55 protein-coding genes, 7 pseudogenes and 1 other annotated feature (1 of these 63 cut by a window edge) are annotated in these 56,092 nt (G+C 59.3%); of the genes and pseudogenes, 27 read left to right on the forward strand and 35 right to left on the reverse strand.

The window, feature by feature from the left end; all coding sequences use genetic code 11:
• Positions 1-154: 154 nt before the first annotated feature.
• A complete protein-coding gene (locus tag AC3FLX_RS30470) occupies positions 155-1,174 on the forward strand; it encodes an IS110 family RNA-guided transposase (protein ID WP_488700581.1) in 1,020 nt (339 codons plus the stop codon).
• Between the two features lie 447 nt (positions 1,175-1,621).
• Here the strand turns inward: AC3FLX_RS30470 and AC3FLX_RS30475 are convergent, their stop codons facing one another.
• Positions 1,622-2,221 (reverse strand): helix-turn-helix domain-containing protein, encoded by a 600-nt coding sequence (locus tag AC3FLX_RS30475; RefSeq protein WP_488701062.1) that lies wholly within the window; start codon positions 2,219-2,221, stop codon positions 1,622-1,624.
• A gap of 429 nt (positions 2,222-2,650) precedes the next feature.
• Between AC3FLX_RS30475 and AC3FLX_RS30480 the strand changes: the two genes are divergently transcribed.
• The 11 genes from AC3FLX_RS30480 (at position 2,651) to AC3FLX_RS30530 (ending at position 13,511) form a co-directional block, all read left to right on the forward strand.
• Positions 2,651-3,799 (forward strand): ABC transporter substrate-binding protein, encoded by a 1,149-nt coding sequence (locus tag AC3FLX_RS30480; RefSeq protein ID WP_488701114.1) that lies wholly within the window; start codon positions 2,651-2,653, stop codon positions 3,797-3,799.
• 50 nt (positions 3,800-3,849) lie between these two features.
• The gene (locus AC3FLX_RS30485; RefSeq protein WP_488701063.1) at positions 3,850-4,941 is read left to right on the forward strand and encodes an Ldh family oxidoreductase; all 1,092 of its coding nucleotides are present in this window, start codon (positions 3,850-3,852) and stop codon (positions 4,939-4,941) included.
• Positions 4,942-4,951: 10 nt separating this feature from the next.
• On the forward strand, positions 4,952-5,614 hold the full coding sequence (locus AC3FLX_RS30490) for a pyridoxamine 5'-phosphate oxidase family protein (protein ID WP_488701064.1): 663 nt from the start codon (positions 4,952-4,954) through the stop codon (positions 5,612-5,614).
• Between the two features lie 82 nt (positions 5,615-5,696).
• Positions 5,697-6,467, forward strand: coding sequence for an ABC transporter ATP-binding protein (locus AC3FLX_RS30495; protein ID WP_488701065.1), 771 nt, complete (start codon positions 5,697-5,699; stop codon positions 6,465-6,467).
• Position 6,468: 1 nt separating this feature from the next.
• Positions 6,469-7,215: an ABC transporter ATP-binding protein gene (locus AC3FLX_RS30500; protein WP_488701066.1), complete on the forward strand. Its 747-nt coding sequence runs from the start codon at positions 6,469-6,471 to the stop codon at positions 7,213-7,215.
• Between the two features lie 18 nt (positions 7,216-7,233).
• Positions 7,234-8,121, forward strand: coding sequence for a branched-chain amino acid ABC transporter permease (locus AC3FLX_RS30505; protein ID WP_488701067.1), 888 nt, complete (start codon positions 7,234-7,236; stop codon positions 8,119-8,121).
• 1 nt (position 8,122) lies between these two features.
• A complete protein-coding gene (locus AC3FLX_RS30510; RefSeq protein ID WP_488701068.1) occupies positions 8,123-9,169 on the forward strand; it encodes a branched-chain amino acid ABC transporter permease in 1,047 nt (348 codons plus the stop codon).
• A gap of 194 nt (positions 9,170-9,363) precedes the next feature.
• A complete protein-coding gene (gene pruA / locus AC3FLX_RS30515; protein WP_488701069.1) occupies positions 9,364-10,971 on the forward strand; it encodes an L-glutamate gamma-semialdehyde dehydrogenase in 1,608 nt (535 codons plus the stop codon).
• Between the two features lie 20 nt (positions 10,972-10,991).
• On the forward strand, positions 10,992-11,594 hold the full coding sequence (locus AC3FLX_RS30520; protein ID WP_488701070.1) for a GntR family transcriptional regulator: 603 nt from the start codon (positions 10,992-10,994) through the stop codon (positions 11,592-11,594).
• A gap of 247 nt (positions 11,595-11,841) precedes the next feature.
• Positions 11,842-12,546, forward strand: a complete 705-nt coding sequence (locus AC3FLX_RS30525) for a pyridoxamine 5'-phosphate oxidase family protein (protein ID WP_488701071.1) — start codon at positions 11,842-11,844, stop codon at positions 12,544-12,546.
• 650 nt (positions 12,547-13,196) lie between these two features.
• A complete protein-coding gene (locus tag AC3FLX_RS30530) occupies positions 13,197-13,511 on the forward strand; it encodes an AMP-binding enzyme (RefSeq protein ID WP_488701072.1) in 315 nt (104 codons plus the stop codon).
• A 5-nt stretch (positions 13,512-13,516) separates the two neighbouring features.
• Here AC3FLX_RS30530 and AC3FLX_RS30535 read toward each other — a convergent pair.
• The 15 genes and pseudogenes from AC3FLX_RS30535 to AC3FLX_RS30605 form a co-directional block, all read right to left on the reverse strand.
• Positions 13,517-13,963 (reverse strand): annotated as a pseudogene (locus AC3FLX_RS30535) (IS5 family transposase); the annotation flags it as partial.
• A gap of 241 nt (positions 13,964-14,204) precedes the next feature.
• Positions 14,205-15,026 (reverse strand): tripartite tricarboxylate transporter substrate-binding protein, encoded by an 822-nt coding sequence (locus tag AC3FLX_RS30540; protein ID WP_488701073.1) that lies wholly within the window; start codon positions 15,024-15,026, stop codon positions 14,205-14,207.
• Positions 15,027-15,082: 56 nt separating this feature from the next.
• A complete protein-coding gene (locus tag AC3FLX_RS30545; protein ID WP_488701074.1) occupies positions 15,083-15,337 on the reverse strand; it encodes a hypothetical protein in 255 nt (84 codons plus the stop codon).
• 232 nt (positions 15,338-15,569) lie between these two features.
• A complete protein-coding gene (locus tag AC3FLX_RS30550; RefSeq protein WP_488701075.1) occupies positions 15,570-16,694 on the reverse strand; it encodes a porin in 1,125 nt (374 codons plus the stop codon).
• Positions 16,695-17,452: 758 nt separating this feature from the next.
• Complete coding sequence (locus AC3FLX_RS30555; RefSeq protein WP_488701076.1) at positions 17,453-18,289, reverse strand: alpha/beta fold hydrolase; 837 nt, start codon at positions 18,287-18,289, stop codon at positions 17,453-17,455.
• Between the two features lie 50 nt (positions 18,290-18,339).
• Entirely contained in the window at positions 18,340-19,323 is a 984-nt protein-coding gene (locus tag AC3FLX_RS30560; protein ID WP_488701077.1) for a Bug family tripartite tricarboxylate transporter substrate binding protein, read from the reverse strand.
• A gap of 47 nt (positions 19,324-19,370) precedes the next feature.
• A complete protein-coding gene (locus AC3FLX_RS30565; protein WP_488701078.1) occupies positions 19,371-20,360 on the reverse strand; it encodes a tripartite tricarboxylate transporter substrate binding protein in 990 nt (329 codons plus the stop codon).
• Between the two features lie 187 nt (positions 20,361-20,547).
• On the reverse strand, positions 20,548-21,351 hold the full coding sequence (locus AC3FLX_RS30570; protein WP_488701079.1) for an enoyl-CoA hydratase/isomerase family protein: 804 nt from the start codon (positions 21,349-21,351) through the stop codon (positions 20,548-20,550).
• A 17-nt stretch (positions 21,352-21,368) separates the two neighbouring features.
• Positions 21,369-22,142 carry an SDR family oxidoreductase gene (locus AC3FLX_RS30575; protein ID WP_488701080.1) on the reverse strand — a complete coding sequence of 258 codons (774 nt, stop codon included), beginning with the start codon at positions 22,140-22,142 and terminating at the stop codon, positions 21,369-21,371.
• A 37-nt stretch (positions 22,143-22,179) separates the two neighbouring features.
• Positions 22,180-23,355: a thiolase family protein gene (locus tag AC3FLX_RS30580; RefSeq protein WP_488701081.1), complete on the reverse strand. Its 1,176-nt coding sequence runs from the start codon at positions 23,353-23,355 to the stop codon at positions 22,180-22,182.
• A 120-nt stretch (positions 23,356-23,475) separates the two neighbouring features.
• The gene (locus AC3FLX_RS30585) at positions 23,476-23,754 is read right to left on the reverse strand and encodes a muconolactone Delta-isomerase family protein (protein WP_488701082.1); all 279 of its coding nucleotides are present in this window, start codon (positions 23,752-23,754) and stop codon (positions 23,476-23,478) included.
• A 44-nt stretch (positions 23,755-23,798) separates the two neighbouring features.
• On the reverse strand, positions 23,799-24,950 hold the full coding sequence (locus AC3FLX_RS30590) for an acyl-CoA dehydrogenase family protein (RefSeq protein ID WP_488701083.1): 1,152 nt from the start codon (positions 24,948-24,950) through the stop codon (positions 23,799-23,801).
• Positions 24,951-24,994: 44 nt separating this feature from the next.
• Complete coding sequence (locus AC3FLX_RS30595) at positions 24,995-26,272, reverse strand: MFS transporter (protein ID WP_488701084.1); 1,278 nt, start codon at positions 26,270-26,272, stop codon at positions 24,995-24,997.
• 81 nt (positions 26,273-26,353) lie between these two features.
• Positions 26,354-27,031 (reverse strand): 3-oxoacid CoA-transferase subunit B, encoded by a 678-nt coding sequence (locus tag AC3FLX_RS30600; protein ID WP_488701085.1) that lies wholly within the window; start codon positions 27,029-27,031, stop codon positions 26,354-26,356.
• A 5-nt stretch (positions 27,032-27,036) separates the two neighbouring features.
• Positions 27,037-27,753: a 3-oxoacid CoA-transferase subunit A gene (locus tag AC3FLX_RS30605; RefSeq protein WP_488701086.1), complete on the reverse strand. Its 717-nt coding sequence runs from the start codon at positions 27,751-27,753 to the stop codon at positions 27,037-27,039.
• A 333-nt stretch (positions 27,754-28,086) separates the two neighbouring features.
• Here AC3FLX_RS30605 and AC3FLX_RS30610 point away from each other — a divergent pair, with 333 nt between their 5' ends.
• From AC3FLX_RS30610 to AC3FLX_RS30630, 5 genes are all read left to right on the forward strand, one after another.
• Complete coding sequence (locus tag AC3FLX_RS30610) at positions 28,087-29,286, forward strand: acetyl-CoA C-acetyltransferase (RefSeq protein WP_488701087.1); 1,200 nt, start codon at positions 28,087-28,089, stop codon at positions 29,284-29,286.
• A gap of 30 nt (positions 29,287-29,316) precedes the next feature.
• Complete coding sequence (locus AC3FLX_RS30615) at positions 29,317-30,198, forward strand: alpha/beta fold hydrolase (RefSeq protein WP_488701088.1); 882 nt, start codon at positions 29,317-29,319, stop codon at positions 30,196-30,198.
• 42 nt (positions 30,199-30,240) lie between these two features.
• A complete protein-coding gene (locus tag AC3FLX_RS30620) occupies positions 30,241-31,131 on the forward strand; it encodes an MBL fold metallo-hydrolase (RefSeq protein WP_488701089.1) in 891 nt (296 codons plus the stop codon).
• A 91-nt stretch (positions 31,132-31,222) separates the two neighbouring features.
• Complete coding sequence (locus AC3FLX_RS30625; protein ID WP_488701090.1) at positions 31,223-32,143, forward strand: LysR family transcriptional regulator; 921 nt, start codon at positions 31,223-31,225, stop codon at positions 32,141-32,143.
• Between the two features lie 103 nt (positions 32,144-32,246).
• Positions 32,247-32,702 carry a nuclear transport factor 2 family protein gene (locus tag AC3FLX_RS30630; RefSeq protein ID WP_488701091.1) on the forward strand — a complete coding sequence of 152 codons (456 nt, stop codon included), beginning with the start codon at positions 32,247-32,249 and terminating at the stop codon, positions 32,700-32,702.
• Between the two features lie 54 nt (positions 32,703-32,756).
• On the opposite strand, the pseudogene AC3FLX_RS30635 reads toward AC3FLX_RS30630, so the two are convergent.
• Both AC3FLX_RS30635 and AC3FLX_RS30640 read right to left on the reverse strand, forming a co-directional pair.
• Positions 32,757-32,890, reverse strand: a pseudogene (locus AC3FLX_RS30635) (IS110 family transposase); the annotation flags it as partial.
• A 20-nt stretch (positions 32,891-32,910) separates the two neighbouring features.
• Positions 32,911-33,276 (reverse strand): hypothetical protein, encoded by a 366-nt coding sequence (locus AC3FLX_RS30640; protein WP_488701092.1) that lies wholly within the window; start codon positions 33,274-33,276, stop codon positions 32,911-32,913.
• Positions 33,277-33,379: 103 nt separating this feature from the next.
• On the opposite strand from AC3FLX_RS30640, the gene AC3FLX_RS30645 reads away from it, so the two are divergent.
• A complete protein-coding gene (locus AC3FLX_RS30645; RefSeq protein ID WP_488701093.1) occupies positions 33,380-33,820 on the forward strand; it encodes a DUF3375 family protein in 441 nt (146 codons plus the stop codon).
• A 52-nt stretch (positions 33,821-33,872) separates the two neighbouring features.
• Positions 33,873-34,028: pseudogene (locus AC3FLX_RS30650) on the forward strand (helix-turn-helix domain-containing protein); the annotation flags it as partial.
• Here the strand turns inward: AC3FLX_RS30650 and AC3FLX_RS30655 are convergent.
• Positions 34,018-34,485, reverse strand: a pseudogene (locus AC3FLX_RS30655) (transposase); the annotation flags it as partial. The pseudogenes AC3FLX_RS30650 and AC3FLX_RS30655 overlap by 11 nt on opposite strands.
• Positions 34,090-34,207: a sequence feature (AL1L pseudoknot), on the reverse strand. Its footprint overlaps the pseudogene before it by 118 nt.
• 79 nt (positions 34,486-34,564) lie before the next feature.
• Here AC3FLX_RS30655 and AC3FLX_RS30660 point away from each other — a divergent pair.
• On the forward strand, positions 34,565-35,335 hold the full coding sequence (locus AC3FLX_RS30660; RefSeq protein ID WP_488701094.1) for a type I glyceraldehyde-3-phosphate dehydrogenase: 771 nt from the start codon (positions 34,565-34,567) through the stop codon (positions 35,333-35,335).
• 114 nt (positions 35,336-35,449) lie between these two features.
• Here AC3FLX_RS30660 and AC3FLX_RS30665 read toward each other — a convergent pair whose 3' ends face one another.
• From AC3FLX_RS30665 to AC3FLX_RS30675, 3 genes and pseudogenes are all read right to left on the reverse strand, one after another.
• Entirely contained in the window at positions 35,450-36,415 is a 966-nt protein-coding gene (locus tag AC3FLX_RS30665) for an IS5 family transposase (RefSeq protein WP_488701095.1), read from the reverse strand.
• An 82-nt stretch (positions 36,416-36,497) separates the two neighbouring features.
• Positions 36,498-36,701, reverse strand: a pseudogene (locus AC3FLX_RS30670) (Tn3 family transposase); the annotation flags it as partial.
• A pseudogene (locus tag AC3FLX_RS30675) lies at positions 36,635-37,145 on the reverse strand (hypothetical protein); the annotation flags it as partial. The pseudogenes AC3FLX_RS30675 and AC3FLX_RS30670, both read right to left, overlap by 67 nt.
• Positions 37,146-37,474: 329 nt before the next feature.
• On the opposite strand from AC3FLX_RS30675, the gene AC3FLX_RS30680 reads away from it, so the two are divergent.
• From AC3FLX_RS30680 to AC3FLX_RS30700, 5 genes are all read left to right on the forward strand, one after another.
• Positions 37,475-37,741 (forward strand): heavy-metal-associated domain-containing protein, encoded by a 267-nt coding sequence (locus tag AC3FLX_RS30680; protein ID WP_488701096.1) that lies wholly within the window; start codon positions 37,475-37,477, stop codon positions 37,739-37,741.
• A gap of 267 nt (positions 37,742-38,008) precedes the next feature.
• Positions 38,009-38,254: a hypothetical protein gene (locus tag AC3FLX_RS30685; protein ID WP_488701097.1), complete on the forward strand. Its 246-nt coding sequence runs from the start codon at positions 38,009-38,011 to the stop codon at positions 38,252-38,254.
• Between the two features lie 109 nt (positions 38,255-38,363).
• On the forward strand, positions 38,364-38,615 hold the full coding sequence (locus AC3FLX_RS30690) for a DUF2933 domain-containing protein (RefSeq protein ID WP_488701098.1): 252 nt from the start codon (positions 38,364-38,366) through the stop codon (positions 38,613-38,615).
• A gap of 504 nt (positions 38,616-39,119) precedes the next feature.
• On the forward strand, positions 39,120-41,342 hold the full coding sequence (locus AC3FLX_RS30695) for a copper-transporting P-type ATPase (RefSeq protein ID WP_488701115.1): 2,223 nt from the start codon (positions 39,120-39,122) through the stop codon (positions 41,340-41,342).
• Positions 41,343-41,347: 5 nt separating this feature from the next.
• A complete protein-coding gene (locus AC3FLX_RS30700; protein ID WP_488701099.1) occupies positions 41,348-41,770 on the forward strand; it encodes a hypothetical protein in 423 nt (140 codons plus the stop codon).
• A 346-nt stretch (positions 41,771-42,116) separates the two neighbouring features.
• On the opposite strand, the gene AC3FLX_RS30705 is transcribed toward AC3FLX_RS30700, so the two are convergent.
• The 10 genes and pseudogenes from AC3FLX_RS30705 to AC3FLX_RS30750 form a co-directional block, all read right to left on the reverse strand.
• A complete protein-coding gene (locus tag AC3FLX_RS30705; protein WP_488701100.1) occupies positions 42,117-42,701 on the reverse strand; it encodes a DNA-binding protein in 585 nt (194 codons plus the stop codon).
• A gap of 43 nt (positions 42,702-42,744) precedes the next feature.
• The gene (locus AC3FLX_RS30710) at positions 42,745-42,894 is read right to left on the reverse strand and encodes a hypothetical protein (protein WP_488701101.1); all 150 of its coding nucleotides are present in this window, start codon (positions 42,892-42,894) and stop codon (positions 42,745-42,747) included.
• A 714-nt stretch (positions 42,895-43,608) separates the two neighbouring features.
• Positions 43,609-45,108, reverse strand: a complete 1,500-nt coding sequence (locus tag AC3FLX_RS30715; protein ID WP_488701102.1) for a M81 family metallopeptidase — start codon at positions 45,106-45,108, stop codon at positions 43,609-43,611.
• A gap of 61 nt (positions 45,109-45,169) precedes the next feature.
• Positions 45,170-46,570, reverse strand: a complete 1,401-nt coding sequence (locus AC3FLX_RS30720) for an amidase (RefSeq protein WP_488701103.1) — start codon at positions 46,568-46,570, stop codon at positions 45,170-45,172.
• On the reverse strand, positions 46,567-46,776 hold the full coding sequence (locus AC3FLX_RS30725) for a hypothetical protein (protein WP_488701104.1): 210 nt from the start codon (positions 46,774-46,776) through the stop codon (positions 46,567-46,569). The genes AC3FLX_RS30720 and AC3FLX_RS30725 overlap by 4 nt, the downstream gene beginning before the upstream one ends.
• 58 nt (positions 46,777-46,834) lie before the next feature.
• Positions 46,835-47,104, reverse strand: a pseudogene (locus AC3FLX_RS30730) (aminotransferase class III-fold pyridoxal phosphate-dependent enzyme); the annotation flags it as partial.
• A gap of 78 nt (positions 47,105-47,182) precedes the next feature.
• A complete protein-coding gene (locus AC3FLX_RS30735) occupies positions 47,183-47,977 on the reverse strand; it encodes an amino acid ABC transporter ATP-binding protein (protein ID WP_488701105.1) in 795 nt (264 codons plus the stop codon).
• Positions 47,961-48,617 carry an amino acid ABC transporter permease gene (locus AC3FLX_RS30740; RefSeq protein WP_488701106.1) on the reverse strand — a complete coding sequence of 219 codons (657 nt, stop codon included), beginning with the start codon at positions 48,615-48,617 and terminating at the stop codon, positions 47,961-47,963. The genes AC3FLX_RS30735 and AC3FLX_RS30740 overlap by 17 nt, the downstream gene beginning before the upstream one ends.
• A 9-nt stretch (positions 48,618-48,626) precedes the next feature.
• Positions 48,627-49,289, reverse strand: coding sequence for an amino acid ABC transporter permease (locus tag AC3FLX_RS30745; protein WP_488701107.1), 663 nt, complete (start codon positions 49,287-49,289; stop codon positions 48,627-48,629).
• A gap of 224 nt (positions 49,290-49,513) precedes the next feature.
• Positions 49,514-50,311 carry a transporter substrate-binding domain-containing protein gene (locus AC3FLX_RS30750; protein WP_488701108.1) on the reverse strand — a complete coding sequence of 266 codons (798 nt, stop codon included), beginning with the start codon at positions 50,309-50,311 and terminating at the stop codon, positions 49,514-49,516.
• 374 nt (positions 50,312-50,685) lie between these two features.
• Here AC3FLX_RS30750 and AC3FLX_RS30755 point away from each other — a divergent pair, with 374 nt between their 5' ends.
• A complete protein-coding gene (locus tag AC3FLX_RS30755; RefSeq protein ID WP_488701109.1) occupies positions 50,686-51,567 on the forward strand; it encodes a MurR/RpiR family transcriptional regulator in 882 nt (293 codons plus the stop codon).
• 297 nt (positions 51,568-51,864) lie between these two features.
• On the opposite strand, the gene AC3FLX_RS30760 is transcribed toward AC3FLX_RS30755, so the two are convergent.
• Complete coding sequence (locus tag AC3FLX_RS30760) at positions 51,865-53,049, reverse strand: serine hydrolase domain-containing protein (protein WP_488701110.1); 1,185 nt, start codon at positions 53,047-53,049, stop codon at positions 51,865-51,867.
• Positions 53,050-53,088: 39 nt separating this feature from the next.
• On the reverse strand, positions 53,089-54,084 hold the full coding sequence (locus tag AC3FLX_RS30765; protein WP_488701111.1) for a Bug family tripartite tricarboxylate transporter substrate binding protein: 996 nt from the start codon (positions 54,082-54,084) through the stop codon (positions 53,089-53,091).
• 114 nt (positions 54,085-54,198) lie between these two features.
• Between AC3FLX_RS30765 and AC3FLX_RS30770 the strand changes: the two genes are divergently transcribed.
• Positions 54,199-55,155, forward strand: coding sequence for a LysR family transcriptional regulator (locus AC3FLX_RS30770; protein WP_488701112.1), 957 nt, complete (start codon positions 54,199-54,201; stop codon positions 55,153-55,155).
• Positions 55,156-55,344: 189 nt separating this feature from the next.
• Here the strand turns inward: AC3FLX_RS30770 and AC3FLX_RS30775 are convergent, their stop codons facing one another.
• Positions 55,345-56,092, reverse strand: the 3' portion of a protein-coding gene (locus tag AC3FLX_RS30775) for a hypothetical protein (RefSeq protein WP_488701113.1). Its footprint extends 62 nt past the window's final position; 748 of the gene's 810 nt are visible here — the last part of the coding sequence; the start codon falls outside the window, past its right edge — the gene reads right to left on this strand; the stop codon is at positions 55,345-55,347.

The following is a 56,092-nucleotide window of genomic DNA, read 5'->3' on the forward strand; positions in this document are numbered from 1 at the left end:
CGCCGAAGCTGAGGCAATGAAATGAACGTCTCCCAACCCTGGGTCCGCTAGGGTAAGCCTGGATGCAGGTGGTTCCTCCTCACGGGCCGACGGCATCGGAGTGCACAAGATGGAAGATCATGGAGGTCTTCACAGGCAAACCGGAGTATCCATCATGCAGCTTACGCCAGTTGGAGTTGACATAGCAAAGTCGGTGTTTCAGGTACACCACGTGGACATCGAAACGGGGGAGATCGTGAACAAGGCGATCAAGCGCATCGGATTTCTGGAGTACTTTGCCAATCGCACGCCGTGCCTGATTGGCATGGAAGCGTGTGGCGGCGCGCAGCACTGGGCGCGCGAGTTGATGAAGCTAGGACACCAAGTCAAGCTGATGCCTGCGCGCTTGGTCAAGGCATTCAACATCGGCAACAAGAGCGATGCGGCGGATGCCAAAGCAATCTGGCTGGCGGTGCAGCAACCTAGCAAGGCCGTCGCGGTCAAGTCCGAGGACCAGCAGGCGGTGCTGGCCATGCATCGCGTACGGCAGCAGTTGGTCAAGATTCGCACTATGCAGATTAACGCGCTGCGTGGATTGCTGACCGAGTACGGCGAGGTTATGGGCAAGAGCCGTGCGGCTTTGGACAATGGGATGCCTGGTGCGTTGAAAAAGCTTGCCGATCGATTGCCAGCCATGCTGATTGACACCCTGCGCGAACGGTACAGCGAGCTAACGAAACTGGATGAACAGATTGGCAAGATCGAGCAACGGCTCAAGGTGTGGATGAGGCAAGACAAGGCATGCCAGGCCATCGCGGAGATTCCCGGCGTTGGGCTGTTAACCGCCACGGCAGCAGTCGCCACAATGGGAGACGCCAAGGTATTCCGATCAGGTCGAGAGTTTGCAGCGTTTATCGGTTTGGTACCGAAGCAGTCGGGCTCGGGTGGCAAGGTGAACCTGCTAGGCATCAGCAAGCGGGGCGACACGTATTTGCGCACGCTGCTGATTCATGGTGCGCGTAGCGTGCTTGCGCACGCGAAAGATTCTGGGTCGTGGGTTGAACAGATTCGCAAGCGCCGGCCACCGAACGTGGTGATTGTGGCGCTGGCCAACAAGATGGCCCGCACGATGTGGGCGGTACTGGCGCATGAGCGCCAGTACGACAAAGGTTACATCGGCGCCAAGCCGGTATGACCCAGATACAGAGTTGGAGAAGATCAACTCTCACACAGGATAGATCATCCAAGGTTGCGCAGGCATTTTGCGTGTGATGACAGACCAGGTAGGACCGTGACTTGCTGAACCTGAGTAGTTTGCAGAGCTCAAAGCTCGTTGAGGCAATAAGGCGCAAGTCAGCGGATTTCATCGGGGCCCGCAGCAGAGAAACCGGCTGCAACAAGGCCGGATATACAGCTGCAACCCATCCTGTCCGTCTACACACAAGAGAGCTTGCTCAAACGGGAGACGTTCATATACAAACTATTATCGGCAGCTTAAAAAGCTTGCCCCCGAGCCGCTATTAACTTAAACCAACCAGCCTCCACGATTTCCAGGGCGGTTCAGGCATAGGGTAGCGGTGAGGCAGTAGCGAAGGAATACCTTGTCTTCACACGTTCCACGGCTTGCGCATGGTTGTGCGGGCTAGCGCGCCATAGAATCTACCGGCGTAACAACCATTAGAAGCCTCGCCACAGTGTCGCCCACGTTCTTTCCTCGATGGGCCTTTTCACAGTTGAAGTGAACACAATCGCCGGGCTCCAGAATGGCTACACGGCCATTGATTTCAAATTCGAGCCGCCCCTCCAGCAAATACAGAACTTCCTCTCCTTTGTGAACTAGAGACTCATTGGGCAGTGATTCTCCTGGCATATAAGTCAGTTCAAAGGCGCTCATTTGCTGGTCGGCCAATGTTCCGCTGGTAAGCCGATATGTGTATCCCTTTCCTTCCATCGCGGCGCCACGCCCTCTTTCGACGGCCCGGCTGATTACGAAGTCGGGTTGTGCTTCCTCTCCGGGACCTTCAAAGAATTCTCGTAGCGGAATGCCGAGGCGGTCGGCGATCACAATCAAATTGGAGATGGACGCGTTTGTCTCCCCCCGCTCGAGCCGGGACAGGAACCCCGCGGATAGCGCTGTCTGCTCACTCAGTGAGTCCAGTGTGAACTCCTTGGCCTTCCTAGCGGCTCTGATCCGCTTTCCGAGCTGACGTGAGACCGCCTCAACCCGCTGCTCTACGTTCATGGCGATGTATCAAAAAAGTGCATGCAATGCACAAAATTGTACATGCGGCGCACGAAAAAGGAGAGCTTTCCCGGGGCGCGAGTCCTTCTTACTGCCTCAGGGAAAACCATGATGGCTTGCGAAAAATGCTAAAGGTAGCGCGCACCGCGCCAAAAAATTGCAAAAAAAAGCGGATCAACCCCGATAGGCACCAAAAAAACTTCACCACCCGTCATGGCCGTGATGCGTGCCGCTTGCCTGGAAACTTGTCTTTCACGGAAAAAGCTTTCGCCCCAAGCAATAGTGTGTACCATGCAATAAAATTTGCATGTAAGAAAATTTCCTGCACCAGCAACCGTCTAAGGACCCATCATGTCGAGAAACCTGCGAGCCGTAAAGCGTTCAACTTGTTGCGTCGTGGCGAGTGTGCCGCTGGCGCTTGCCTCATTCATGGCCAGCGCCCAAGTTTCAGACGGCGTTGTCAAGATTGGCATCCTCAACGATCAATCCGGACCCTACTCCGACCTCGCGGGAAAGGGCTCCGTTGAGGCAGCACGCCTTGCGATAGAAGAGTTCGGAGGGAAGGTCGCAGGGAGCAAGGTGGAACTTGTCGTAGGCGACCATCAGAACAAGGCTGACGTTGGCGCGACGAAGGCCCGGCAATGGTTCGACCGGGAAGGCGTAGATGCAATCGCAGATTTCTCGAATTCCAGCGTGGGCTTAGCAGTACAAGGTCTCGCGGCGGAGCGGAAGAAAATCACGCTTGTCGCAGCGGCGTCAGGGGAATTCACCGGCAAAGCTTGCTCTCCATACTCAACGCAGTGGGTTTACAACTCATACAGCAACGGGCACGGCCTTGCCAAGATGCTAACCAAGCGGGGCTATGACTCTTGGTATTTGATGACCGTCGATTACGCTTTCGGTCATGCGTTTGCGGCCGACATTCGCAAGACGGTCGTTGATGCAGGCGGGAAGGTGGTTGGTGAAGTGAAGTTTCCCCTTAATTCACCTGATCTGAGCTCCTACCTTATTCAGGCGCAGAACTCCGGCGCAAAAGTAGTGGTGTCCGCAAGTGCTGGTAGCGACATGGTTTCGACGGTAAAGCAAGCCGCCGAATTTGGCCTCACGCGAAAGCAAACCTTGGCTGCCCCCGCCGTGTTCATTACAGACGTCCACAGTATGGGGCTGAAAAGCGCCCAAGGCCTTCAGTTTCTGACGGCGTTTTACTGGGACCGCAACGAAGCAACGCGGGCCTGGTCGCGAAAGTTCTTCGAGCGTCGCAAAGCGATGCCGACAATGTCCCAGGCGGGCATCTACTCAGCCGTGCGTCACTATCTGAAGGCTATCGAAGCAGCGAAAACAGATGACGCAGCTGCGGTGGCGGCGAAGATGCGCGAGCTTCCCATTAAGGACATGTTCACGGACAACGGCTGGATCCGTGAAGACGGACAAGTGATGCACGACATGTACCTTGTTGAAGTTAAAAAGCCCGCCGAATCCAAGGCCCCTTGGGACTACTACAAGGTCATCGAAACCGTCCAAGCCAAGGAGGCCTTTCAGCCTCTGGCAGAGAGCAATTGCCCTCTCGTACGTAAGTAATCGAACCCACCAGAACCGCAATCACTTTTTTCCCAATACGGAGAATTTCTGTGCAATACGATATCCAGTTGAAGCTTGACGAAGTCCACGCTCTTACTAAACGCCTGCTTCTGGCGCAAGGCTTCAATGAGCGCCATGCGACCGCTATCGCGAATACCGTAACGGCAGCAGAGCGGGATGAGTGCCGCCACCACGGTCTGTTTCGAATCCCGTTTTATGTCAATGCGTTCCGCGCAGGCCAGGCTTCAGGGGATGCCGAGCCTACCGTAACAAAGATTGCGCCGGCAATTATCAAAGTTGACGCGCACTATGGGTTCTCACCGCTGGCGCTGGAGGTGGCTGACGTACCGCTCGCCGAACTCGCTAAAGAGACAGGGATCGCCGCAGTTGCGATCAATAACGCGCTGAGCGTCTCGGCGCTGTGGCCAGAAGTCGAGCGTCTTGCGGAGAAGGGTCTTGTCGGATTTGCTTTCGTCGCTGCAAGTCCGTACGTCGCACCTGCAGGTGGCACGAAACCGCTCTATGGCACCAATCCTATGGCCTTCTCGTGGCCTCGCGCGAATCATCCGCCGGTCGTGTTCGACCAGGCTTCCAGCGCGAGCGCTCGCGGCGAGATTCAGGTTCGGCTGCGTGACGGTCGACAACTGGAGGAAGGCTGGGCGGTGGGGCCGGACGGACAGCCGACCACAGATCCCGCCACCGCACTGGCTGGTGCTCAGTTGCCGTTCGGCGGTGTCAAGGGGGCGGCGATTGCCATGATGGTTGAACTGCTGGCGGGGCCGCTTGTTGGCGACCTGCTCAGCTATGAAGCTGGCGAAAAGGATGTGGCAAATACCGGTGCACCTTGTGGTGGCGAGCTCATTATTGCCATCGACCCGGTGCGCTGCATTCAGAACGGCGATCGTGCCGCTCAGCTCGCGCACGGTGAACGCCTGTTCTCGAAGATCCTTGAGCAGAAGGGTACGCGCCTGCCTTCGGACCGCCGGTATGAAGCACGCAAGCGCACCGTGCTCGAGGGAGTCACTGTGCCGACCGCCCTCTACCAGCAACTCCTCGAGTACAGCACTGGCGAGTACTCCGGAAAGCGAAACGCCTATGAGGGTGATGACCTGATCAAAGGCTCGCAGAAGACCGAAGCCTGAGGTAATCGCTGTGTCCGACTATCAAGCAACCGAAAATACCCGCATCCATAGGCGTCCGGAGCGAGGGCACTATGACCGAGATCTGGTTCACTCGATCATCGATGAGGCATTGGTTTGCCACGTCGCCTTCGTAGCGGACGGTAGTCCCCGGATCATTCCAACCACGATTCTCCGTGTGGGTGAAAACGTCTACCTCCACGGTAGTCCTCAGAATCGAATGTTGACTACCCTCGCCGAAGGGGTGCCTGCTTGCATCTCGATTACCCATGTCGACGCCATCGTCGCCGGGCGGTCGGGCTTCGGGTGCAGTGTTGACTACCGATCCGTCGTGATCTTTGGCACGGGAGAGGTCGTCAACGATCCGGTGGAGAAGGCAAACTTGCTCTACGCCGTTATCGACGATGTGCTGCCCGGGCATCAGGTCCGGCAGCACAAGGATAGCGAGATCGGTGCAACGTTGGTTCTAAAATTTCCACTTAAGGAAGTTTCGGCCAAAGTCCGCGATATCGGTGTGAAGGATGTCGAATCCGATTACGACCTGGATGCCTGGGCAGGCGTGATCCCTCTCAGCATCGTGCCCGGTGATGTGCAAGACGATCCCCGACTAAAGCCCGGAATCACAACTCCTGCCTACGCCCGAAACTATCTTGGGCCGTCCCGTAAGCAGCGTTAAGCCAGTAGCAGGGCCGCAAGCGCGTGCTCTGCCGTCATGGCCGCCAACTGCTGGACGGCCGAAAAACAATTCAGGTACTTCAATGTCGTCGAATGTATTGGAGGTTGAGGGGCTGACAAAGCGCTTCAACGGCTTTTGCGCGGTTGATGGCGTGAATCTGCGCGTACGGAGGGGAAGCATCCACGCTCTGATAGGGCCGAACGGCGCTGGTAAGTCGACTTGCTTCAACTTACTCACGAAGTTCCTTGAGCCATCGGCTGGCACCATTCTCTTTGATGGCGTGGACATTACGAGGGACAAGCCAGCACAAATTGCACGTAGGGGCATCATCCGTTCGTTTCAAATTTCGGCTGTGTTCCCTCACATGAGCGTGCTTGAGAACGTGCGAATCGCCCTACAGCGAAAGGTCGGCACGTCCTATCACTTTTGGCGAAGCGAGAAGTCGCTGCGAGTCCTGAATCGTCACGCGCTTGAATTGCTCGATGAGGTGGGACTCGCGGAATTCGCTGAAAGCGCGACAGTCAACCTATCTTATGGCAGAAAGCGAGCTCTGGAGATCGCCACCACGCTGGCGATGGAGCCCGAGCTGATGCTGCTGGACGAGCCCACGCAGGGCATGGGCCACGAGGACGTGGACCGCGTGACGCAGCTGATCAAGAAGGTCTCCGCCGGCCGCACCATCCTGATGGTCGAGCACAACATGAACGTGGTGTCGTCGATCGCCGACAAGATCACGGTGCTGCAACGTGGCGCCATCCTGGCCGAAGGGCCGTACGCCGAGGTGTCGAAAGACCCGCGCGTGATGGAAGCCTACATGGGCACCGCCGACGCCGAACTGCAGGGGGCCCACTGAGATGAGCATCCACCCATCCGACGCATCCAACGTCCCCGCGCTGGAAATCAAGGACCTGCACGCCTGGTACGGCGAATCGCACATCCTGCATGGCGTGGACCTGACCGTGAACCGTGGCGAGGTGGTCACGCTGCTGGGTCGCAACGGCGCCGGCCGCACCACCACCATGCGCGCGATCATGGGCCTGACCGGCACGCGCAAGGGATCGATCAAGATCAACGGCAACGAGACCATCGGCCTGCCCACGCACAAGATCGCGCACTACGGCATCGGCTACTGCCCGGAAGAGCGGGCGATCTTCTCGAGCCTGTCGTGCGAGGAAAACCTGCTGCTGCCGCCGGTGCTCAAGGGCGCCAAGGGTGGCGACACCCCCGGCATGAGCGAGGCCGAGATCTACGAGATGTTCCCGAACCTGCGCGAGCGCAAGCAGAGCCAGGGCACGCGGCTATCGGGCGGCGAGCAGCAGATGCTGGCCGTGGGCCGCATCCTGCGCACGGGCGCGAACCTGCTGCTGCTGGACGAAATCTCCGAGGGCCTGGCCCCGGTGATCGTGCAGGCGCTGGCGCGCATGATCCTGATGCTCAAGAAGAAGGGCTACACCGTGGTGATGGTGGAGCAGAACTTCCGCTTTGCCGCGCCGCTGGCCGACCGCTTCTACGTGATGGAGCACGGCGCCATCGTCGAACGCTTTGCCGCCAGCGAGCTGCAAGCCAAGATGCCGGTGCTGAACGAACTGCTCGGCGTATAACAAGGGACCCCACGTTTCATGAATTTCGATATTGGAATCCCACTGCCGGCGCTGCTGTCCCAGCTGCTGCTGGGACTTGTCAACGGCGCGTTCTACGCGATGCTCAGCCTGGGCCTGGCCGTGATCTTCGGCCTGCTCAACGTGATCAACTTCGCCCACGGCGCACTGTTCATGCTGGGCGCCGTGCTGGCCTGGGCCGGCATGGAGTACGCCGGCCTCAACTACTGGGTCATGCTGTTGCTGTCGCCGCTGGTCGTAGCCGTGATTGGCGTGGCAATCGAGAAATCGATGCTGCGCTGGATCTACAAGCTCGACCACATCTACGGCCTGCTGCTGACGCTGGGCATCACGCTGGTGATCGAGGGCGTGATGCGGTCGGCCTACGGCGTCTCCGGCCTGCCCTACTCGCCGCCCGACGCGCTGCAGGGCGCCACGGACCTCGGCTTCATGGTGCTGCCGAACTATCGCGCCTGGGTGGTCGTGGCCTCCGTGGTGGTCTGCCTGGCCACCTGGTTCACGATCGAGAAGACCAAGCTCGGCGCCTACCTGCGCGCGGGCACCGAGAACCCGAAGATCGTCGAGGCATTTGGCATCAATGTGCCGCTGATGGTCACGCTGACCTACGGCTTCGGCGTGGCCCTGGCTGCTTTTGCCGGGGTGCTGGCGGCGCCCGTGATCCAGGTGTCGCCGCTGATGGGCCAGAACCTAATCATTGTCGTATTCGCCGTGGTGGTCATTGGCGGCATGGGCTCGATCATGGGCTCAATCGTAACGGGTCTGGCGTTGGGGGTGATTGAAGGGCTGACCAAGGTGTTCTATCCCCAAGCATCATCCACTGTCGTCTTTTTCATTATGGTCATTGTGTTGCTACTTCGTCCCGCCGGGCTGTTTGGGAGAGATAAATAAGATGAAAGAACCTACAGGACAGACCATGAGGATCGGCGACTCTTCGACCAGAGTATTGGACCTTGATCGCACTAAGTGGAAGGGACAAGCAGCAGCTTGTTCGGTCGCAATCGCGGCGCTGACCTTGGCGCCGTTCTACGGTGCATATCCAGTGCTGGTGCTCAAGGTTCTCTGCTTTGCACTGTTCGCTTGCGGCTTCAACTTGTTGATTGGCTTCGCGGGACTGCTGTCTTTCGGACACGCTGCGTTCTTCGGCGGAGCCGGATACGTCGCGGGATATGCCATGAAAACTTGGGGCATACCGCCGGAACTCGGTCTACTGGTTGGGGTAATAGCAGGAGCAGCTCTGGGCTATGTGGTGGGGTCATTGGCGATTCGTAGGCAAGGGATTTATTTCGCAATGATTACGCTTGCCCTCGCTCAAATGCTGTACTTCATCTTCTTGCAGGCTCCATTCACGGGCGGAGAAGATGGTCTGCAAGGAATCCCTCGAGGAAAGCTCCTCGGAGCCGTCTCGCTCGACAGCGATTTGGCGATCTACTACTTTGTCCTCGTGATTCTTGTGGCGGCCTTCGCGTTAGTTGTTCGGACCGTTCATTCTCCTTTCGGTCAGGTCCTGCGAGCAATCAAGGAAAACGAGCCCCGGGCAGTTTCCCTAGGCTATGACACCGACAAATTCAAGCTCATTGCTTTCGTGCTGTCCGCCTCTCTATCCGCGCTTGCAGGAACGCTTAAGGCGCTCGTTCTAGGATTCGCAACGCTTACGGATGTGCACTGGACGATGTCAGGTGCAGTCATTCTCATGACGCTCGTGGGCGGCCTCGGAACTCTAACCGGTCCAATTGTCGGCGCTGTTTTGATTGTAGCGATCGAGAACAAATTGGGCGATGTCGGCACCTTCTTGGCAACCACGACGGGCTTTACTTGGTTTGAGACGTTGGGTGAGTCTGTTCCCATGGTGACTGGCCTGATTTTCATTGTTTGTGTTCTGACTTTTCGGCAAGGACTCGTCGGAATGGCCTCGCGGTTGCTCAGGCCACACAGATGACCACCGAGCGCCCCCCAAAGCTGCTGCAGTTCTTCCGCGGTTTGCGTTAAGGGGGTGGAGGAAAACAGGAGCCGACGACTCGAACAGGTATCGCAGCCTGCGACAGGTGCGCGGACCGCCGCCTGGAGCGCGAGTGAATTGGATTCATCTGAGCTCTCGCGCATCACACCTCATCAATCTAATCAGGAATCTCTATGACGAACAATTTGCCAGAGAACGAGCCGGTCCTCACTTATGGATCTTCTACGCGTGAGCGTGCGGGTATTATTGCTGCCCTCAAGGAGCGTAGCGGCGTGGTGACGGACATCCCGTTAGTCATCAACGGGAAGCGGTACAACGGGAGCAACAAGCAGTTACTTCATGCGCCGCACGATCACCGCCGTCGCATTGCTTCGGTGAGCCAAGCCGGCCCCGAGGAAGTGAGCCGCGCAATCTCCTCGGCGGTCTCTGCGCAGCGTGACTGGGCCGCAATGCCGTTTGAGGCGCGTGCCGCGGTGTTCTTGCGGGCTGCAGATATGCTTGCCGGACCGTGGCGACAGAAGCTTAATGCCGCAACGATGCTCGGCCAAAGTAAGACCGTTTATCAGGCGGAGATTGATTCGGCGTGCGAGCTGATCGACTTCCTGCGTTTCAACGTCTCGTTCGCGCGCGACCTGCTGCAACAGCAGCCGATGTCGAGCCCGGGCATGCGTAACACCATGGACTATCGGCCTCTGGAGGGCTTCGTTTATGCCGTTACGCCGTTCAATTTCACCGCGATTGCGGGGAACTTGCCTACGGCCCCCGCATTGCTTGGCAACACCATCGTATGGAAGCCCGCGTTCACGGCTTCGCTGAGCAATTACTTGTTCCTAGAGCTGCTCGAATCCGCGGGGCTCCCTCCTGGGGTGATCAATTTCGTCCCTGGATCCGCAGCGAACGTATCGGAGGCAGTGCTCGAATCGCCGGATTTTGCGGGGCTGCACTTCACTGGCTCTACGGAGGTGTTTGATTCGCTGTGGCAACAAGTAGCGCAGCGGTTGCCGAGCTACCGCGGCTATCCTCGGCTTGTGGGGGAGACTGGCGGCAAGGACTTTGTGCTTGTGCATGCGTCTGCCGATCCGGATGCTGTCGCAGTCGCACTCCTGCGAGGCGCCTTCGAGTACCAGGGCCAGAAGTGCAGTGCCGCGTCACGAGCATACATTCCCGCTTCGCTGTGGCCGCGAGTCAGGACTCGACTGCTCGACGATTTGGCAAGTGTGCGTATGGGGGATGTTGAAGATCTGGAGAATTTTATCGGTGCCGTCATTGACAAAAAGGCTTTCGAACGAATTTCTGGTTACATCAACAGTGCTCGGTCGACGGGCGAGAAGCTCCTGGCCGGAGGTACTTGCGACGATAGTTACGGCTACTTTGTCGCGCCGACTGTTATCGAAGTTAAGAATCCGCAGGCCGTGACAATGCGTGAAGAGATCTTTGGCCCGGTACTTTCTGTGATGATCTATCCGGACAAGGCGTGGAAAGATATCCTCTCGACGGTCGATGGTACGAGTCCCTACGCGCTTACCGGTGCGGTCTTCGCCAACGACCGACAAGCATTGGAAGAGGCGAGCCAGCACCTGCGGTTCAGCGCCGGTAACTTCTACCTCAACGACAAGCCAACGGGCGCGGTAGTCGGTCAGCAGCCATTTGGTGGAGGACGTCGCAGTGGAACCAACGATAAGGCTGGTTCGGTACTGAATCTGCAGCGTTGGACGTCTCCTAGGACGATCAAGGAAACGTGGGTGCCCGCAGCGGCCTATCGCTACCCACACATGGACTGATATTTACATACCGTCGCACGATGCAGCGCTGTTCAGAGATAGTAGCTCGGTTGAGAGAAGACATTCGAAGCGGCCAACTGCCGGTCGGAGCAGTGCTGCGTCAGGACGCTCTGGCGACGCGGTTTGAGACGAGCCGGATGCCGGTCCGCGAAGCGTTGCGGATGCTAGCGGCAGAGGGCCTTGTTCGTCAGGAGCACTACCGGGGCGCGACTGTTCTGGGTCCCGACGAGAAACTGCGTCGCGATTGGATCGACTTGCGTCGGGTCCTTCAGTGCCATGCGCTAGGCTTAGCAGTGCCGTTGATGGCGCCGACTGACCTGGACCGGATCGACGCGCTGTTCGGTCGGCTGTGCGCGTTGGCCAACTCTACAATGGTCTCCCCAGGATGTAGCGAGGTTGAGATGGCCTTGCAGCTAGCCTTTGTTTCGTCGCAGCCGAATCAAGCTGTGGCGATGGTTCTGAGTGACGCGATAAGGGGTTCGACGTCACCACCCCAACGTCTGCAGGGAATGCCGCTTCTTATGTTGGGAGCGACGGTGGCCCATTGTCGTTCGCGTCGATCCGCAGACGCCGTCTCAGCCCTGCGAAAGTACTTGGAACTGCTTGATGGGCTTTCGCCATAGCATGAGCTGCAGGCCTCGCGCCGACGCCATGGGCACCATTACCCGCATAATCTGGATCCGTGACGATAGCGTAATCGAAAGGATTCAAAAGTACTTGGCCGGCTAAGAGTGCGCCTTCACAGTTACCAGTGACAATAATTAGCGGCCAGGCAGACCTTCCAAGCGGCCCAGAGGAATACAGCTAAGTGGCCCTTTTCGTGGCGTCGCTGCTCTCCAAGAATGCAAGTTCTCAATGGAATCGACCGCTATGAGCACACAGAACACGACATCCACGGAAGACTTTCCCACCACCGAACGCACCCGGGTTCGCCGACTCCACGAAAGGGGCTCGCATGGGCGTGAGGACGTATACCGAATACTCGATGAAGCCCCGCTGTGCCACGTGGGTTACGTCATTGATGGCACCCCCTACGTGACGCCCACTTTGCACTGGCGGGATGGTGACCGCCTGTACTGGCATGGCTCGTCGGCTAGCCGCTTTCTTCGGAAAGCGGAGGGCACCCAGGTATGTGTCACGTGCAGCTTCATGGATGGCTTCGTTCTGGCGCGTTCTGCCTTCTTTCATTCGTCCCGGTACCGATCGGCCATGGCTTTTGGCAAGGCCCAGATTCTAGAAGGGGAGGAAGCGAAAAAGGCAGCCTTGAAGCACTTCATCGAAGGTCTCTTCCCTGGACGCTGGGACACGTTGCGTCCGATGCAGTCGCAGGAACTCAAGGCGACCTCCATCCTTTACATGGACATCGAAGAAGCAACTGCTAAAACACGCGAGGGTTTCCCGAATGATCCGGAGGACGCAAACTTCCCGGTGTGGGCAGGCGCTATTCCTATGACCTACAAGACCAGTGGAGCAGAGGATGCCCCGGACCTGCCCGCAGGTATTGCCGTCCCTGATTACGTAGCAAACCTGGCGTCCACCGGAAAGCTCCGCACGCCGTACTCTCCTAAAGAATAAGAATGTACGTTCGCTCGGAGAGATTGACATCCACTGTTGTCTTTCGGGGGGGGCCATAACCTCGAATCACGCCGGTAAAGTGCCGTGGCGACAGATATACTTATTTTATGTAGCTATCTTTCAAAAAATACCGAGCATGATTTTGCAAATCCCGGAAATCGTAACGGAAATCGTTGGTTCACTGGCGGAAATTGCCATGGTGGTGTTGGTTTCTTTCAGTGCCCATGCTTGACTGTCATGACCGAGGGTGCGACAGCTCAGTCCCTCAGGGCAGGGAAGGATTGCGCATGCAGGGACCGAGTCGGCTTGTCGATGCCAAGCCGTGATTCGAAACTCTACCCCGAGGCCCGCTATGAAACCAGAGTGGAAGGAAAACAGGTGTTCGCAATAAATCGGTCCCTGGCTGCCCGATCGCGAAGCGGGAAAGGTGCGCGCGACACCGCCGACATATGTGCTTTGGACGCTCTGCGTGGACGCGCCTTACGCTCCCAGGTACCGATAGAGGCAGCGTTCAGCGACCGTTGTCGGGTACCTGGATTTGCCGGCCGAATCGGCCGCCGCCTTCTCTGACGGGTGGCTACGTACCGGAGATGTCGGTTGTCGTGATGACGATGGTCTCGTGACGCTGATGGGACTAAGCAAGGAGATGTATGTGCAGGGGCGGCTTCAATGTCTACCCGATCGAAGTCGAGAATGTGTTGTTGCGCCATCCGGATGTGCTCATGGTCGCTGGCATTGGCGTTCCCGATCCGGTGCTCGGAGAAGTCGGACACTACTATGTTGTGCCCAAGCCTGGCGTGCAGCCATCGGAGCAATCTCTGATCGATTATTGCCGCACGCCGCTGGCTGACTACAAGGCACCACGACAAATCATATTCCGCGATTCCCTGCCAATGACACCAATGGGAAAAATCGCGAAGGCCAGGCTCTTGGAAGAACTCTCGGCAACTTCGACCAGCACTTAGAAGGCCTAACAAAATGACTTCCTGAGGTGACGCCAGATGATGCAACAGGCGATTTCCAGGAAGGCTTCGTGGATGGTGGCGAGGCGCTCGAAGCGCATGCGCAATCTCTTGAAGTTGTGCAGCCAAGCAATTGTTCGTTCTACAACCCAACGGGTTTTGCCAAGACCACTGCAATGCGGTTCACCGCGACGGGCGATCTCGGTGGCGATGCCGGCGGCGTGAAGCGGCTTGCGATACTTGTCGTGGTCGTACCCGCGATCACCCTGGACGATGCAGGGCTTGGACAATGGACGGCCGCGTTTGCCGCAGATAGGCGGAATCGCCTCGACCAGCGGCAGCAGTTGGGTGACGTCGTTGCGATTGGCGCCGGTCAGTATCAGCGCCAGCGGTATGCCTTGGGCCTCCGTCAGGAGGTCATGCTTTGAACCGGGTCGCGCGCGATCGGCGGGGTTGCTCATTCCAGGAATGGGCAGAACTTCATCGCGAACCTCGCGTTCGAGGGAGACCCATCGCGGATCAATGGCGCGGGCTCCTCTCGCTCACTTGCTTCCTCGTTGCCCGAAGCCGTAGTGTGGTGCGGAGTGACACGGAGGTCACCGAGAGAAGCATTCATCGGGCAATGCATGCCGCATCGCTTATCGGCATTGGACCGTGACAAGGGAATGTCGTGTTCGGCCAATCCGATGGCCGTGCCTACTCGGGCTTGATCCCACTGCGTTGAGCAACCTCCGACCACTTCTTCAGTTCAGAAGCCAGGAAGCTTCGGAATTCGGCCGGGGGCGACAGAATCATGCGGGCACCCTGGCTTTCCATCTGTTTCACTAGGCTAGGATCGGCCGCAACTTTGTGCAGGTCCTTGTTGATTTGCTCGACAATGGGCGCTGGCAGTCCTGCCGGACCCAAGAGTCCGTACCAATTGAGGGACTCAACCCCTTCAAGGCCCGCCTCCTTGAACGTCATGGCATCCGGAAACAGGGGAAGACGCTTGGAGTCGGCCACGCCGACAACCCGCAGGGCGCCCGAGCGAACATGGGGCAGGACGGTGACCACGCTTGTGACGCCCATCGGCAGATGGCCACCGATGATGTCGATCATCATCGTCGCGCCGCCCTTGTATGGGACGCCAACCGTCTGCAGCTTCCCTTGTTGCTTGATCATCTCGCCCGTCAGGCGGGTCTGGCCTTCCGAGAATCCAATACCCAATCGTTCGTTGCGGGCCGCTGCAAGCACGTCCGGCAGCGTCTTGTACGGGCCATCGGCTCGCACCACAAGGACCGAAGGCGAGCTGCCGATATTTGTGATCGGCGTGAAGGCCTTGTCGGTGTCATAAGGGATGCTTTTCATCACCACCGGATTCACCGCGTGAGAACCCACTACTAGCAGCAGCGTGTGTCCGTCCGCCGGCGCGCGCGCGACGACGTTTGTCCCGATCACGCCGTTGGCGCCGATCAGGCTCGCTGGGGCGAGGTGGTGAAGCAGGCCAACATCCGCATCGATTAACCGGCGCGGCACCACTGCAAGTCATCTTGTATCGGACCCTGGCCTATTCGGCTGGTGCCGGCGATCCGGATTTACTCCAGAAGGGCGCGAGATTGTCTTGCCGCCTCCTGCAAGGACGCCCCATCCGTGCTCTCGTCGAGAAGCAGCGTCATATTGGCTTCGATGCTTCGAATCTTGCCGGAAACGAACGCCGGGCCGGTGTGGGCAAACTCGATCAGCCTGTTCATGAACTGCGCCACTGCCGGCGCCATTGTCACCATCTCGCGCACACCCATTCGATTGGCGTCTCGCAAGCGGTTGAACACTGCGATGGCCCGAATCGCCAACGGCGTTCCCGGCGTGGCGTATCTGCGTCACGTGCTGAGCCGCATCGCCGATCATCCGATCAACCGGATTCAGATCGACGTCGCGGTATCGGGTAGCGTTCTACGGCAAACTACCGGCCGCAAAGCTACGAGCGGCCGGAGGTCGAGTGCACCGAGAGCCGGGGCGAGATGTTGTGATGGATTTTGATGCGTTATTCGTGAGAAGCCATTACCGTGCACGGTGTGTGGGCCGTCAGAAGCGAGTGCGCATGCCTACGCCCACGCCTGTGCGCGTGGTTGCCCCACCGAACGGAACCAATGGGCTGTTCGTATCGGATATCGAAGCACCACTGAGTTTGCTGCGGTCCGCTTCAAGATACACGTCGGCGCGCTTTGACATGCTATACATGGCGACCAGGTACCCGGTTTGCAACATGCCGGATGATCCCTGTGCGGCGCCGGCAACGTTGTCGCGCATGTACGTTGCGACGAATCGCCATGCTGGGCTCGGTTGATAGGTCAGGCCAATCACACCCATACGGTCGTGGCGACGTGAAGTCTGCGTGCCCGCACCGAGGGCGGTATTTGCGTTGCTACCAATGCTGGTGTTGGCGAGCGGGGCGTTTGTGCCACTTGCCCCGACGATGAAGCCTGCATCTCGCCGCGAATCAACGTAGTACGCATGTACGGTAAAGTCGCCGAAGGAGTATTTGCTCCCCGCCGTCCATAGCGTCAGATCGTTGCCATTAGCATCTCGGGATTGTTGCCCGGCTCCGCCAAAAAGCAAATTTCCTGTTTCATAAGTGGTCGCGAACTGCATGCTTCTGCCGCGCGATGCGTTCCCGGATTGCTCTCCGAACGAGTACTGTGCGTTCACGGCGAGGCCGCCCAACTTGTTCGAGTAATCGACGGTGTTGTCAAAGCGGACGCCGGTGAGGAAAACTTCCCAACTCTCTTCAGGGTAGTTGCCAGTGAAGATTGGGTCAACTTGTGCCAGGAAGGTATAGGCTGCACCGTATTGACGACCGGCCTTTACAGTGCCCAAGCTTGCCGTCGACAGACCGACCCAGGCTTGTCGTCCTAAAAGTTGGGCCTGTTGGCCGACTCTGCCAGCATCGGAGGTAAAACCACTCTCAAGGGTAAAAATCGCCTTATTGCCGACGCCCAGATCCTCCGCACCGCGTAGACCCCAACGTGCACCGTTGAAGGCGCCTTCAGCGAGCGCCACCTGACTCTTGGGTCCGTTGGCTGTAGGTTGATTTGTTGTGAAGCGAATCGATGTATCAATGACGCCGTACAACGATACGCTCGACTGAGCAAACGCGCTGCCCGTGAACAATGCTCCGCTGAGCACAAGGCCAGTCTTGCTATACTTCATTAAGGTCTCCTCCTGGGGTTGCTAGTTGTTGAGCAACTAGAGCGAACCAGCTCGTACTGTGGACGTACGAATCCCCGGCTCGCGTGAAAGCCGCCGTTGCTCTAGACGGTGTTCTTATTCGTGTCGAATTTCGGAATGCGGAACTTGCCGCCGGTCTCCGCAAGCAGGGAAGGGCGGGCGTTCCAGGTATGCGCTCCGCTCCGGAAAATCGGCCGCTTCGGAGGCCACCGATATTGCCTCGACGAGACGTAGGAGCGGGCCGGGCAGAATCGCGTCGTCGATCAGGCAGTAGCGTCGAAGCGGACGCGTTCGCTGCCTCATAGGGCGGCCCCGGATCCTCGAACTTTTAGTTGTTAGGCGGCACGCTTTTCAATGAACTCGCCAGTCAATAGAGAACCGGCGAGGCTCACCCCGAGATCTTGCGCACCTGTGCCGTACAGCCCATACAACTCCGCGAAGATCGGGCTGCCCAGATGCACGAACGGTCGCGGTGCAGCGCTCCATGACGTCGTCGTGAGGAAACATCTGTAGCTCGGCTCCGCATGCCAACACAACTGCGACGTCGTAAGGAGAATCGACGCTGAGTGCCTGGCGCAGTAACACGGCGAGTCGGTTTTCAATGTCGTCTCTCGACCTAAGCGAACTGGACAGGATCTCGCATACCGAAGCTCGGATGCGATGAAGCAACTCAGTAGAGCTGTCTTGATATTTCGTTCTCATGCGTGGCTTTCACGTGGTCTGCATAACGCCGGCTGCGGCTATGCGAGCTTGCCGCTGCTCGCTGGAGCGACTGGCGCCGAGAGCAATTGCATTACCCAGTCGGCCAACGCCATTGCCACAGCCCCTGGTTGTTCCGGTATCAAGGCGTGGCCTGCGTCGTCCACATGAACAACCGTCACGCGATCGCCTAATGCCTCCTTAAGGACGTGGGAGAATGTTCTTGGCGCGACCGTATCTTGTAGCGCTTGAACATCCAGCAGCGGGGCAGTGCCTGCCGAAAAGTAGTCGTCCACGGGTGTCGCGCGCCACGCCGCGTTCTGTATCGCTTTCACGGCTGGGTACCAACCATCCAGCCAGATGGCAGGATCATTTCCAGGCGCAAAGAACGCCTTTTGGAGATGTTGCAGCCGCAGCGAGTCCGGCAATGTGAGCTCACCACTCTGATAAACAGAATCCAAGATATCTGAAGGGATGGTGCTTTGCCCTTCGGGTGCCTTGCCTGCTGACGCGGCCAACAGGGCCACTCCCCGTACAAGCAAGGGGAAGTCTGAGGCTACGGTGCGTGCGATAAAGTTTCCGAGGGCATGGCCGGCGACAATGGCATCAGGTTCTCCCTCCTGTTCGATCACTGCTGCCACGTCTTCCGCCAAATCATGCAGGGTCAGATCATGGGTCGGTCCATAACTTTGGCCCATGCCGCGCGGAAACGGCCGAATGACCTTTAGGCCAGCGGACGCTAGTAGATTCGCCAGGCGATCAAAGTCGGCGGGACCTCGACCTAGCGAGGGAAGTAGGACAATTGGGTATCCGATTCCCTGTATCAGATACTGGATGGAGCAGGGACCGTAGGCCACAGTTTTGGATTGGCTGCGCATGATGTTTAAGCCCACTAAGGTATCGAGCGTCGCTTTCAGAATCGCCCTAGTCAGTCAAGAGGTAGATTTGCATCTCGGATGACTTTTCCATGTGCCTCTAACTGGGTGCGGAGCACTTGTGCAGCACCGTCTGGCGTGGATGTCTTCGGCTCGACGCTAATCATGCGCATCCGCCTGATGACGGCTGAATCGTTTAATGAATCAGTCACGGCCCGATTGACCTTCTGTACCACTGCCGTTGGCATGCGCGCTGGCCCCATCATGCCGAACCATGACTGGATCGGCATTGCAGGAACGCCGGCTTCCGTTAGGGTCGGGACCTCGGGAATTTCGGGATTGCGATCTTTCGCGAGGATGGCGAGAATGCGGAGCTTTCCTGCCTTCGCCATGGGAAGACCAGTGCCCAGTGTCGCGATGATGCCGTCTGCGTGGCCGCCAATCATGTCGTTCATCGCATTGGTCTCGCCTTTGTAGGGGACGTGCGTCATGTCGAGGCCTGCCGTTTTGGCGATATGGGCGAACGCTAGCTGCCCAGTCAGGTTTCCTGAGGCATAGTTGAGTTTTCCAGGATGCGCACTGGCATAGGCGATGAATTCAGGCAGGGTTTTGGCTGGAGTCCGCGGACTCACATAGACAGCGAACGTCGCCCGACCGATATCAGAGATCGGAGTCAGGTCCCTCAGGACGTCATAGGGTGGTTTTTTCTTGAGATGCTGCGCCGCAGACAGTGGGCCGTTGGTGGCTATCAACAAGGTGTAACCATCCGGTTTGGCTCGCACCACGTCCATGACCCCGATTACGCCATCTGCTCCCGCCTTGTTATCAACAATAACGGCTTGTCCAAGACGCACGGCTACGGCGTCCGCCATCGTGCGCGCGACGATATCGGTACTCACGCCTGCAGGAAACGGTACAACAATCCGAATGGGCTTGTTTGGGTAATCGGCGGCAACGGCCGCCGATACTGACGCGGCAAGGACGAAGCCGCTCAACATGCGTCCAACTGGTAAACATCTCATCAAGAACTTCGCCAACTTCGTCTCCAAAATGTTTTTTTGTGGAATCCAGGGGCGGGATGGTGTCAATCGACGCTTGCCCCGGATGCAGAGACTGCTCTCGCCCAACGATCGACCTCGCTCTTGAAGTATCGATTCGCTTCCGCGGGAGTATTGGCTCGGATGTCGAGGCCCTGCTTAACGAGGGCATCCTTCACTTCTTGGTTGCGAAGCGCTGCAACAAGAGCGGCATTAAGCTTTTGCACTGCGGCAGGGGGCGTCGCGGCTGGCGCTGCGACTACATGCCAGGATTCGACCACCAGATTCTTGTATCCCGCTTCCTGCAGCGTGGGCACGTCCGGTAGCAGGGGCGAGCGCGCTGATCCAGTCTGCGCAAGTGCACGCGCTTTTCCGGCTTGGATGTAGGGACGTGTCAAAAAGAGGGTGTCGAAGACCGCATCTACGTGACCTCCAATTAAGTCACTGACCGCGGGCGCGCTGCCCTTATATGGGACGTGATTCATCCTAATTCCGGCGTCCGACAGAAACATTGCGGTGGCCAGATGTGCGGAACCACCAACTCCCGACGAGCCGTAGCTCAGCGAGCCCGGTTTATCCCGCGCGGCCTGGATGAGGGATTGCACTGTTTTGTACGGCGACGAGGGCGGAACGATCAAGACCAGAGGCACAGCAGCGACATTCCCCACCATAGTCAGGTCTTTTACCGTGTCAAAGGGGAGCTTCTTGACTAGTGACGCGTTGATCGCCAGCGGAGTTGCTGTCCAAAGCAGGGTGTACCCGTCGGGCGGGCTATGCACGACATCCTGTGTGCCAATCACCGTTCCTGCGCCGCCCTTGTTATCAACGATAAGGGGCTGCCCGAGTTGCTCGCGCATCTTGCCGGCCACGATGCGAGCGACTTGGTCGGTGGTACCACCCGCAGGAAACGGCACCACTACACGTATCGGTTTGGTCGGGAACTCGGACGCTGCATTGGACGTCCCCGCGAAGAATGGTAGTGCGAGACTTAGCCCGATGATCGTCTTCCAAATATTTCTTGTTTGCAATCGGTTCATTGTTATGTCTTCCTCCATGTGTGTGGCGTCCGCTAGTATGTTGAGAGACCCGGGCGGCGTTTAATAGATTGTCCAATGATGTTGTTGGTAGCAGTACGGTCGAGCCTAGAAGCCTCGAATTGCTGGTTGACTGAGCGTGCGTCGGCGGCAGAATTTGAGCACGCAACCAACGAATCGATCTACTGAATCAGTCGCCGCGGAATTCCGGTGTGCGCTTCTCAGCAAACGCGCGCCTGCCTTCGATCCTGTCGGCGCTGTCGCGCAGCGCGCCCCACGCGATGTTGGAATGAGCGACAAACTCTGTGGGCGCCATGTGAGCAGTTTCGAGAGCCAGCTTTTTGACCATCTGCACCGCGAGCGGACCATTTGCAGCAATGCGGTCGGCGATATTGAGCGCCTCGGTGCGCAGGGTTTCCGGCGTGTATAGCTCGCTTACTAGTCCAATACGCAATGCTTGTTTGGCGTCGATGCGGTCGCCGGTAAGGGCGAGCTTCATCGCATGGGCTGCTGGAATTGCTCGAAGCAGGTACTGGACGCCACCCACCGCCGGAACACTGGCAACCCGAACTTCAGGCAGTGCGAAAGATGCACTATGGCTACCAATGCGCAAGTCACATTGCAGAGCGAGTTCGAGTCCGCCGCCGAGGCAATACCCGTTGACCGCCGCGATAACCGGCTTCCAGACCTGAAGGTCGCTGATATCAATGAGGCGTGTATAACCGCCTCGCTCTGCTTCCTTACCCCGACTTCCCAGAAGGCCGCGCGCAAAGGTTTGTTCTGGCGGAAAGGTTGCCTTGAGGTTCGCGCCGGTGCAGAACGCCTTGTCCCCAGCTCCGGTAATAACGATGACGCGGATTGTGTCGTCGTCCTGCGCAGCGCGCAAATGCTGCCGAAGGTTGAGGAGATCTGGAATCGTCAGAGCATTCAAGGACTCTGGCGCATCGAGTTCAAGCAGCAGTACTGCGCCCGATTGAGAGGATTGGATAGGCACGTAGTTACCCCTTGGTTTCAAACGCTCTGGCTAGAAAGCGATCGGCCGCCGCAGACGTAAAGTGTTTGACCAGTCACATATAAGGCGGCATTGCTGGCGAAGAATATGACCGCTGCGGCGACGTCCGCGGGCGTACCCATGCGGCGTGCCGGCACGCTAGCCTTGAGCCTTTCTCGGACTTCATCGTCATAGCCCTGCAGCAAGGGGGTGTCGATAATGCCTGGAGCAATAGCATTGACAGTGATGCAATCGCGCGCCAGTTCGATGGCGAGCGATCGGGTCAGACTTACGACCCCGCCCTTTGCTGCGGAGTAGTTGGCTTGTCCAAAGCCGCCTAGCCAGGCGCGGGATGAGATATTGATAATGCGCCCATAGCCCTGCTGGACCATTCCCTCTGCTAGGCTGCGTGCGCAGAGAAACTGTGATTTCAGGTTGACAGAGATCACTGAGTCCCAATCATCCTCAGTCATTTTGAGGAATCGCTTATCTCGCGTCATACCCGCATTGTTGACGAGTATGTCTGGGGTTTTCCAGCTAGCCGTCACGTGCTCGCGCGCAGAGTTTACGGCACCGCTGTCGGTCACATCGACTTCCAGTGCCATGAAGCGCTGCGGATCACGACCGAAGGAGGAGCCGAGTTCGGTGTCGAGGCGTTCACCTGCAGAAGCGACGGCTTCTTCACTGCGATCCCAGACCGCTACCCGGTATCCAGCCGACACCAGCGCACTCGCGATACCAAAACCGATGCCGCTTGCGCCGCCCGTGACGACTGCCACTTGCTGAGTGTTCATGATAAAAAAGGTCAATGAGGCGAAATTGAAAACGGGCTTAGAGCGACAAGATGGTGACCACCGCGGCGGCGGAGTCCCCGGCGAGTTGTCCGCCGTTATTTTCGGCGAGAGCGACTCGCGCGCCAGGACGTTGGCGCGCACCGGCGCGCCCGCGCAGTTGCTGAGTCAACTCGATAATCTGGGCCGCGCCGGTCGCACCAATCGGATGACCGCGGCTAAGCAGTCCGCCGCTCGGGTTGACGCTGATTCGGCCGCCAATGTCAGTGGCGCCGGAGCGCAGCAACTCCACTGCACCTCCGCCGGGCTTGCAGAGCCCGAGGTTTTCATAGTGAATAAGTTCTGCAGGAGCCGAGGCGTCATGTAGCTCGATGACGTGCAAATCTTCAGGGCCGATGCCAGAGATTTCGTAGGCTTTCCGTGATGCCGCCACTGCAACGGGTTCCCGCTCTCCGGAGGCTTTGGCCGAGACCACTGCGCTGGCCCGTACAAGCACCTTTGGCACTTCGAGGCTTGCAGCGCGAGCTTCCGAGCAAAGCACGATTGCTGCTGCCCCGTCCCCAATGGATGAGCACATGAACAACGTCAGCGGGTCGCTTACCATGCGACTCTGCAGTACCTCATCAATAGTGGTCGGTTGGCGGAACTGGGCCAGTGGGTTGAGTGAGCCGGCAAGGCGGCTCTTTACGACAACGCGCGCGAAGTCTGCGGACTCGCAGCCACTTTCGCTCATCCATTTGCGAGCTTTTGCGGCATACAGGTCCATAAACAAAGATCCGTTGCCTGCACGATATCCTTCTGGTAGGGGCTCCTCGAGGTCCACAGCGCGAGAGAAGGCACCGAAGGAAACTGCCTTGTCCTCGTGGCTCAGCTTCTCGGCGCCGACGACGATGGCCGTCTCACAAGCGCCGGATGCCACAGCAAGCCAGGCAAGATGGAATGCCGTGCTGCTGGACGCGCAGGCATTCTCGACGTTAAACATCGGTTTGCCATCGAGCCCCGTGGTGCGCAGAGACGATTGAGCGCGAATCATTTCCTGCCCAGTAACCACGCCGGCTGCGGCGTTGCCAAAATAGACCTGATCGATGGCATCAGCCGTGAGGCCGGCGTCGGACAAAGCGAGGAACACTGCTTCTTCGCTGAGGGACTTCAGGTTGCGCGGAAGGAATTTGCCGAACGGCGTCATGCCGACTCCGGCGACTACGACATTTCTCATGGGCGTGGTCTTCGAATCAGTTGAGGCGGGCAGCAGAAGGCCTGCCAAAAAAATGCATTAGTCCGGAAAGCGGCGGAGGGCGCTAAGGGCGCACCGCGCCCATCCGGTGAGGCGCGTTGGTCAGTCCAGAGCGCTGGGGTGTCGCGCGAGTGGAAGCACCTCGATTTCGAGATACGGGAATAGGGGTAGGGCGCTGACGGTAGCGTGAAAATCGTCCACGTCGACACAATCCCAAACCGACACGTTGGCAACGCGACCTGCAACGCGCCACAGGTGGCGCAGTTTTCCCCGGCGTTGATACTCCTGAGCTAGGGCAGTCTCGGCAGCACGCAACGCTTGAACCTTCTCGGCGGGGAGGTCAGGGGGGAGCTTGACAGTCATAAGGGTGCAGAAGAGCATTTTCGTTCCTTGCTAATGTGGAGGGGGATATACTGCAGCCCGCTTCAGGCGAACGCCGGCTGTCCTGCTATCTCGCGGCCCTGGATCAGTGCCAGGATGCCGTTTGTCCCATCTGGCACCTGGAACATGCGTGCATCACGCCACAGCCGTTCCACGCCCATTTCCAGACTAATACCCATGCCGCCGAGCACTTGCATGGCCATGCGAATTGCGTCCTCGCAGGCCCGCGTTGCATACCGTTTTGCCATGGCGGAGTAGCCGTTGGCGCGCTCGCCGCGATCGACCGCGTCGAGGGCATGCAGGCAAATGAGGCGCGAGGTAACAATGGCGGTTTCGATATCGGCCAGGTCCTGCTGGATCAGCTGGTGTGCTGCCAGTGCTTTGCCGAACTGACGGCGATCGAGGGCATGTTCACGAGCGAGAGCAAACGCCCGCTGAGCAAGGTGAACGGTCATCAATCCGATCAGCGGACGGTTGACGTTCCAACCAAGGGTCAGATACTTGGCTGCATCTCCCTGCTCGCCGATTAGGTGACTGAGAGGAACGCGGCAATCATCGAAGTTCAACTCGCCGAGATGGCCCTGCTGAAGCCCCATTACTGGAATTTCACGTACCTCGAACGGAGACAAGGACCGGTCTACCAGGACTCGGCGGGCCTGGGGCTTCCCATTTGCGTCAGTTCCATCAATGCAGGACACATTGAACACGTCGGCAACCGCAGCATTTGTAATCCAAATCTTGCTGCCTTGAATGCTCGCGTACTCTTTGTTCACAGTCACTCGGGTTCGAACTGCGCGGGAATCAGATCCTGCGCCTGGTTCGGTGTTAGCTGTGCAGCAAATTTTTCGGCCCGCAATCAGATCCGCAAGGTAGTTTGTGCGAATTTCCTCGGACGCTCCGGCATAAAGGCGCGCGACGGTACCTTCGTGCGACAGAAGCGAGAGGGCAACAGCGGGCGGCAGTTGCTCGATGATCAATCCATAGTCCACCATCGACAGGGCTGCACCCCCTGCTTCCTCTGGAAGCCTGGGAGCGGTGATACCGAAGCGTCCCAGTACGGAGTAGATCTGCAGCATCGCGTCCTTCGACAAAGGACGGTCTGCCGGATGTGCGGCTAAAATGGGTGCGATGTCCTGCTCGGCCATCCGCTGTGTCGAGTCAATGAGAGCGTGTTGATCGTCGGTGAGGCGAAACATAACTTGATTTCCAGTCTGTAAATGTCAGGCGGAGGGGAACGCAATCAGGCGATTGGACGTTCTAGTCCGTCCGCGACGTTGGTGCCAGACGCAGCGACGGCGTCGAGCCGCACCCCCATGGTTTCGGGAAGGCGCAGGAGAGCAATCGTCGAGATGAGGTAAGAAGCGAAACAGCAGGCTCCAATTGCGGTAGCTAGCCCGGTATGTGCTGAGACGACGCCCACCACCGTGATTGCAAGAGCGCCCAGTGTCTTAGCGACGTTGTAGGAGAAGCCCATGCACGTCGTCCGCACTTCGGTCGGAAAGAGTTCGCTGAGGAAAGGGCCAACTGCTGCAAACATGCCGATAGCGAAAAACCCGACCAGCAAGCCAAGTACCTGAACAAGCCACGGCGAGAGGGGTACGAAGCAATAGACCAAAGTTACAATCCACGAGCCTGCAGTCATTGCCAGCAGGGTGGTGCGGCGGCCCCAGCGATCGCTAAAAGACGCAGTAAAGGCGAATCCGAGGAAGGTTCCGATGGCCATCACTACGATTGTCATGATCATCGATCCGGAGCGTAGGCCGCGATCGGCGAGTAGAGAGGGGACCCATACCGTAACAACGTAGGCTGCTGCCTGGAGGCCAAAAACAACTGCGCTAGCTGTCAGGCATGTGCCAAAGTGTTCGCGCTGGAAGACGGATTTAAAGCCAGCTTTAGGAGTTATGCGTGTGCGCGCTGCCTGCACGTAAATCTGGGAATCGGGCACGCCCAGGCGAACCAGCACGATAAGCAGGCCAGGTACCGCAGTGATCCAGAATGCGATACGCCAGCCGAGATCAGTGGAGAACTGGGCCAGTGCGAACGTGGCCACCAGCACTGCGCCGATCCAGCCGAGACAAAACCCAGATTGGACGAAGCCCATGGCGCGCCCGCGGTATTCCGGACGCGTCACCTCAGCCATTAGCGCCGCGCCGACTGCCCATTCGCCTCCGAAGCCAAGGCCCTGAAGGGCGCGTGCGAATAGCAACTGTTCGTACGTTTGGGCGAAGCCGGCGACAACGCCGAACAGCGTGAACCAGAGTACCGTGAACATCAGTACTTTTACGCGGCCAATGCGATCGCTGAGAATGCCAGCGAGCCAGCCTCCAAGTGCGGCCGCGAGCAGGGATGCGGTGCCAATGGCCCCGGCCTCCCCTTTGCTGAGGGACCACGCGGCCATCAGTGTGGGCACGAGGAAGCTATAGATCTGAACGTCGAAGCTATCGAGCGCCCATCCGAAGTAGCAGGCCCAGAACGTGCGTTTCTCTTGACGGCTTCCGCCGCGATACCAAGCAAACATGTCTCCACCTCTCTTTTTTTGATGTGTCGCCCTCTCGTGTAGGTGAGGGCAGGCGCAGCCGCGCCCTTAAGCACGGCAGTGTCAGGCCGGCGGGCAGTCCTTTCCGGATGACGATTCAATCAGAGTGAAATCAAGTTCAATATCGGTGAGGCGACGCAGCCTCTCGATGTTCATGCCCTCCGCGAGTTCTCGCACCAGAACTCCATGTGGTGTGATGTCAAATGTGGCCAAGTCGGTGTAGACACGACTGACGCATGAGAGTCCGGTCAGCGGATAGCTGCATTGGTCTCGCAGCTTGCTACGACCGTTTCGATCGAGGTGCTCCATCATGACGAAGATGCGTTTGGCACCAATTGCCAAGTCCATTGCTCCGCCAACTGCCGGCACTGCGTCGGGGGCTCCGGTGTGCCAGTTGGCGAGATCGCCTTGGCGAGAAACCTGAAATGCGCCAAGTACGCAGATGTCGAGATGTCCACCGCGCATCATGCCGAACGAGTCGGCGTGGTGAAAAAAGGCTGCTCCCGGCGCGGGCACGATCGGTTCCTTTCCGGCGTTGATCATTTCCCAGTCTTCCTCGCCAGGCGCAGCGCCACGCCACCGGCCAAGTACACCGTTTTCGCTATGCAGGAAGATTTCCTTATTTGCTGGCAGGTGATTGGCCACGAGCGTAGGCAGTCCCACGCCCAGGTTGACGTAGGCGCCTTCGGGAATATCGCGCGCAACGCGTGCTGCGATTTGATTGCGGGTGTCGATTTCCATGCTGATTAGCTCATCGTTTCGGGATGCGTCGCACTGGCGGCCGTCCGTGAGAACTGAGGGGGAGTACGCATTACAACTGCATCGACGAAGATGCCGGGGGTAATGATGGCTTCTGGGCTGAGCCCGCCAAGGTCGAGCACCTCGGCGACCGTGGCGATGGTATGGCGTGCAGCCATGGCCATAATCGGCCCAAAGTTCCGTGCAGTATTTCGATAGATGAGGTTGCCCCATCGATCGCCAACCTGCGCGTGAATCAAGGCGTAGTCGACAGCCAGGGGTTTCTCGAAGACGTGGGGACGTCCGTCAATGACGCGGGTCTCCTTGCCCTCGGCTAGGGCCGTCCCGTAGGAGGTCGGTGTAAAGAATCCGCCAATACCGCAGCCCGCCGCACGAAGACGCTCTGCGAGCGTTCCTTGTGGCACGAGCTCGAGCTCGATAGCGCCTTCGCGATAAAGTGCCTCGAACACGTGAGCGCCTGCCATACGCGGGTAAGAGCAGACGATCTTGCGCACGCGCCGGGCCTTCAGCAAAGCGGCAATGCCTGCCTCACCTTGACCAGCATTGTTGGTGACGACGGTGAGGTCCCGAGCGCCCTGATCGAGCAGCGCCACGATTAGTTCTTCAGGCATGCCTGCGCCGCCGAAGCCGCCGATGGCAATACTCGCCCCATCGGGGACGGAGGCCAAGGCTTCGCCGCAACTTGACACTGTCTTGTCAATCATTCTGCATGTCTCATCTTTGATGGCCACGCTGCGAGGACGGGCCGTTCGTTTTGGGCGGGCGGCTTTTGGGTGCCCATGTAGTGCGAGAGAAGGTTGCCGAATCCGCCTAGGCGGCGCAATTTCGCAATGGATAAGATCAAATTAGCTTGTAGTTAAAAGCCCCCCTCTAACGTTGGTGCGGTAGGTGGATACCCTAACTTTGCTGCCCGGGCGGAGGTTACGTTTGTTCGGCTGTAACGCCATCTTTCGCATTCGAAAATTGAGCTGCCTCGCCATTGCCGCCATGCTGACGCCGCATCAACAACGCCAGCGATCCAGCGAGAGACAAGAGCTATGACGAGACATGCACTGATTGCCCATCCCGTGCGCACACCCATCGGAAAATTTGGCGGCGCAATGCGGCCGCTGGATGCCGAGCAGCTAGCTGTGAGAATTATTCAAGCCGTACTGGAGCGCTCTGGCATTGCTCCGGAGACGATCGATGAAGTCATCGTTTCCCAAAGCTACGCGTCAAGTGAGGCTCCATGCATGGGGCGTTACGCCGCGCTGTCGGCAGGACTGCCCATTGAAGTGCCTGGTTATACGCTTGATCGACGCTGCGGTTCCGGCCTGCAGGCGCTCTCCAATGCTGCAATGTGTGTGCAGACCGGACAGGCCGAAGCCATCCTCGTTGTCGGGGTCGAAAGCATGAGCAATATCGAGTACTACAGTACCGACATGCGTTGGGGTAGCCGGAGCGGCAACGTTTCGTTTTACGACAGGCTAGACCGCGGGCGCGAGCGCTCACAGCCCCAGGCGCGCTTTGGATTTATCTCTGGCATGCCGGAGACGGCCGAAACCCTAGCGCGTGAATATGGGGTGACGCGGGCGGACGCGGATGCGTTCGCTGTTCGCAGCCATCGAATGGCCGCCGCAGCCTGGGAGGAAGGTCGCTTTGCGTCGGAAGTCCTGAACGTGGAGGTGCCGCAACGGCGCGGTGAGCCGGTCCAGGTCAATCGTGACGAAGGCATTCGCGTTGATGCCACCTTGGAAAGCCTTGCTGCTCTGAGACCTTTGTTGCCTGGTGGAGTGACCACGGCCGGAAATTCGAGCCAGCAGAATGATGCTGCGGCCGGATGTCTTGTTGTGTCTGAGTCTTACGCAGAGCGGCACGGACTAACACCGATGGCGCGCTTCGCCGGCTGGGCGGCGGCGGGCTGTGATCCAGCTCGGATGGGCATTGGCCCTGTACCTGCGGTGGCAAAGCTTCTTGGTCGCCAGGGTATGGCACTGGGTGATATCGACCTTATCGAAGTCAACGAGGCTTTTGCTGCCCAGGCGCTCGCAGTACTCAGGGAATGGGGTGTTGACGGGGATTCTCGGGTAAACGTGAACGGATCAGGAATTTCGTTGGGCCATCCGATCGGGGCCACGGGGCTGCGCATTATGACTACGTTGCTGCACGAGATGCAGCGGCGCCAGGCGAAATTCGGCTTGGAGACTATGTGTATTGGCGGTGGCCAAGGCATCGCGGCGCTGTTCGAGCGCATCTAGCAGGCGAAAGGACGGCAGAAGAAAATGCATATGGATGCTACGGTCGATGTATTTGACGACGCAAGATCCGCTTCCGAGAAATTGGATTGGGTCGAGGTAAATGGCGTTAGCTTGCGCTACAGCAGACAGTCAGATGCTGGGCCCTTACTGGTTCTGATCCACGAGATGGGTGGCTCCCTGGAGTCTTGGGATGCCGTGTGCGACCTACTGGGTGAACACGTCAACTTGTTGCGCTACGACACACGGGGGGCGGGCGTCTCGGAGAAGTTGTGTGGAACGGTGACACTTGATGACCATGTGGATGACCTCTACGCATTGCTTGAGAGGCTTGACGAACAGCGCCCCTTGATCATTGTCGGTGTCGCTGTCGGCGTAGCGATCGCGCTGCGGTTTGCTGTTCGTTACGAGGACCGTGTCATGCGCGTGATGGGCTTGGCTCCCGCCTGTGGCGTAAGTTCCGCCAAGCAAGCGACCACCCTCGCGTTAGCTGCACGCCTTCGGGCGTTCGGCATGCGTGCTGCCTACCCGGCGTTGTTTGAGCTTGGCTGGCCGTCAAGCTTTGAAGGGGAAGATTCGAAAAGTCCAGCGCAGCGCACGCGCTACCTCAGGCGTAGCCTCGCGAATGACGCGTCAAGCTTCGCATATGTGCTTGAGATGCTGACTGAGATCAACATCGCGTCGGATCTGGCGAAGCTCTCGACGGAGGTATCGTTGGTTGCGGGCCACTACGATGCATTGCGCCCACCTGGCGACATCGCTCAATTGGCCACACTAGGTAGGAACATCGCGTTTGGAGCGGTGGCATCGGGCCACTTCATGTCGGTGCAAACGCCAAAATTAGTAAGCACTCTTTTGCGACGTCATGCGTTTGGGGGTGAACCATTGGGACAAGTACTGGCCACGCTTGGTTAGCACTCAAGTAGGTACCGAAGACTTAGGAAAGGAGACAAGGCAATGATGCAGTCAAGAATGGTCGGGGATGTCAAGGTTACGCAGATCCTGGAATATAGCGGCCCGACTCACGATCCGGCGTTTCTGTTTCCCGAACTCTCGGCAGATTCGCTCGAGTTGGCGCGCGGGACGATGGCACCACGTCACTGGGTGCCGCACATGAACAAGCTCATCGTTACCATTCAACTTTGGGTGGTGCATGCTGGATCCGAGGTCATTGTCGTGGACACAGGCGTTGGCAATTTCAAGCCCCGGCCCGGCATCCCACGTATGCATATGCTTAACACCTTGGTGCGGGAATGGCTCACCGCCGCCGGGGCAGCGCCAGAAGAGGTCACCCACGTGGTCCTAACCCACCTTCATGCTGACCATGTGGGTTGGAATACCTCATGGCAAGACGATCGCTGGGTTCCGACGTTTCCGAATGCCCGGTACCACTTCCCGAAGCAGGATTTCCTGTTTTGTAAGGAAGGCCGGAACCGCGAATCTGGGGTGATCGACGTCTTTGGCGATTCGTTCTTTGACAGCGTTTTGCCAATCGCTGAGGAGGGCTTGGCCGAAATGATCGATGGACCCGGGGAAATTGCGGATGTGCTCCGCGTCGAGCCGGCGCCCGGACATAGTCCTGGGCAAGTAGCGCTGCGTGTCCGTTCGCGTGGGGAGGAGGCAATATTCTGTGGTGATATCCTCCATAGTCCCTTGCAGATCGTGTACCCGGAAATCAATTCCGGCTATTGCATCTGGGCGGAAAAGGCCAGGGAGACGCGTTGGAGTTTTCTGGAGCGCGCCGCGGAACGCGAGGCGTTGATTTTGCCGGTGCATTTCGGTGCACCTTACTGCGGCTACGTGCGGCGAGAAGGCGATCGCTTCCGGTTCGAGCCAGCCGCGTGGTGAGCTCTGGGCTTCCCGCTTTCTATGATCAGGAGGTCGCTGTGGCTAACGTTCAGCGTGACCTAAAGCGGAGAAAGGCGCACCCGTGGCAAACATGTACTTCGATATCACTGACTTTCGGCTATTCGTCAATGTGGCCGATACATGCAGCCTGACCCGCGGAGCGGAACGAACGTTCTTGTCGGTGCCTGCGGCAAGCAATCGTATTAAGCATCTTGAAGAACGGCTACAACTGCGATTGCTTGACCGTTCGCCTCAGCGGGTGGTGCTAACCGAAGCGGGGCGTGCGTATCTGACCGGCGCGCGCCACGTCTTATCGCAGCTTGATGTGCTCAGTGCAGAGTTGCAGAAGTTCTCCAATGGATTCAGTGGACAACTCCGTCTGCAAGCAAACACTACGGCTGTCACAGAGTATTTGCCGCCTGTCCTGGGTCGCTTTCTCAAGATCTTTGCAGACGTGCATGTAGACATGCGCGAACGTATGAGCGATGAAATCGTCCGGAACGTGCGCGAAGGTATGGCGGAGATCGGCGTGATCTCTGGCAGCGTCCTTACGGACGGAGTGGAAAGTGTGCCCTTTGTATCGAGCCAGTTGATGCTGATCACACCGCCGGACCATCCTTTGTTGGAGCGCGAACACGTCTACTTCAAAGATACGCTGGATCATCCGTTTGTGGCATTGATGGAGGGAGCGGCGTCTAACGGGTTCTATGCGCGAGCGGCTGCTGCACTGCACAAGCAGATGACGATTCGTGTTCAGGTTGCGGGGACCGACGCGATCGTGCGCATGGTTGAGGCGGGGGCTGGAATTGCGCTAGTACCGAAGGCCTGCATTGCCCGGCTTACGTCGCACGCCGCCTTAGGTGTCCGCAGCCTTAGCGATCCGTGGTCGATTCGCGAATTCCGCGTCTGCGCTCGGGAGTTCGCCGAGTTGTCACCCATCGCTCGAGAGTTCGCCACGATGCTTGTTGACGAATATCGGCAGAAGCCGAATGGAGCCCCTGCGGAGTTCTAGCGGCTGTCGTTCCAAAAAAATCGCCGAACAGGAGACAAATAGATTGCCCAATTCAGGAATCCGCTCAGATCAAAGAACCGAGACCCGTGTCTCAGAGGGCGTGATGTTGCGCCTTCAGCGACTCGCTGACGAACTGGAGATCACGCAATTGCGCGGGCGCTATTGCGACTTGCTCGATTCGCAGCAGTGGGAACCCTTCGTGGAATTGTTCACCGAGGACGGCGTGTTCGAGGGAATAGAGCGCGCTGCGGGGCATGGAGAGATCTTCCGATTCTTTTCTGAGGACGTGCCGGCGATGGCAGAGGGCTTCTGGCATTTCTGTACGAACGGCACCGTTACGATTGAGGGAGATCGGGCTACAGGGCGGATATCAATGCTCTATCTCTCGATTAGCAGTGGGAAGTCATACGTCTCTGCGGGGCACTATGACGACGTAATGGTTCGTACGGCGCAGGGATGGCGTTTTAGCTCGCGTAAGATCAGCTTCTACTTCTACAGTGAGCTGAAAGACGGATTTGGCGGCAAGCCTCCGATGCCTCTGTTGGGCCAGGCGCAGTAACAATAGTCTAGGCTTCGGGCCGTTAGGACGGGGGCCTATGTCTTTCGTCAAGTGTTAGGGGCTGACCTTTGGTTGGTAAAAAGTGCCATCGCGCAGCATGGCGAATAGGACATCGCAGCGTCGCCGTGCTAGTGCAACGAGTGCCTGTTATGGCGCTTACCTTGCTAAACCTTGCGGGCGTAGTAGGCCCACTCACTCAGCAGAAATTTCAGCCGCGTCGCCGCGTCCAATCCAGGCCCTCGGCCAGGGTGCGGAGTCTGGAGAAGAGCTCTGGAACCGGCTCGGCCGCAATCACGCGGCGTGCGTCGCTTTCAAGCAGCTCGAGCGCGGTGACGCCAATATTGGCGCCGGCAGCAAGCACCTGATCGCCGTTTTTCAGGAATTTCCGGAACAGGGCCCGATCAATGTCGCCTTGCGGATATCGAATATCCATCAGCAAGGACGCTGCATAGTAGCGTTCATGCCGATGTGACAGATCGAGTGTGATCGGCATCGAATCAATTTCGAAAACGACTTTGCCGCTTTGCCGGATGCGATCTTCGAGTTCGCTATGCAGGATATTTCGCGTCGACATGGCGTGCCAGCTGGAAAAAATGGAATGTCATTATGCCGCAGGGAGTCTCGAGTATGCCCATCGGTGGCTCTCCTTCCGAGAAGGCAGTTAGGTCGATGTGGACTTGATCGAATCGCCTGTCGTTGCACGATTACGGTTCAAAGTGCTGGACGACGACGCAAATGCATCGCTGGAGCTGTTACCGCAACATATGGATGTTGGCACCATAGATGAGGAATTCTGGGACGCCGTTGACCGGTTGGAGCGCCACGCACTTAGGGAAAATACGATCGCTCTGCTGTCCGAACGCGGCAAGCGCCTGACGATCCGGCAACTGGCATCGCATCTGCCACCGACGCACGATCTCGAAAGTGTCGCTCTTTGGCTGGGCATGGCCCGGCAGGCCGACGCTCCCGTGCACGCGCAGCGCGAAAGCGTTGACGTGCAGGTGCGCGACGGCTTCCCGCTAGGCTTTAGCGTGCCCAAAGTTGAGCTTGGCATTGAGCATCTGCGCAGACTAGATGTGAAGCTTCAATACGTTGTATCCGTGGTTCATCCGATCTGAGTCTGGAAAACTGGAAGTCGCCAAACACCCAGACTTCCAGGAGCTCAGCCGGATGAACACCCATAAGAATGCCCGACTCACCTTTGCCCGTCGACTGGAGGTGGTTCAAGACATCACCGAACATGGCCTGAGCGTGTCTGAAGCCGCCGCGAGTCATGGCGTGATAGCACCAACGGCTCGTAAGTGGCTGGGCCGCTATCTGGCCGGTACGTTCCCGCAGAGCGCCAGGACGGATCGCGAAGCTGCGCAGCATGGTACCGATAGCCCGACGGAGCGATCTGCAACACTTTGCAGATCGGCTCGACCCCGAAGGCGTCGCGATGCCGATCGAAAAAGGCCTTCAGGACTTCAAACGGCGGCCGAGCTCCGCCTGGGCGAAAAAACGCGCTCGCCAACTTCAGGATCTCGTTGGCACGCCGCAGTTCCGTTACCTCGCGCTCCAGCGCCTTGAGGCGTTCACGCTCCGATGTGGTCACGCCATCGCGCTGGCCGCTCTCGACCTGCTCTTGTTTGACCCACCCCAGCAGCGTCTGGCTCGTGCAACCGATCGTCGGTGCGATTGATTCGACTGCCGCCCACAGCGACGGATGCTCGCTACGCTGTTCCTGCACCAAACGTACGGCCCGCTCTCGGACCTCGGGGGAAAACTTGGTTCGCTTGCTCATAGGCACATCGCCGGCCCTCAACTTCACCGGCACGGTTGCGCGCTAAAATTGCCCCCTTCACACAAGAAGGAGTTTGGCCGTGCCTTGCAGGCATCTCGCACCCCAGCGTCTTGCGATCAATGGATATGGCCGTATCGGCCGTTGCCTTGTGCGGGCATTGTACGAATCAGGCGCTCGTGCATCCTTTGAGGTAGCAGCAATCAATGAGCCGGCTGACCTCTCTAGCATGGCATATCTAACCCGCTTCGATTCTACCCATGGACGATTTCCCGGGAAGATCGGCGTCGGAAATGGCACGCTGCTCATTGAAGGCGATGAAATCCCCGTGTTCCATGCTACGACTCCCGAGGACGTCGCATGGAACTCTCTCAACGTCGACCTGCTTGTAGAGTGTTCTGGCGCCTATGGCAATCGAGCATCACTAATGCGCTTTCTGGATGCAGGCTGCAAGCGGCTGTTGCTCTCTCATCCTGGTGACACTGCCGCCGACGTGGACGCAACGATCGTCTATGGCGCAAACCACAACATACTTTCCGGCAAGGAGCGTCTCGTCTCCAACGCTTCCTGTACCACGAATGCAGTTGTCCCGGTTCTTTCCCTACTGCATCAGGAACTCGGGATGGAGCACGCCGTGTTGACAACATTGCATTCAGTAATGAATGACCAGCCGCTGATTGACGGCTACCACGATCGCGACCTCCGTAGAACACGATCAGCAATGCAATCCATTGTGCCGGTTGCAACCGGCCTTGCCCGAGGGGTTGAACGCATGCTGCCAGATTTGAAAGGGCGGGTCCATGCTAAGGATGGTGTTCAAAACACCATCCGCAGCACTGAGTTGACGGTGTGAGCGTGGCCAAGTGAATTCGATGAGCAATTCCCCCCGAATTCTGCGCGCGATTCGGGGCGTGCAAGGGCGCTATCGCCCGCTTTTCGGGCCGTCGGCCAGAATCGCGGCGCGCATTCACTGCGTGGCACCAGGCTGAAGTCGATGGCGCATCATCCACAGATTGCCCAAGGCAAACAGCGTATGCAGTTGCTGCGTGTTCTTCATCAAGCCCCGGTAGCGCACCTTGAGATAGCCGAACTGGCGCTTGATGATGCGAAACGGGTGCTCCACCTTGGCGCGGATGCGCGCTTTGACCCGTTCGAGTTCATCGCGCAGCTTGCCTACAGGCGCCTCCTTGTCCAATGCGCGGCGCTTGCCCGGGCGCATCGCAACATGCCAGTTGACCTCGATGTCCTGCGCCTCAATGCGCCTTTCAACGCCTTGGTATCCGGCATCACTGAACACGTCCCTTTCCTCGCCGTGCAGCAGCGCATGAGCTTGCGTGACATCGCTGACGTTGGCGGCCGTGCCCACCACGGTGTGTACCAGTCCCGAGTCGGCGTCCGCACCAATGTGTGCCTTCATGCCGAAATGCCACTGGTTGCCCTTCTTCGCTTGGTGCATTTCGGGGTCACGCTCGCCATCCTTGTTCTTGGTCGAACTCGGCGCGGCAATCAGGGTGGCATCGACCACCGTGCCTTCCTTGAGAAGGAAACCACGGGCGTTGAGTTGCTCGTTGACCGCCTTGAGAAACTGCTCGGCAAGCTGGTGTCGCTCAAGCAGATGCCGAAAGCGCAGAATGCTGACGCGGTCAGGCAGGCGGCTCATGCCACCCAGGCCAGCGAATTCGCGGTACAGCGGCGTGTCGTACAAAGCTTCTTCCATCGCCACGTCGCTCAGACCAAACCATTGCTGCATCAGATGGATTCGCAGCATCGCTGCGAGAGGAAACGGCCGGCGGCCCGTGGCCTTGGTCGGGGCATGCGGGGCAATCAACGCCAGAAACGCATCCCACGGTACCGCGCGTTCCATCTCGTCAAGAAACACGCGCTTGCGCGTGCGGCGATTGCTCAGGTCCAGGCCAAGGTCGGTTTGATTCATGCGCCTATTGTCGCTGGAAACGTTGCTCTGGCGTACCCGCAGACGCATGAGTTTTGAACACCGTCCCTAAGCCGCTAAGCCGCTAAGCCGCTGATTTGAATACGAAATCGATCGATGGGTCGAGCGGCGGCATGCGTCGCTGCAGGTCGAGCAGGAAATCGCCGAACCGGTTGATGTGCTCGCGTCGGTACGGTGACAATGCCTTGAGGACTTCGGCATTCACCGGGTGCCCTCGCTCCTGCAAATCCTTGAGCTTGCGCGACATCCACTGAACATTGTGAAGGATAGGCGTGGCGCAGCCAGTGCGGCGATGGACGTGGTCGAAATCGAAGCGTGGCGCAGGTTGGTCGCGGACGGCGCTCAGTTCGACGCCCTTGGCCGTGCCGCATCCAATGCGGCGTGGCTCGGCGCAGCTTTTCGGCCAAGGCCGGATGATCGCCTCCGCGAGTCGGAAGAATCGGCGCATGACTTCCCGCAGGCGCAGGGGCGTGATGCCGGTCCCACCACCGTCCAGGCTGCAGATCAAGGGCGTAGCGGGGTTCTAGCGGGCACGGCTGACAGGCAGCTTGCGCTCCAGCAGGTAGCGTTCCAGCGCCGCGCGAGCCAAGCGTCTCAAGGTGACCTTGGCCGGCTTGCCGCCTTTGCCGACCAGGCGCAGCCATTGATCGCCGGCGGCATCGATCTCGAGGCTGCGCAGCGTAGCTTTGGCCAGCATCGCCGATGCGCAGCCCCGTAACCGCGAGCGCAATGCCCGTGCGTAACGCCGGGTGTGCTGAATCCCGATTCAGGGAGGCGATTCCGAGCGTGCTCATCGCAGTCTCCCTTCAGTCCTCAGTCGCCATGACAACAATTTAGTCGCCTTGCCTGTGCGCACCTTGATATGAATCAATCCCTTGGCGGCCTCGCGGAGTCATGCTCACCTTGCATAGCTTGGGGGTTCGCATGAAGTTGGCGTTGCAGTTGATTTGCATCAATAACCGACAAGCAGATGCGTTGAGCTTCCAACGGGAGGGGAGGGTTCAAAGTTGAGGCATCTATCCATAGCGAAAGGAACTCGCGATGCTCACCTATCGAATCGAAGACATGACCTGCGGCCACTGCGCCAGCGCAATCACGAAGGCCGTTCGCTCGGTCGACGCCGGCGCGAAGATGGACGTAGACCTGTCACAACACCTTGTTCGAATCGAGCCGACCGGGGTTGCGGCCGATGAACTGCTGAACGTGATCACCGAAGCGGGCTACACCCCCGTGCAGGTTGCGGCTGAGGCAGCGTCGACAACTGGGCCTCCCACTCGCCGCGGTGGGTGCTGCGGCTGCTGCAGCTAATGCGTTGACTGGCTCGATTCCATCACTCATTCCACTTGGGAAAGACCATGCTTACCCTTCCTGCAATCGCCACTGCCGCCCTTCTCAGCGCCAGTGCGCTCGCCCAGACCGCACCGACCGCTCCGGCCAACCAGGACCACGCAGCACACCACCCTGCAGACGCTTCCGCCTCTGCGCTGTCGACGCCACCGACGAAGGCTGGCCCCAAGGCAGCTTCGAAGAGTTCCAAGGCAGCCAGTGCCCCGTCCGCGGTTCAAATGGACGCCCATGATGAAGTCGATGCAGGAGATGCACGACAAGATGATGGCTGCCAAGTCGCCGGAGGAGCGCCAAGCCCTGATGAACGAGCACATGAAGACCATGCAGGAGGGCATGTCCATGATGAGTCAGATGCGCGGCGGCAAGGGCGCGATGGGCCCGGGTGTGGGAATGGGAATGGGCCCGGAAGCCGTGAGCAAACGCATGGAAATGATGATGGACCGCGAAGCGACCCGGTCCTCCCCCGCGAAGTGACGCGAGGGCGGATGTCATGGACCACGACCATCACGAGATGCCATCATTCTGGCGTTCAAAATGATGACCGCCCCGTCAACAGCTACTGATTTGCAAACCGGGTCAGACCATGAACCAGAACCCCACCGCTCCATCGCGCTGGCGCTCGCCGCTCGGCATCTTCATGCTCGCGGCGGGTGCCGTCGGCATCTACTACTTGCTCACCGAGCACCTTACGCACGTCGGTCAAGCGATTCCGTACCTCATTCTTCTGGCATGCCCGCTGATGCATCTGTTCGGTCATCACCATGGCGGTCACGGCGGTCATGGCGGCGGGCACGACAGTCACCAGCAGGTCGACGAGAAAGACAAGCAGGGTTGAGATGCGTCGGGGCGGCCACGAGACCGGCGCTGCCACGGCGGCGGAACTGACTTCCGGCGTCGGCGCCATCGTCATGGGTGCCGGCCTGGCGTTGATATTGCCTCCAGGCTGCGTGAATACGCGGTGCCGCTTCTGGCTGTCGGCCTCATCGTCCATGGCTTCGGCATGAGTCTGAACTACAGGCTTGAGAGTCGAGATGGGCCACCGCTTTGGTGGGAGCGGGCATTGTTCTGGGCCTGCTGGGCTTGCCCGGTCGGACTAGGTGTCTGGATTGCAGCCTCTGTCCTCAGCACCCGCTAAAATTGAGTGCACTTGACCTTCCCATGCGTTGGGGAAGGCGACACTGCGAACAAGAATAAGGAGTCCCTCATGCCCTCATCGAGTTCGGAGCGCCACGACCATTCGGGGCGCGAGCACGTCCACCTGACCTCCGTGGATGGCACCAACCCAACAGCAAAGATTTCGACGGCACATCTCGAACACTCGGCGCATGGCACCCATGTGATGCCGGACGGCACGGTGATGCAGGGTGCAGGACACGAACACGGGCACCCCGAGCACCATACGCATACGCCGGCGTCGATGAAGCCGGCGCCCGCGGGCTACCAAAGCCAGGTCGAGTACACGTGCCCGATGCATCCGCAGGTGCGGCAGATGGGACCTGGCAACTGCCCCATCTGCGGCATGGCGATGGAGCCGGTACTGGCTACGGCAGAGACGGGGGAGAGCCCCGAACTGCGCGACATGACGCGCCGATTCTGGATTGGCACGGCACTGACGCTGCCAGTCTTCGCGCTCGAGATGGGCGGGCACCTTTTCAATATCCACCACCTCATTGCGCGGCAAACGTCGAACTGGGTCCAAATGCTGCTTGGAACGCCGGTCGTTCTCTGGGCAGGCTGGCCCTTCTTCACTCGCGCAGTCGCTTCCGTGAGGAACCGCAACGTCAACATGTTCACCCTCATCGCACTGGGCACCGGCGCGGCGTGGCTATACAGCATCGTCGCGACGCTGGCGCCAGGACTGTTTCCTGCGGCGCTGCGGAGCGAAGACGGCGCTGTCGCGGTGTACTTCGAAGCCGCCGCCGTCATCACGGTGCTGGTGCTTCTGGGGCAGGTGCTGGAACTTAGGGCGCGCGAGAAGACCTCCGGGGCCATCAAGGCCCTGCTTGGACTCGCACCCAAGACGGCCGCGAAGGTCAATGCCGACGGCAGCGACGCGACCGTCGACGTCGAAGCCATCCAGGTCGGAGACTTGCTGCGCGTGCGGCCCGGCGAGAAGGTGCCGGTCGACGGCGAACTGACGGAGGGCAAGACCAATCTCGACGAATCGATGGTGACGGGCGAGCCGATTCCGGTCGCCAAGACGGTCGGGTCCAACGTGACGGCGGGCACGCTGAACCAGACCGGCAGCTTCGTCATGCGTGCAGAAAAGGTCGGCGCCGACACGCTGCTGTCGCAAATCGTGCACATGGTGGCTGCGGCGCAGCGCAGCCGGGCGCCTATTCAGCGGATGGCCGACCAGGTGGCCGGCTGGTTCGTGCCGGCCGTTATCCTGGTGGCGCTTCTCACATTCGCAGCCTGGCTGGTATGGGGGCCATCACCAGCGTTCAGCTATGCGCTCATCACCGCGGTGGCGGTGCTCATTATCGCGTGCCCCTGTGCGCTCGGCCTAGCGACGCCGATGTCCGTCATGGTCGGCGTCGGCAAAGGGGCGCAACACGGCGTTCTCATTCGCGACGCCGAAGCGCTGGAGAAGATGGAGAAGGTCGACACGCTGGTGGTCGACAAGACGGGAACCTTGACCGAAGGCCGGCCGAAGGTGGTTCACGTGGAGCCGGCCGGCGGGTTCGTCGCGAACGATGTGCTCCAGAAGCTGGCGAGCGTCGAGCGTGCCAGCGAGCACCCGTTGGCAATGGCCATCGTGATGGACGCCCAAGAACGCAAGCTTGCTCTATCGCCGGTGACTGACTTCGATTCGCCCGTCGGCAAGGGCGTCATCGGCACGGTGGACGGCCGAGCGGTCGTCTCGGGCAGCGCCAAATTCCTGTCGGAGCAGGGCATCGAGACTTCAAGCCTCGCGGCATCCGCCGAGGCCCAACGCCAGCGGGCGGCGACCGTCATCTTCGTCGGCGTGAGCGGGGAATTGGCTGGATTCGTGACCATTGCCGACCCCATCAAGGCGACGACGCCGCAGGCGCTGAAGGCCCTGCAGAGTGCCGGCGTCCGCGTGGTGATGCTAACGGGTGACGGCAAGACCACGGCGGAGGCCGTTGGACGTCAGCTCGGCATCGATGAGGTGGTGGCGGAGGTGTTCCCCGAAGACAAGGCGGCCGTCGTCAAGCGCCTGCAGTCCGAGGGCCGAATCGTCGCGATGGCCGGCGACGGGGTGAATGATGCACCGGCCCTGGCACAGGCCACGGTGGGCGTCGCGATGGGCACGGGAACGGACGTCGCGATGGAGAGCGCTGGTATCACGCTGCTCAATGGCGACCTGATGGGCATTGTGCGCGCGAGGATGCTCTCCATGGCGACGATGCGGAACATCCGCCAGAACCTGTTTCTGTCCTTTGCCTACAACGTCGCCGGCATCCCACTGGCGGCCGGCGTGCTCTACCCATTCTTCGGGCTGCTGCTGTCGCCGGTCGTTGCCGCGGCAGCGATGGCGCTCTCGTCGGTGAGCGTGATCACGAACGCGCTGCGTTTGCGGGAGATAAAGGTGGATTGATGTCAATGCTTGTCCATCGCGGTCCGGCCGAGTGGCTCGTCGTTTCGTTCGGACTGTGGCAGGTTGGCCTGGGCCTGTACTTCATCTTCGTCCGTCCGGCGCTCCTGCCAGAGGACCTGCGCTACATGGGAGTCGATGCGCAGGTTCTGTATGCGGCGGCGCCCCGACTGGCGGCATGGCTTGCCAAGGTATTCACCGTCATGGGCGGCTTCATGGCTGGCACGAGAGTGCTCATTGCCTACCTGGGATGGACGGTGATGCCTCTGCGCACCCGGGGGAGGAGCGCCGCGCTCGCGCTGACCGGTACACTCTCGTTGGTATTGATGAGTGCCGTGAACTTTGCATTGCAGTCGGAATTCCGCGGGCTCCTGGCGCTACCACCCATCGGGTGGTTTATAGCGCTGGGGCTCTACGTTCGCGCCGCGTAGGAGAAGTGCAGCTACATAGGCGCGGCCACGCTCAGGCAGATGGGGCGTGGCCGGATGAAGCATTTGCCGAGCGAGCATTCCGCCTTCGGGACGACCACTGATGGACAAGGATGCCCCCGAAGATGGGGGGCTGCAAGCCCTGTATTCTCCAACGCCGCACCGCCACCTCCGAATGACCGTTTCGGAGCACGTTTGTTCGACTGCTCACGACACGCTCCTGAACGACCTGGCGAACGACCACTTTCGCGAGACCGGTACTTCCGCTCTGGGTCGCTCAGAGCCATCTGGCTTGGGGCGACCAAACGCCGCGTCACCTGCACAAGGTCCCCGCCGGCCCGACCGATCGCTACGGCACATCATCAGCGAACGTGGCATCGACAAAGGCCCGCAACTGCGTCAGGTCCGTCTTGGCATAGGCCGCCGTGGTCTGCACCGAGGCGTGGGACGCCAGTTGGGCGCGCTCGGCCCGCACCGCGTCGCGCTGGTGCGCGGTTTCCTGCAGGAGCTGCTTCGATAGCGCCTCGTAGCGCGCCTGGATGGTGGCGACCGCTTCGGCATGGATGCGTTCGTCTGTCATGACGCGTTCCTGCAGAGTTGCCAGCGTCGCCTCGAGCTCGCCCCGACGAGCGGCTTGTTCATCGGCGTGCGCGCGCGCCGATGCCTGGGCGGCGCACGCTTCGGCCAGCGCGGTGTCACGCGCGGCGAGCTGGCCGCGCACCTCGCCCAGTTCCTGAAGCAGCAGCTCGACCCGCAGTTCGGCCTCGGCGCGGGCGGCCTGCGCGGCCTCCGCGGTCTGCTGCGCCTCCCGCCTGAGGCGCGCCACGTCGCCGAGCTGCACCGCGACCGCGGCCTGCCACAGCGCGCGCATCGCCTCGGCGATCTCGACCGGAATCTCGGGCAGCGCGAGGTCCGCCAGGCCCGCGCGCACCACCTCGGCCTCGATCGCGTTCAGGGTCCGGGAAAGCGTGGCCGGGTCACCGCCGCCCAGGGCGCGCGCGTAGCTTGCGCACAGACACCACGCGGCGAAAGCGTGCGGCCGTGGGCGGCGCCGCGTCGCCGGCTTCGGTCAGCATGGCCAACACGGTGGCGCGGATCTGGTCGGGGGTGGCGGCGAGGCGGGGCATGGCAGTTTCCGGAGGCAAACTTCGGCCTATCTTACGCACACGATGTTCCGTTACTCCTTCAGGTAAAACGTACTGGCGATCTGAGGGGACGCAAGAGCGGGGAATGCTCGGATCGGTCGATGGCTCGCAACAACATCCGCCCAAGCTGCCACGCTGCTGAATTTTGTTAGCTTGGCAACTCAGGGGAGCCACTTGGCCCCAAGGATCACGGGCCACCTCCGTTGGATCGTCAACTTTGTCGCCCTCAAAAGCAAAGTAGTGTTACCACACGCCGATACCTGTACCGCGAGCACAACGTCAATCGGCCCGGGCCATGTGCGGCCCCCACCGCGCACGGCCTGCGGGAACCTAGCGTTTAGTGACGTTTCCTGCGGCAGGTGGTCTGACCCTATCCGCTGGCCGATCTGAGACATCGATCCGTGGCGGCAGGGCATGGTGGCTTGACACTCCCGCCGTAGTCCTCTATCGGCTGCCAGTTCCTGCCTTTCGCCACATCCTTCGCTCGGCCATTCGAGCGGCCGATTCAATCCGGTGCGAAACCTTCAGGGTGCAAAACCCACCCGCGCGGAAGGTTCGAAAAGTGCCCCCACTTCAACTTGACGTGGGCCAGAACCGTAAGGAGCGCCACGTAGCGTGGACTTGGAATCGCACGACATCCAGGCGCTTCGGGATTGCATTCAACTCGTATGATCTTGCTCCCGAAAGCGAACGCCGTTACGCCGCGTCATCAGCCGTAAAGGGATAGGTGGTGTCTTTCTGCACGTGACAATAATTGAGCAGTGTCAGGTCCGCAGGCCCCCAATCCGGCGTGTCAACGATCAGAATGGCAGCCGCCAGCGACTCGTACGCTGCACGAAAATGCGTTTTCGAGCGCAGTACGATGTACGAGAAATCATCGATGTTCAGGCCGAGTTGTTTGAAACAGTCGTCGTCGACAGCCGTGGACTGGTTGGTGGTGATGCTTACCACGACGTCGCCGGTATCAATGACCACAGTTAGTCCCAGATTGATCAAACGTCCGGTGAAGTACGGGCCCGTCGCGAAGTATTGCTTCTCGTCAGCGAAGACGACCTTTCCCGTGAGCGTTACCGGGCCGCCTGCACGCTCTGAGCTATGTCCGCCTACCGACAGCGTCACCATGTTGCCAACGCCGGCCGCTGCCGCCAACTGTGCGGCTCGCGCGTCGGCGAGAAAGGGCACTGCGGTGCCCTTGAGCTTGCGTTCGAGCGCGGCGCGCAACAGGTAGGTGGAGTCCCCCATCCGGTCTGCATGTTCTAGCAGCACGACCGGCTTCTTTTCGGTTAGCTTTATGCGCTGTGCTTCGGCAATGCCGGAGTCGATCGAATAGACGAGTTCCGGATGATTCAGTTCGCGTCGAAGCGCATAAAGCTCGTCCGAGAAGCATCCAGCAAGTTCGGCCGCCGCCGCCGGGTCGTCGTCCGTGACGGCCACGACCGAGAAGCCGCAGTTCGGCACATCGGCATACGAGAAGCCGGCGAACACCGAGACGTCGCAGAACGCGGACGGATCCTGTGCCACCGCGACGGAACGATCCACGATGGATTTGAGCGGCTCAAGCCCGGTCGCGCTAAAAATGCTGGGCACCATGACGCCGGGCTTGTGGATCGCCATCGCCGGACGAATCTCCCCGCGTAGCATCCCGAGCATGCAGCGCGCGGCTCGCTTGCCGGTTTCCGCCATATCGGTGTGCGGTGAATAGTGATAGCCGAACAGGGCGTGCACGAGATCGACTGTACGCTTGTCGATGTTGGCGTGGTAATCCAGCGCAATCATCAGGGGCACGTTCGATCCGATGACCGCGCGCACGCGCTCGAGCGTTTCCGCATCGGCGTCCAGGCGCGTCGGAGTGGCCATCGCGCCGTGCAGATCAAGCAGGATGCCGTCGAGCGAACCGGCGGACTTGAGGCCCTCGACGATCCGCTGTACGTAGTGTTCGTAGGCATCGTCTGTGGTGGGACCGGCGGCTGCCGCGCCCGCGTACAGCAGCGGCACAATTTCACAGCCAGCGCCTTCGCAGACGTCGATGAAACCGGCCGTCGGCGTGTTGGCGCCCCGGTGCCGGTCTAGCATGGCTCGACCCGAGGATTCGGTGACCTGGAAGGCGTCGATTCCTGAAGCCATGTCCACGAAGGTGACGGACTCCTGGACGAAGCCCGCCATGGCAATACGGAAGGGAGTCGCGGAAGTTCTCATGTTCTGAATCGTGATATCTCTTATCGGCAATGCATCGGACGGCTCACCGTCACGGCATCGATTATCGCAAGGACGCTGCTCGCGCCGTACCGGAGCACAATGGCGGCGAAGGCCAGGGACTCGCTGCTTCCATCACCCTGGCGATGTCCACGAGGCGATGGTCATGATGCCAGGGCGCCGCCACTTGCACGGCGAGCGGCAGACCGGCAGCGGAAAGCCCCGCAGGAATGCTGATGGCCGGATGTCCGGTAAGGCTGAACACCGCCCGTGCCTGCCGCGCGATGGTGCGGCGCAGACCAGCTTCATCGTCTATGCGGCTCGGTTCGTCGTGCATGCTTACGGCGAGCAGCAAGTCGAAGCGGCTGAACACCTCCTCCATCTTTTCCACGAGCAAGCGCCGGAAGCGCTGCGCACGCATGTATTCCTCGTTGGTGATGAATGCGCCTGCCATAAAAGCGCGTCGGCAGGCTTTGCCGTATTCATCGGAGCGGCTGCGCATCCACGGCGCATGCACCGACCATGCCTCCGAGTACATGACGATACGGTTCACGCCGAGAAAGTCTTGCAGCGGCGGGAGAACGACCGACTCGACCGACGCGCCCAACTCTGTGAGCCGAGCGGCGAATTTATCGAGCCCATTGGCCACTTCTTTCGCGGCGACCAGATCCCGCCGATGAAAATGTTCGATGTAGCCAATGCGCAAGCCCTTGAGCGGCAGGCTGCTGCCCGAGCCTGCGCCTAGCGGTGCGACTTTGCGCGCCGCGCTCATGACTTCGAGCGCCGTGCCCAGGTCGGCCGCGCTATGGGCGAGCGGGCCGACGTGATCGAGCGAGTAAGCCAGCGGAAATACGCCGTCGCACGATACTGAGCCGAACGTGGGCTTGAGACCGAGCACGCCGCACGCGCCGGCGGGAAAGCGGATGGAACCCGCTGTATCCGTTCCGACCGCTAGCGGCACCAGACGTGCCGCAACCGCGGCCGCTGAACCTGACGAGGAGCCGCCAGGATGATGTTCGGTGTTCCACGGATTGCGCGCCGGTGGGAACGGCAGATCGAAAGATGGTCCGCCGATAGCGAATTCATGCGTGGCGAGCTTGCCGATGACGATGGCGCCCGCTCGCCGTAGGTGTCGCACAACCTCGGCGTCCCGCGCCGCGATCGTGCCTGCCATCACCGCCGAATGACACGTGGTGGGCACCCCCTGCACGTCGATGATGTCCTTGATCGCGACGGGAACACCCGCCAGGGGACGGCTGAATCCCGCGCGATCCGCCGACAGCCCGCGCGCATCATTGCGGGCCTGTTCGGCCTGAACGCTAAGAAAGGCGTTAATCTCCGGGTTGAGGGCATCAATGCGCTGCAACACGTCTTCGACGACATCCACTGGCGAAAATGTTCCCGCGCGGTATCCGGCTAACATGTCCCGCGCCGACAGTTCGGCCAGCGTCCTATGGTTCGTCATGATGTTGCGGCCTCGCTGCCGGGAAAGACCCAGGGCGCGACATGCGCGTCCACGACGGCGGGCAGCATCGACACATAGGTTTCGGCGAGCGCATATGCTTCCCGGACTTCATCCGGGCAACGCTGCCAGTTCAGGCCTAGCCCGACGGTCTCTACAAGCGCCTGTAAACGGGCATCCTTGATTCGTGCTTCTGTATTTGTCGACATGTTTTTCCTTTGTTTCGACGCTGCGTTCGATATAACTCCGGCTCGATCACGAGAAAACCATGCCTTCCGGCGCGTGAGCAACCAGATGATCGGCCAGTTCCTCGACAACCTCGCTGGTAAAGAAGCTGGTATGCGCGTACGCCAGCTTGTCGATTTGCGAGTGTAAGGCCGCCAGCACATCGGGATGCGCGTGGCCGAGACAGGACACGGCAGCGCATCCGCTTGCATCGAGATAGCGCTTGCCTGCTTCATCGACGATATGGACGCCGCTTGCGGATGGTGCGACATGAGGCGTGGACTTAAAGTTACGATGAATGATCGTGCTCATCGGCGTTCCTGAATCGAGTCTCAAAGGGCCGGTCTTTTTTCGGCGTGTACCGCCGACTGAAGAGGGCTTTCTGTGAAATTAGTCGTGTATCGACGAGAGGAACTGCTTGAGTTCCGCCGTTTTGGGATCTTGAAACAGTTCGCCAGGCGTGCCGCTTTCATGCACGCGACCTTGATGCATGAAGATGACCCGGTCGGCCACTTTGCGCGCGAAGGCCATTTCGTGGGTAACCATCAGAAGCGTCATGCCGTCGGATGCGAGCGACTCAACCACGCGCAACACTTCGCCAACGAGTTCCGGGTCCAGCGCCGAAGTGATTTCGTCGCACAGGAGGACCGCGGGTTGCATCGCCAGTGCCCGTGCGATGGCAACGCGTTGCTGCTGGCCACCGCTGAGCTGCTCGGGCCGCGCATCGAACTTGTCGGCGAGACCGACGCGCTCCAGCAGCGCCCTTGCCTTCGCATTAGCCTGCGACGACGAAACCTTCTTGACAAGGGTCGGCGCGAGCATGACGTTACGCCCGACGGAGAGGTGGGGGAACAGGTTGAATCCCTGGAAGATCATGCCTACGCGCTGGCGCAAGGCGCGCATGGCCTGAGCGCTCTCATGGACGAGCGGCTGGCCGTCCACGGTCAGGGCGCCGTCCTGAAAGACTTCGAGCCCGTTTATGCACCGCAACAGGGTGCTTTTTCCGGAACCGCTTTTTCCGATGATTGCGATGACCTCGCCCCGCGCCACGTCGAGGTCGATGCCCTTGAGAACCTCATTGGTTCCGTATGATTTGCGCAGGGCATGAATGGAGACGACGGGGGCTCCGGGCGGTGCAGCGGGCCTTTCCGCCGCGGCGATGTTGTAATCAATGGCGGGTTGCATAGTTCAGTTTCCGTTCGAGTACGCGTGCGCAAAGGCTGATGGGAAAACACAGGGCGAAGTACACTAAAGCTAGGCAGCTGTACACGACAAGAGGCTTGAAGGTGGCGTTGGCGATCATGTTTCCGGCTTTGGTCAGTTCGACGAAGCCGATGACCGAGGCCAGTGCGGTGCCCTTGACGACCTGGACGAGGAACCCGACAGTCGGGGCGATTGCAATGCGGGAGGCCTGTGGCAGGATCACATGGCGAAGCTTTTCGCCGAACGACAGCGCAAGACTGTCCGAGGCTTCCCACTGCCCCTTGGGGACCGACTCGACACAGCCGCGCCAGATCTCGGCGAGGTAGGCGCTGGCGTGAAGTGTCAATGCGCATGCTGCCGATACCCACGGCGAAGTATCGACGCCGAATAGCGCCAATCCGAAGTACGCAAGGAACAACTGCATCAGCAGCGGGGTGCCTTGGAAAACTTGTACGTAGCCGGCGACGAATCTGCGTGCCCATGCACCGCGTGCGAAATGGAGCACCAGGAGCGCCAGACCGACGATGCCGCCTCCCACGAAGGCGATGAGAGACAGATAGACTGTCCACTTTGCCGCGCCCAGGAAATTGCGCAGGATGTCCCAGAAGGAGAATTCGACCATGATTGAAACCTAGCGACCGAAGAGCAGGCGTGGGCCGGCCCAGTTGAAAATTCGTCGCAGTACGATGGCCAGCACCAGATAGATCAGCGTGGCAATGATGGAAGCTTCGAACGACCTGAAGTTGCGGGACTGAATAAGGTTGGCCGCATAGCTCAGTTCGGGAACCGAGATCTGGCTGCACACGGCAGAACCCAGCATCACGATGACGATTTGTCCGCTAATGGCCGGCCACACCTTGGTCAAGGCCGGCGGAAGGATCACGCGAGTAAAAGTCTGCATGCGGTTCAAGGCAAGACTCTGTGCCGCCTCGATTTGTCCCTTCGGCGTTGCGGCAAGACCCGCGCGCACGATCTCGGTTGCGTAGGCGCTCAGGTTGATTACCATGCTGATCACCGCTGCGGAGCCGGGCGTGAGCTTTACGCCCGCCGCAGGCAATCCGAAGAAAATGAAGAACAACTGCACGATGAAGGGCGTATTGCGGATAAGCTCGACGTAGGTACCCACAACCAGCTTTAGCCACGCAGGGCCGCTCGTACGAGTCCACGCGAACGCAATGCCCAGCGCCAGCCCGACGACGGTAGCCAATCCTGTCAGGCACACTGTCCAGCCTACGCCCGACAAAAGCAGCTGCCACTCCTGCAGCACGGCAAGAAAGTCAAGTTTGATGCCCATGCTTCTGCCTCAGCCTTTGTCGCGAGTGATGGGGGAGCGCACAAGGACGTAGCGCCAGGATGCGCTTCGAACAACACAGCCTCTTAGGGCTTTGCTCATTTTGTCTTCCGAGATGATGTATTGAATCACCGCCCCTTAGGCCGGCGCGCTATAACAACGGCACGCGAGACAGTGCACGCCAAGGGTGTTCATCCAGGCGGGATGCGCCTGGACGGATGCCATGATCAATCCGGGAGTTTGGCTACACCTTGGCCGAGCCACTTCTGCGACATCTTCTCCAGGGTGCCGTCTGCGCGCGCGCCTCGGATGATTTCGTTAAGCTGATTGAGCAAGGCTGTGTCGCCTTTGCGCACCGCTATGTAGTTCGGCGAGTCCTTGAGCAGGAGCTTGTATTCGATATTCGCGTTGGGATGCTGCTTCAAAATCGGTCCAACGACCGAAGAACCCATCGCAATGAATTGGCTCTGTCCGGATAGCACGGCTTGAATAGCGTCAGTCGAACTCTCGAAGCGCAGGATGTTGGTCGAGGGCGGTGCGACCTTCTGCAGATTCTCGTCTTGCGTGGATCCCTTGGCTACGGCAACTGTCTTTCCTGCGAGATCCGCAAAGCTCTTCACCGGAATGGATTTGCTTCCGTAGACGGCCTGATAGTAGGGCGCGTAGGGAACGGTGAAGTCCACCACCTTTTCGCGTTCGGGACTCTTTGCCACCGATGCGACGAGAATGTCGACCTTATTGGCCTGAAGGGCAGCGATGCGATTGGCGCTGACCAGCGTGACGAACTTCGGCTTCACGCCGAGTTTGCTGGCGATCAATCGGGCCATGTCGATGTCGAGACCCTGAGGTTGAAGGTCCGGCCCGACGAAGCCGTACGGAGGAAAGTCGGTCAGCATGCCAATCTTGACGGTGCCTTCCTGGTGGATACGCGACAGGGTATCTTCGGCGTATGCGCTTGACGTCGCCAGCATGCCGACGAGACCCAGACCAGTAACGAGAGAAGCCCAGCGTGCAAGGAATTTCATAGGTATCTTTTGCGGTGAGTTGAAACGAACGTATCTTCACATCACGTAATGCAATGTCCGTGCCATCGGAGCAGCGACGGCGCTGAATTCGAGGTTATTGACCTGCAACACAGGCTACAACCGCCTTTGAAACGTACGTATCACCTACATTACACGTGCGCCGAATGTAGCAATCTGTGATGCGGGCATATTGATGTTTACTCGCTGGTGGCTCCTGTTTAAACGCGAATGAGATGCCGTGGTGCATTGCCCGCCCCAAAGCAGGGCACCTGCACCGCGAAGAAGAAACGCAGGTAGCGAGCAGCTTCCTGAATGCGCGATGGGAGATGATCGCTGTATCATTCGTTTCATTCTTGATTCTCCGTGTCCTTACCATGACAGCTGCGCAAACAATATTGGACGCGTTTCCCTCGCTGAGCCCCAAACTTCAGGTTGCAGCTCGCTTCATCATCGATCATCCCAACGAGGTCGTGATTTCGTCGATGCGTGCGCTGGCCGAGCGGGCGAGTTCGCAGCCCGCAACTTTCGTTCGCCTCGCACGTCAACTGGGATTCGCCGGATGGCCGGAGTTGAAGACGGCTTTTGCAACCGATATGGGGCTGCATCACAAAGGCTACGGAGAAAAAGCGCGATCGCTGGCAAACCGCGGGCCGGAGCGCGACATGCTCGACGAGATGCTGGATGTGTTGCAAACTAATCTGGACGACACCCTGAGTCATTCGACCGAGGTGTTGCGCAGAGTCGCGGCGCTTTTGGCCAAAGCTCCGCACGTTCATATAGCGGGCTTTCGCGCTAGCGTGCCGATCGCCTACGCGCTGTTCTACGGCTATCGTCTTTTTCGGCAGTCCGTCTCGCTGCTTGACGGGCAACTGGGCGGGCTGGAACTGCAAAGCCGTTCAATCGGCAAGGCCGATGCGGTCGTGATCGTCAGCTTTGCGCCGTATTCGAGAGAATCGCTGGCCGTTGCGGATATAGCGCGGCGAGTCGGTGCAAAAGTCGTGGCGATAACCGATAGCAGTGCATCGCCCCTCGCTCTGGATGCGCACATCTCCGGGATATTTTCCGTGGACAGCCCTTCATTCTTTCCGTCGGTGGTAGCTGGCATTGGACTGGTCGAGGGACTTCTGGAACTGCTGGTCGCAGCGGGCGGCCGTCCTGTCGTCAACAAGATCAATGAGGCGGAGCGCGGTCTTTTCGATTCAGGTGCCTACCTTTCGATATCGGCGAAACACACCGGCAAGCGTGCGCCGTCCTAAAAAAAGCGCCGCCGTTTGTATGGCTACTCCGGCGATCAGAAGCGCTGACGCATACCGACTGAAAGGAGTGTCTGCGTGTTGCTCCCCGAGTTCACGCCATAGTCGCCGATGATAGCCTGCGCCGGGTTGCTTTTATTGCTCGCCGGCAATACCCGCCATTAACGGGGTAACCACACACTGGGTAAAAGCGGCGGTATGGCCGCATCTACCTAGTTGCCACCGTTCACCAGTACTCGCGCAGCAGCTTCTGCCGCCTCCGGCTGTGCGGTTGCCAACATCGCTTTTCTGGTTCTCACGTCAACCTCCGATTGCGGAACGAACTGCCTCGATAAATGCGTTCAATTCGGTGTCCCGCTTCGGCTCATTGGGGCTCGCATAACGCGGCTCCGGATACGCCGCCAACTGAATGACTGCCAGGTGCGCGCGTTGGTCTATAAAGATGCGTTGGCCCGAATGTCCCATCGCAAGCATAGAGCCGTCACTGCGCAACCACCAGCTATAGCCGTATCCGGTAAGTTGCAAGGCCTTACGGTGATCAGTTTGCTCGTCCTCCGGAATAAGAAAGGCTGGCATACTCGCCTCAGCGCACCAGCCCTCGGGAAGAACGCGCGTCCCATCGACAACTCCATCGTCCAAAACGAGGTTGGCAAAGCGCCCGATGTCTCTCAAGGTCATACCGGCTCGACTGCCGCCAATCTCTTGGCCGCCATCAGATTCGAGGGTATAAAACCCATCAAATTCCATACCGCAAGGTTGCCAAATTCTTGCCGACATATAGTCCGCCAGCGTCTGGCCTGTCGCCATACTAACCACGGTACCAAGCAGGTAGGTGTCCCCGGTGTTGTAGTGCCAGACTTCCCCGGGGGCATGCGCACGCGGGCAGGAGCACAAAAGCGCAAGCACCCCTCCCGGGACCTGGTCGGCAAGTGATTTGCTATATCGGTTGACGTCGGATTGCTTATCCGTATAGTCCTCGAGCCAGGATATTCCAGAGGACATGGTTAACAAGTGTCGCACTGTCACAGTGTCATAGGGGCATCCCTTAAGTGCCGGAACATAGGTTGTGACGGGATCATCCAGACTAGTAATTGCCCCGTCCGCGACGGCTGCGCCGACTAGCATCGCCGTCATCGATTTCACGGTCGACATAGTTGACCAACGGTCGAACGGCTGCAATCCCAGGCCGTAGCGCTCAAGCACGATATTGCCCCGGTGCAGAACTAGTAGCCCGGCGACATTGTTCAAATCCAGCAAGTCACCGATATTGCGCCGATGGCCGTCGACCGAATAGTGGACGTCGATCTCCGGACCTCGCGGAAATTCACGTACCCGCTCGCCACGTCTGATAGTACGGGTGGCGAACAGCCGATCCACGATGCGGTAGCCATAGGACTGCAAGCAGGGAGGCCAAAGCAGAAAGTCTTCGGCTTTCGGAAGATGCTCGACGGTCCGGGCAACGGGCGGGGTAAGCGACTGATCCATGATCTTGTATGCGAGCAGAGAAAATTGAGATCCTGTGAATCAGTCGTTGCGGATGCCCAACTTCTTAACGATGGGGCCCCACGTCTGAGCTTCCTTTCGCATAGACTGAGCGACAGCGTCGGGCCCGAGCGCCCTCGGCGGAGTCATGTAGATTTCTGCCATCTTCTTTTGCATGGCCGGGTCGGCCCAGAACTTGCGCGTCGCTTCGGTCAGCTGAGCCACTATTTCCTTCGGCACCCCCTTCGGCGCCATCAGACCGTACCAGGCATCCCCCGGAAAGTCCTTGATGCCGACTTCAGCAATTGTCGGGACGCCAGGAAACTCGGGAAATCGGTTGGATCCGAAAATGACGATGGGTATTGCCTTGCCAGCCTTGACCTGGGGCAAAGCACCTGAGATGGCGTCGGAGGTCAGGTCTGTCTGCCCGCCAATCAAGTCGATCATCGCCGGTGCGGCGCCCTTGTAGGGTACGTGCGACAGGGTTATCCCAAAATGATTGGCGAGGAACGCGACGTTCAAATGCGTTGAGTTACCAGTACCAGCTGATCCGTAATTCAGGGTTCCCGGCTTTGCCTTTGCTTTGGTGACGAGATCCTGCACCGAGCGGATGCCGCTGGATGGATTTGCCACAAGAACCTGCGAGGTTTCGGCAATCTTGGTGACGGGATCGAAGTCTTTTGTAGGGCTGTAGCCGAGCTTGGGGTAGGTGAACGGATTGATGGACATATTTGATGTACTTCCGAACAGAAAGGCATAGCCGTCGGCTGGTTGCTTTGCAACCACCGTTGCTGCGATACCTCCGTTTGCACCCGGCTTGTTTTCTACAACCAGAGTCCCCCCGATTTCCTTCGAGGCATAGGCGGCCCAACTACGCGCCAATGCATCCGCAGCCCCTCCGGCCGCGACCGGCACGTAGACCTGTACCGGGCGTGTGGGCCAAGCTGCCGCATTGGCGGGTAAGGCTGCCGAACATAGCGATGCCACCGCCATGATACGAATCAGGCATGTTGTTGAGAGGGAGAAGAACGCGTTCATGGTACGGACTCCAAAGTGGATGACCGATTCTAGGAAGGCAGTTTCTTTACGTCCAATGCATATTATGGCAACCGGCTATAATCAAAACTCATGTTATGTTCCAAGGAGACATGGGTGAACCTACAGCAGCTCGAACACTTCTTGGTCCTCGTGGAAACGCGCTCCTTCAGTCGCGCTGCCGAGATGCTGCATCTCACCCAGCCCGCCCTAAGCCGGAGTATTCAGTCTCTGGAAGACGCGCTAGGCGGGCGCCTTTTGGAGCGTGGGAAGAACAAGGCCTTGACGCCGTTAGGGGAATTAGCCGTTGCGCGGGCAGGACGCATTCGTGTCGAGCTGGCCGAACTTAAACGAAGCGCTGAAATGTTGGCGGACTATGAAGGCGGTTCGATACGGCTTGGCCTCGGGCCGACACCAGCAGCGATATTGTCTGTACCCTTATATCGCGAAATGATGCAAAGATACCCCGCCATCAAGCTGCAGCTAAGTGGTGGCACGCCTGAGATGCAGCTGCAGGAATTGCGGCGGGGAGGGATCGACGCTATTGTCGTTCATCGAAATCACGTGCCGGCGGAGCGGGACCTCTGTCTAACGTCCTTCAATCCAACGCCATTAGGTTTTGTTGTTCATGCCGGTCACCCGCTCGCAAGAAAGCCAAAACTCGAGTTCAAGGATCTAAGAACATTCCCTGTGGCCGCAAGTGGGCGAGCGATGAGCGGTGAAATGCTGCATCGACTGAACGAGCATTTTGGCGCCGGTGGACACTTTCTTGATGTCATCCGTTATCAGTCGAACGACATGACGTCTTTGGTAGAGACGGTGCGCACAAGCGATGCTGTCTTCTTCGGCGTGCTTTCTGTTGCCCAGCCTTTGATTGATCGCGGCGAGTTGATGCTGCTAACGCTGCAGCCGCTCATGCATTTGACGTCTCAGTTCGCCTTTGTGACATTGGAAGGTAAGGCATTGCCGCCTGCGCTCGCCCGCATCCGTGAACTCTGTGAAACTTACATGGGAGGGACCCAGAGCGCCAGCCCCGGCGGGGGTTCTGGAGCAAGCGTAGTAAGCAGCAAATAAGCATGTCCGCAAACATTGGGAGAGAGGAGTAGCGAACATCGTGCGCTTGCCCCCTCCAGCTGCCTCTACGGCCCAACCCTCACCAGCTGGAACGACATGGATATCGTTGGCCATAATCGTCTCCTTGTTACCCATCTCCAGTGTTCAGCCCAAATCAACCTTTCGGTATCGGTAAGCGTCCTACGGTAGCTAACGCCGGGCTCCTTGTCGGCGTGGGGCTGTCCCGCAAGAACGTAGGAAATGTGGCCGTGTTGTGGCGGTTTTTAGATGTCGTGGCGCTGGCCAAATAGAAATGCAGTGCGAGCGTGCTTTTTGTGCGGGGTGGGATGTTTGTTGTGGGGGGGCTGTCGGGCGGTGGCGCTGGCCGGCAGCACCTGAGGCTGGAGCAGGGTGGGGGCCGTCGGGTCCCACCATCGCCCGCTCCAGATCGAGCCGGTTGATCAGCCGCTGGCGCTTGACGTTCGGCGCGGCCTGCACCGCGCGCGGCGGGCCGCCCGACAGCGTGCGCGACGGCCCCGCCTGATGCCGGTTGTCGCGCAGCGCCTGCACGCGCGCCGCGATCGCCAGCACATGGCCGAGCCGCTTGTTCTCGACGATCGCCCCCTGGTCGATCTCCGGGAACCGGTGATACGTGGTGAAGGGCAGGGACGCGCCATTGGCCCACAGCTCGATCCCCCCGTCCGGATACTCGGCCACCTCGATGTAGCGGTGGATCAGCCGACGGTGCTCCGGGCGGTCCTCCAGCAGGTACATGGTCTTGTCGTACTGCAGTGTCAGGCTCTGCGAGACCTTGCGCCATTCGCGCCAGCTGAAGATCCGTGCCAGATCCTCGTCATCGCGCAGCGCCCGGTGCGCATCGAAGTCGCTGCGCGGCACCTTGCCGAAGCGCGCATTGAAGTCGGCGATGAAGCTTTGCGCATAGGCGTTGGCGGCTGCC

The organism is Cupriavidus sp. 291-E7, from assembly GCF_057798835.1.

Excerpts from the sequence above, each read along its gene's own strand:
- AC3FLX_RS30475 (WP_488701062.1), bottom strand. The coding sequence starts at position 2,221 with ATGAACGTAGAGCAGCGGGTTGAGGCGGTCTCACGTCAGCTCGGAAAG.
- pruA (WP_488701069.1), top strand. The coding sequence starts at position 9,364 with ATGACGAACAATTTGCCAGAGAACGAGCCGGTCCTCACTTATGGATCT.
- AC3FLX_RS30610 (WP_488701087.1), top strand. The coding sequence starts at position 28,087 with ATGACGAGACATGCACTGATTGCCCATCCCGTGCGCACACCCATCGGA.
- AC3FLX_RS30550 (WP_488701075.1), bottom strand. The coding sequence starts at position 16,694 with ATGAAGTATAGCAAGACTGGCCTTGTGCTCAGCGGAGCATTGTTCACG.
- AC3FLX_RS30590 (WP_488701083.1), bottom strand. The coding sequence starts at position 24,950 with ATGTTTCGCCTCACCGACGATCAACACGCTCTCATTGACTCGACACAG.
- AC3FLX_RS30685 (WP_488701097.1), top strand. The coding sequence starts at position 38,009 with ATGATGAAGTCGATGCAGGAGATGCACGACAAGATGATGGCTGCCAAG.
- AC3FLX_RS30745 (WP_488701107.1), bottom strand. The coding sequence starts at position 49,289 with ATGGGCATCAAACTTGACTTTCTTGCCGTGCTGCAGGAGTGGCAGCTG.
- AC3FLX_RS30695 (WP_488701115.1), top strand. The coding sequence starts at position 39,120 with ATGCCGGACGGCACGGTGATGCAGGGTGCAGGACACGAACACGGGCAC.
- AC3FLX_RS30715 (WP_488701102.1), bottom strand. The coding sequence starts at position 45,108 with ATGAGAACTTCCGCGACTCCCTTCCGTATTGCCATGGCGGGCTTCGTC.
- AC3FLX_RS30625 (WP_488701090.1), top strand. The coding sequence starts at position 31,223 with ATGTACTTCGATATCACTGACTTTCGGCTATTCGTCAATGTGGCCGAT.
- AC3FLX_RS30575 (WP_488701080.1), bottom strand. The coding sequence starts at position 22,142 with ATGAACACTCAGCAAGTGGCAGTCGTCACGGGCGGCGCAAGCGGCATC.
- AC3FLX_RS30765 (WP_488701111.1), bottom strand. The coding sequence starts at position 54,084 with ATGAACGCGTTCTTCTCCCTCTCAACAACATGCCTGATTCGTATCATG.
- AC3FLX_RS30620 (WP_488701089.1), top strand. The coding sequence starts at position 30,241 with ATGATGCAGTCAAGAATGGTCGGGGATGTCAAGGTTACGCAGATCCTG.
- AC3FLX_RS30630 (WP_488701091.1), top strand. The coding sequence starts at position 32,247 with ATGTTGCGCCTTCAGCGACTCGCTGACGAACTGGAGATCACGCAATTG.
- AC3FLX_RS30520 (WP_488701070.1), top strand. The coding sequence starts at position 10,992 with ATGCAGCGCTGTTCAGAGATAGTAGCTCGGTTGAGAGAAGACATTCGA.
- AC3FLX_RS30665 (WP_488701095.1), bottom strand. The coding sequence starts at position 36,415 with ATGAATCAAACCGACCTTGGCCTGGACCTGAGCAATCGCCGCACGCGC.
- AC3FLX_RS30585 (WP_488701082.1), bottom strand. The coding sequence starts at position 23,754 with ATGCTCTTCTGCACCCTTATGACTGTCAAGCTCCCCCCTGACCTCCCC.
- AC3FLX_RS30700 (WP_488701099.1), top strand. The coding sequence starts at position 41,348 with ATGCTTGTCCATCGCGGTCCGGCCGAGTGGCTCGTCGTTTCGTTCGGA.
- AC3FLX_RS30510 (WP_488701068.1), top strand. The coding sequence starts at position 8,123 with ATGAAAGAACCTACAGGACAGACCATGAGGATCGGCGACTCTTCGACC.
- AC3FLX_RS30725 (WP_488701104.1), bottom strand. The coding sequence starts at position 46,776 with ATGTCGACAAATACAGAAGCACGAATCAAGGATGCCCGTTTACAGGCG.
- AC3FLX_RS30525 (WP_488701071.1), top strand. The coding sequence starts at position 11,842 with ATGAGCACACAGAACACGACATCCACGGAAGACTTTCCCACCACCGAA.
- AC3FLX_RS30690 (WP_488701098.1), top strand. The coding sequence starts at position 38,364 with ATGAACCAGAACCCCACCGCTCCATCGCGCTGGCGCTCGCCGCTCGGC.
- AC3FLX_RS30505 (WP_488701067.1), top strand. The coding sequence starts at position 7,234 with ATGAATTTCGATATTGGAATCCCACTGCCGGCGCTGCTGTCCCAGCTG.
- AC3FLX_RS30680 (WP_488701096.1), top strand. The coding sequence starts at position 37,475 with ATGCTCACCTATCGAATCGAAGACATGACCTGCGGCCACTGCGCCAGC.
- AC3FLX_RS30735 (WP_488701105.1), bottom strand. The coding sequence starts at position 47,977 with ATGCAACCCGCCATTGATTACAACATCGCCGCGGCGGAAAGGCCCGCT.
- AC3FLX_RS30640 (WP_488701092.1), bottom strand. The coding sequence starts at position 33,276 with ATGTCGACGCGAAATATCCTGCATAGCGAACTCGAAGATCGCATCCGG.
- AC3FLX_RS30760 (WP_488701110.1), bottom strand. The coding sequence starts at position 53,049 with ATGGATCAGTCGCTTACCCCGCCCGTTGCCCGGACCGTCGAGCATCTT.
- AC3FLX_RS30750 (WP_488701108.1), bottom strand. The coding sequence starts at position 50,311 with ATGAAATTCCTTGCACGCTGGGCTTCTCTCGTTACTGGTCTGGGTCTC.
- AC3FLX_RS30740 (WP_488701106.1), bottom strand. The coding sequence starts at position 48,617 with ATGGTCGAATTCTCCTTCTGGGACATCCTGCGCAATTTCCTGGGCGCG.
- AC3FLX_RS30580 (WP_488701081.1), bottom strand. The coding sequence starts at position 23,355 with ATGAGAAATGTCGTAGTCGCCGGAGTCGGCATGACGCCGTTCGGCAAA.
- AC3FLX_RS30555 (WP_488701076.1), bottom strand. The coding sequence starts at position 18,289 with ATGCGCAGCCAATCCAAAACTGTGGCCTACGGTCCCTGCTCCATCCAG.
- AC3FLX_RS30710 (WP_488701101.1), bottom strand. The coding sequence starts at position 42,894 with ATGCCCCGCCTCGCCGCCACCCCCGACCAGATCCGCGCCACCGTGTTG.
- AC3FLX_RS30720 (WP_488701103.1), bottom strand. The coding sequence starts at position 46,570 with ATGACGAACCATAGGACGCTGGCCGAACTGTCGGCGCGGGACATGTTA.
- AC3FLX_RS30755 (WP_488701109.1), top strand. The coding sequence starts at position 50,686 with ATGACAGCTGCGCAAACAATATTGGACGCGTTTCCCTCGCTGAGCCCC.
- AC3FLX_RS30500 (WP_488701066.1), top strand. The coding sequence starts at position 6,469 with ATGAGCATCCACCCATCCGACGCATCCAACGTCCCCGCGCTGGAAATC.
- AC3FLX_RS30530 (WP_488701072.1), top strand. The coding sequence starts at position 13,197 with ATGTGCAGGGGCGGCTTCAATGTCTACCCGATCGAAGTCGAGAATGTG.
- AC3FLX_RS30600 (WP_488701085.1), bottom strand. The coding sequence starts at position 27,031 with ATGGAAATCGACACCCGCAATCAAATCGCAGCACGCGTTGCGCGCGAT.
- AC3FLX_RS30605 (WP_488701086.1), bottom strand. The coding sequence starts at position 27,753 with ATGATTGACAAGACAGTGTCAAGTTGCGGCGAAGCCTTGGCCTCCGTC.
- AC3FLX_RS30480 (WP_488701114.1), top strand. The coding sequence starts at position 2,651 with ATGGCCAGCGCCCAAGTTTCAGACGGCGTTGTCAAGATTGGCATCCTC.
- AC3FLX_RS30495 (WP_488701065.1), top strand. The coding sequence starts at position 5,697 with ATGTCGTCGAATGTATTGGAGGTTGAGGGGCTGACAAAGCGCTTCAAC.
- AC3FLX_RS30595 (WP_488701084.1), bottom strand. The coding sequence starts at position 26,272 with ATGTTTGCTTGGTATCGCGGCGGAAGCCGTCAAGAGAAACGCACGTTC.
- AC3FLX_RS30470 (WP_488700581.1), top strand. The coding sequence starts at position 155 with ATGCAGCTTACGCCAGTTGGAGTTGACATAGCAAAGTCGGTGTTTCAG.
- AC3FLX_RS30565 (WP_488701078.1), bottom strand. The coding sequence starts at position 20,360 with ATGAACCGATTGCAAACAAGAAATATTTGGAAGACGATCATCGGGCTA.
- AC3FLX_RS30615 (WP_488701088.1), top strand. The coding sequence starts at position 29,317 with ATGGATGCTACGGTCGATGTATTTGACGACGCAAGATCCGCTTCCGAG.